Source organism: Actinosynnema sp. NPDC020468 (assembly GCF_040642015.1).
Taxonomy (GTDB): domain Bacteria; phylum Actinomycetota; class Actinomycetes; order Mycobacteriales; family Pseudonocardiaceae; genus Actinosynnema.
In genome coordinates this window covers 55,390-106,792 of record NZ_JBFAEO010000028.1, presented here as the reverse complement: position 1 = coordinate 106,792, position 51,403 = coordinate 55,390, and the positions used below count along the sequence as shown (strand labels likewise).

At 70.9% G+C, this 51,403-nt stretch carries 51 protein-coding genes (1 of these 51 cut by a window edge); 8 read left to right on the top strand and 43 right to left on the bottom strand.

The window, feature by feature from the left end; all coding sequences use genetic code 11:
- Window positions 1–754: 754 nt before the first annotated feature.
- A complete protein-coding gene (gene eccCa / locus AB0G50_RS21190; protein ID WP_360111152.1) occupies window positions 755–4,753 on the bottom strand; it encodes a type VII secretion protein EccCa in 3,999 nt (1,332 codons plus the stop codon).
- Between the two features lie 265 nt (window positions 4,754–5,018).
- Between eccCa and eccD the strand changes: the two genes are divergently transcribed.
- The gene (eccD, locus tag AB0G50_RS21185; RefSeq protein WP_360111149.1) at window positions 5,019–6,413 is read left to right on the top strand and encodes a type VII secretion integral membrane protein EccD; all 1,395 of its coding nucleotides are present in this window, start codon (window positions 5,019–5,021) and stop codon (window positions 6,411–6,413) included.
- A 12-nt stretch (window positions 6,414–6,425) separates the two neighbouring features.
- Window positions 6,426–7,850 (top strand): type VII secretion-associated serine protease mycosin, encoded by a 1,425-nt coding sequence (gene mycP, locus AB0G50_RS21180; protein ID WP_360111146.1) that lies wholly within the window; start codon window positions 6,426–6,428, stop codon window positions 7,848–7,850.
- Between the two features lie 50 nt (window positions 7,851–7,900).
- Here the strand turns inward: mycP and AB0G50_RS21175 are convergent, their stop codons facing one another.
- The 3 genes from AB0G50_RS21175 to eccB form a co-directional block, all read right to left on the bottom strand.
- Window positions 7,901–9,037: a hypothetical protein gene (locus tag AB0G50_RS21175; protein ID WP_360111143.1), complete on the bottom strand. Its 1,137-nt coding sequence runs from the start codon at window positions 9,035–9,037 to the stop codon at window positions 7,901–7,903.
- A gap of 119 nt (window positions 9,038–9,156) precedes the next feature.
- Window positions 9,157–9,468 carry a hypothetical protein gene (locus AB0G50_RS21170; protein WP_360111140.1) on the bottom strand — a complete coding sequence of 104 codons (312 nt, stop codon included), beginning with the start codon at window positions 9,466–9,468 and terminating at the stop codon, window positions 9,157–9,159.
- Between the two features lie 70 nt (window positions 9,469–9,538).
- The gene (gene eccB, locus AB0G50_RS21165; RefSeq protein WP_360111137.1) at window positions 9,539–11,152 is read right to left on the bottom strand and encodes a type VII secretion protein EccB; all 1,614 of its coding nucleotides are present in this window, start codon (window positions 11,150–11,152) and stop codon (window positions 9,539–9,541) included.
- A gap of 178 nt (window positions 11,153–11,330) precedes the next feature.
- On the opposite strand from eccB, the gene eccE reads away from it, so the two are divergent.
- From eccE to AB0G50_RS21150, 3 genes are all read left to right on the top strand, one after another.
- On the top strand, window positions 11,331–12,650 hold the full coding sequence (gene eccE / locus AB0G50_RS21160) for a type VII secretion protein EccE (protein ID WP_360111134.1): 1,320 nt from the start codon (window positions 11,331–11,333) through the stop codon (window positions 12,648–12,650).
- Window positions 12,647–13,375, top strand: coding sequence for a hypothetical protein (locus tag AB0G50_RS21155; protein WP_360111131.1), 729 nt, complete (start codon window positions 12,647–12,649; stop codon window positions 13,373–13,375). The genes eccE and AB0G50_RS21155 overlap by 4 nt, the downstream gene beginning before the upstream one ends.
- 263 nt (window positions 13,376–13,638) lie before the next feature.
- Window positions 13,639–15,189 (top strand): S8 family serine peptidase, encoded by a 1,551-nt coding sequence (locus tag AB0G50_RS21150; protein ID WP_360111128.1) that lies wholly within the window; start codon window positions 13,639–13,641, stop codon window positions 15,187–15,189.
- Here AB0G50_RS21150 and AB0G50_RS21145 read toward each other — a convergent pair.
- Window positions 15,159–16,283: a glycosyltransferase family 4 protein gene (locus AB0G50_RS21145; protein WP_360111125.1), complete on the bottom strand. Its 1,125-nt coding sequence runs from the start codon at window positions 16,281–16,283 to the stop codon at window positions 15,159–15,161. The genes AB0G50_RS21150 and AB0G50_RS21145 overlap by 31 nt on opposite strands.
- Window positions 16,284–16,334: 51 nt before the next feature.
- Here AB0G50_RS21145 and AB0G50_RS21140 point away from each other — a divergent pair, with 51 nt between their 5' ends.
- Both AB0G50_RS21140 and AB0G50_RS21135 read left to right on the top strand, forming a co-directional pair.
- Window positions 16,335–17,066, top strand: coding sequence for a PIG-L family deacetylase (locus AB0G50_RS21140; protein WP_360111123.1), 732 nt, complete (start codon window positions 16,335–16,337; stop codon window positions 17,064–17,066).
- On the top strand, window positions 17,063–18,034 hold the full coding sequence (locus AB0G50_RS21135) for a lysylphosphatidylglycerol synthase transmembrane domain-containing protein (RefSeq protein WP_360111120.1): 972 nt from the start codon (window positions 17,063–17,065) through the stop codon (window positions 18,032–18,034). The genes AB0G50_RS21140 and AB0G50_RS21135 overlap by 4 nt, the downstream gene beginning before the upstream one ends.
- Here AB0G50_RS21135 and AB0G50_RS21130 read toward each other — a convergent pair.
- Complete coding sequence (locus AB0G50_RS21130) at window positions 18,031–26,802, bottom strand: SdrD B-like domain-containing protein (RefSeq protein ID WP_360111117.1); 8,772 nt, start codon at window positions 26,800–26,802, stop codon at window positions 18,031–18,033. The two genes, AB0G50_RS21135 and AB0G50_RS21130, sit on opposite strands and share 4 nt — an antisense overlap.
- A 359-nt stretch (window positions 26,803–27,161) precedes the next feature.
- Here AB0G50_RS21130 and AB0G50_RS21125 point away from each other — a divergent pair, with 359 nt between their 5' ends.
- Window positions 27,162–28,406, top strand: a complete 1,245-nt coding sequence (locus AB0G50_RS21125) for a lytic transglycosylase domain-containing protein (RefSeq protein ID WP_360111115.1) — start codon at window positions 27,162–27,164, stop codon at window positions 28,404–28,406.
- Window positions 28,407–28,410: 4 nt separating this feature from the next.
- On the opposite strand, the gene truA is transcribed toward AB0G50_RS21125, so the two are convergent.
- From truA to fusA, 37 genes are all read right to left on the bottom strand, one after another.
- A complete protein-coding gene (gene truA, locus AB0G50_RS21120) occupies window positions 28,411–29,226 on the bottom strand; it encodes a tRNA pseudouridine(38-40) synthase TruA (RefSeq protein WP_360111112.1) in 816 nt (271 codons plus the stop codon).
- 83 nt (window positions 29,227–29,309) lie between these two features.
- Complete coding sequence (gene rplQ, locus AB0G50_RS21115) at window positions 29,310–29,876, bottom strand: 50S ribosomal protein L17 (protein WP_360111109.1); 567 nt, start codon at window positions 29,874–29,876, stop codon at window positions 29,310–29,312.
- Window positions 29,877–29,936: 60 nt separating this feature from the next.
- The gene (locus tag AB0G50_RS21110; protein WP_360111107.1) at window positions 29,937–30,989 is read right to left on the bottom strand and encodes a DNA-directed RNA polymerase subunit alpha; all 1,053 of its coding nucleotides are present in this window, start codon (window positions 30,987–30,989) and stop codon (window positions 29,937–29,939) included.
- Window positions 30,990–31,134: 145 nt separating this feature from the next.
- Entirely contained in the window at window positions 31,135–31,740 is a 606-nt protein-coding gene (gene rpsD / locus AB0G50_RS21105) for a 30S ribosomal protein S4 (RefSeq protein ID WP_158844829.1), read from the bottom strand.
- 23 nt (window positions 31,741–31,763) lie between these two features.
- Window positions 31,764–32,171: a 30S ribosomal protein S11 gene (gene rpsK, locus AB0G50_RS21100; RefSeq protein ID WP_184665764.1), complete on the bottom strand. Its 408-nt coding sequence runs from the start codon at window positions 32,169–32,171 to the stop codon at window positions 31,764–31,766.
- Window positions 32,172–32,208: 37 nt separating this feature from the next.
- Window positions 32,209–32,589, bottom strand: a complete 381-nt coding sequence (rpsM, locus tag AB0G50_RS21095) for a 30S ribosomal protein S13 (RefSeq protein ID WP_360111102.1) — start codon at window positions 32,587–32,589, stop codon at window positions 32,209–32,211.
- Window positions 32,590–32,800: 211 nt separating this feature from the next.
- On the bottom strand, window positions 32,801–32,914 hold the full coding sequence (gene rpmJ / locus AB0G50_RS21090) for a 50S ribosomal protein L36 (protein ID WP_010148647.1): 114 nt from the start codon (window positions 32,912–32,914) through the stop codon (window positions 32,801–32,803).
- Between the two features lie 52 nt (window positions 32,915–32,966).
- Window positions 32,967–33,188 carry a translation initiation factor IF-1 gene (infA, locus tag AB0G50_RS21085; RefSeq protein ID WP_009948665.1) on the bottom strand — a complete coding sequence of 74 codons (222 nt, stop codon included), beginning with the start codon at window positions 33,186–33,188 and terminating at the stop codon, window positions 32,967–32,969.
- Window positions 33,189–33,348: 160 nt separating this feature from the next.
- Entirely contained in the window at window positions 33,349–33,747 is a 399-nt protein-coding gene (locus tag AB0G50_RS21080; RefSeq protein WP_360111097.1) for a DUF1707 domain-containing protein, read from the bottom strand.
- Between the two features lie 31 nt (window positions 33,748–33,778).
- Complete coding sequence (locus tag AB0G50_RS21075) at window positions 33,779–34,213, bottom strand: DUF1707 domain-containing protein (RefSeq protein ID WP_360111094.1); 435 nt, start codon at window positions 34,211–34,213, stop codon at window positions 33,779–33,781.
- 124 nt (window positions 34,214–34,337) lie between these two features.
- Window positions 34,338–35,129, bottom strand: a complete 792-nt coding sequence (gene map / locus AB0G50_RS21070) for a type I methionyl aminopeptidase (protein WP_360111091.1) — start codon at window positions 35,127–35,129, stop codon at window positions 34,338–34,340.
- Window positions 35,130–35,182: 53 nt separating this feature from the next.
- Window positions 35,183–35,734, bottom strand: coding sequence for an adenylate kinase (locus AB0G50_RS21065; RefSeq protein WP_360111088.1), 552 nt, complete (start codon window positions 35,732–35,734; stop codon window positions 35,183–35,185).
- Window positions 35,734–37,044, bottom strand: a complete 1,311-nt coding sequence (secY, locus tag AB0G50_RS21060; protein ID WP_360111085.1) for a preprotein translocase subunit SecY — start codon at window positions 37,042–37,044, stop codon at window positions 35,734–35,736. Before secY ends, AB0G50_RS21065 begins: the two co-directional genes overlap by 1 nt.
- A 255-nt stretch (window positions 37,045–37,299) precedes the next feature.
- On the bottom strand, window positions 37,300–37,896 hold the full coding sequence (locus AB0G50_RS21055; RefSeq protein WP_360111082.1) for a LysE family translocator: 597 nt from the start codon (window positions 37,894–37,896) through the stop codon (window positions 37,300–37,302).
- 148 nt (window positions 37,897–38,044) lie between these two features.
- Window positions 38,045–38,488: a 50S ribosomal protein L15 gene (gene rplO, locus AB0G50_RS21050; RefSeq protein ID WP_360111079.1), complete on the bottom strand. Its 444-nt coding sequence runs from the start codon at window positions 38,486–38,488 to the stop codon at window positions 38,045–38,047.
- Window positions 38,485–38,670: a 50S ribosomal protein L30 gene (gene rpmD, locus AB0G50_RS21045; RefSeq protein ID WP_033428588.1), complete on the bottom strand. Its 186-nt coding sequence runs from the start codon at window positions 38,668–38,670 to the stop codon at window positions 38,485–38,487. Before rpmD ends, rplO begins: the two co-directional genes overlap by 4 nt.
- Before the next feature lie 2 nt (window positions 38,671–38,672).
- Window positions 38,673–39,278, bottom strand: coding sequence for a 30S ribosomal protein S5 (gene rpsE, locus AB0G50_RS21040; RefSeq protein WP_121224926.1), 606 nt, complete (start codon window positions 39,276–39,278; stop codon window positions 38,673–38,675).
- A 34-nt stretch (window positions 39,279–39,312) separates the two neighbouring features.
- Window positions 39,313–39,711, bottom strand: coding sequence for a 50S ribosomal protein L18 (rplR, locus tag AB0G50_RS21035; protein ID WP_360111074.1), 399 nt, complete (start codon window positions 39,709–39,711; stop codon window positions 39,313–39,315).
- A 1-nt stretch (window position 39,712) separates the two neighbouring features.
- The gene (rplF, locus tag AB0G50_RS21030; RefSeq protein ID WP_360111071.1) at window positions 39,713–40,252 is read right to left on the bottom strand and encodes a 50S ribosomal protein L6; all 540 of its coding nucleotides are present in this window, start codon (window positions 40,250–40,252) and stop codon (window positions 39,713–39,715) included.
- Window positions 40,253–40,268: 16 nt separating this feature from the next.
- Window positions 40,269–40,667 carry a 30S ribosomal protein S8 gene (gene rpsH, locus AB0G50_RS21025; RefSeq protein WP_360111069.1) on the bottom strand — a complete coding sequence of 133 codons (399 nt, stop codon included), beginning with the start codon at window positions 40,665–40,667 and terminating at the stop codon, window positions 40,269–40,271.
- A 119-nt stretch (window positions 40,668–40,786) separates the two neighbouring features.
- Complete coding sequence (locus AB0G50_RS21020) at window positions 40,787–40,972, bottom strand: type Z 30S ribosomal protein S14 (protein WP_053715226.1); 186 nt, start codon at window positions 40,970–40,972, stop codon at window positions 40,787–40,789.
- Between the two features lie 42 nt (window positions 40,973–41,014).
- Window positions 41,015–41,578: a 50S ribosomal protein L5 gene (rplE, locus tag AB0G50_RS21015; RefSeq protein WP_360111065.1), complete on the bottom strand. Its 564-nt coding sequence runs from the start codon at window positions 41,576–41,578 to the stop codon at window positions 41,015–41,017.
- A complete protein-coding gene (gene rplX, locus AB0G50_RS21010; RefSeq protein WP_360111062.1) occupies window positions 41,578–41,892 on the bottom strand; it encodes a 50S ribosomal protein L24 in 315 nt (104 codons plus the stop codon). The genes rplE and rplX overlap by 1 nt, the downstream gene beginning before the upstream one ends.
- A 2-nt stretch (window positions 41,893–41,894) precedes the next feature.
- Window positions 41,895–42,263: a 50S ribosomal protein L14 gene (gene rplN / locus AB0G50_RS21005; protein ID WP_015805282.1), complete on the bottom strand. Its 369-nt coding sequence runs from the start codon at window positions 42,261–42,263 to the stop codon at window positions 41,895–41,897.
- A gap of 67 nt (window positions 42,264–42,330) precedes the next feature.
- Window positions 42,331–42,612, bottom strand: a complete 282-nt coding sequence (gene rpsQ / locus AB0G50_RS21000) for a 30S ribosomal protein S17 (protein WP_360111057.1) — start codon at window positions 42,610–42,612, stop codon at window positions 42,331–42,333.
- Window positions 42,609–42,857: a 50S ribosomal protein L29 gene (rpmC, locus tag AB0G50_RS20995; RefSeq protein ID WP_033428581.1), complete on the bottom strand. Its 249-nt coding sequence runs from the start codon at window positions 42,855–42,857 to the stop codon at window positions 42,609–42,611. Before rpmC ends, rpsQ begins: the two co-directional genes overlap by 4 nt.
- A complete protein-coding gene (gene rplP / locus AB0G50_RS20990; protein WP_360111053.1) occupies window positions 42,857–43,276 on the bottom strand; it encodes a 50S ribosomal protein L16 in 420 nt (139 codons plus the stop codon). Before rplP ends, rpmC begins: the two co-directional genes overlap by 1 nt.
- A gap of 3 nt (window positions 43,277–43,279) precedes the next feature.
- Window positions 43,280–44,098 (bottom strand): 30S ribosomal protein S3, encoded by an 819-nt coding sequence (gene rpsC, locus AB0G50_RS20985; RefSeq protein ID WP_360111050.1) that lies wholly within the window; start codon window positions 44,096–44,098, stop codon window positions 43,280–43,282.
- The gene (gene rplV / locus AB0G50_RS20980; protein WP_360111047.1) at window positions 44,098–44,517 is read right to left on the bottom strand and encodes a 50S ribosomal protein L22; all 420 of its coding nucleotides are present in this window, start codon (window positions 44,515–44,517) and stop codon (window positions 44,098–44,100) included. The genes rpsC and rplV overlap by 1 nt, the downstream gene beginning before the upstream one ends.
- A 33-nt stretch (window positions 44,518–44,550) precedes the next feature.
- Window positions 44,551–44,832: a 30S ribosomal protein S19 gene (rpsS, locus tag AB0G50_RS20975; RefSeq protein WP_015105260.1), complete on the bottom strand. Its 282-nt coding sequence runs from the start codon at window positions 44,830–44,832 to the stop codon at window positions 44,551–44,553.
- Between the two features lie 18 nt (window positions 44,833–44,850).
- Window positions 44,851–45,684, bottom strand: coding sequence for a 50S ribosomal protein L2 (gene rplB / locus AB0G50_RS20970; RefSeq protein ID WP_360111044.1), 834 nt, complete (start codon window positions 45,682–45,684; stop codon window positions 44,851–44,853).
- Window positions 45,685–45,706: 22 nt separating this feature from the next.
- Window positions 45,707–46,006 (bottom strand): 50S ribosomal protein L23, encoded by a 300-nt coding sequence (gene rplW / locus AB0G50_RS20965; RefSeq protein WP_360111042.1) that lies wholly within the window; start codon window positions 46,004–46,006, stop codon window positions 45,707–45,709.
- Window positions 46,003–46,689: a 50S ribosomal protein L4 gene (gene rplD, locus AB0G50_RS20960; RefSeq protein ID WP_360111039.1), complete on the bottom strand. Its 687-nt coding sequence runs from the start codon at window positions 46,687–46,689 to the stop codon at window positions 46,003–46,005. Before rplD ends, rplW begins: the two co-directional genes overlap by 4 nt.
- Window positions 46,690–46,691: 2 nt before the next feature.
- Window positions 46,692–47,342: a 50S ribosomal protein L3 gene (rplC, locus tag AB0G50_RS20955; protein WP_360111036.1), complete on the bottom strand. Its 651-nt coding sequence runs from the start codon at window positions 47,340–47,342 to the stop codon at window positions 46,692–46,694.
- A gap of 51 nt (window positions 47,343–47,393) precedes the next feature.
- Window positions 47,394–47,699: a 30S ribosomal protein S10 gene (gene rpsJ, locus AB0G50_RS20950; protein ID WP_003938093.1), complete on the bottom strand. Its 306-nt coding sequence runs from the start codon at window positions 47,697–47,699 to the stop codon at window positions 47,394–47,396.
- A gap of 319 nt (window positions 47,700–48,018) precedes the next feature.
- Window positions 48,019–49,212 carry an elongation factor Tu gene (gene tuf, locus AB0G50_RS20945; protein ID WP_360111031.1) on the bottom strand — a complete coding sequence of 398 codons (1,194 nt, stop codon included), beginning with the start codon at window positions 49,210–49,212 and terminating at the stop codon, window positions 48,019–48,021.
- Window positions 49,213–49,348: 136 nt separating this feature from the next.
- On the bottom strand, window positions 49,349–51,403 hold the 3' portion of the coding sequence (fusA, locus tag AB0G50_RS20940) for an elongation factor G (RefSeq protein WP_360111028.1). The gene runs 48 nt beyond the window's last position; 2,055 of the gene's 2,103 nt are visible here — the last part of the coding sequence; its start codon lies off the right edge, out of view; its stop codon occupies window positions 49,349–49,351.

The following is a 51,403-nucleotide window of genomic DNA, read 5'->3' as shown; positions in this document are numbered from 1 at the left end:
TACCCCCGCCCCCCGCCGCGCCTTTACGCCCCCGCCGACCCCCCGGGCGGGGCAGACCGGGTGTCCGGGCCGTGGCGGGGGGCGGCCCGCCACCGGCCCCGGGGCCCGGCGCCCGCGACCGGGCCGCGCGGTGCGGCACCGGGTCGGGCCGAGGCTCGGGCAGGTGCCGAGGGCCTTCGTGCCTTCGGGTGAATCTACGAGCGGAGACGAGCGGGGTCGGGTTCGCGCGCGGCTGCGGAACCCCGAAGGTCACGCGGACGCCGGGGCCACCCCGAGTGGTCCGGTCCACGCGCGGAGCCGGCTCGGCGGTGGGCCGCACCGCGCCCGCAGTGCCCGGTGGGCACGACTACGCACCGGAACGACTCGGCGGTGAGCCCCGGCCGGGACGCACCCGGACCGGCTCGGAACGGCGAAGGCCGGACACCGATCCCGGTGCCCGAGCCGGCGGTGATCGCGGGCACGACGACACCGGGACCCGACAGCGGATCCGGCACCGGGCGGGCCGGCCCGCCCGCGGCCACCTCGCCCGCGACCGCCGGGTCCCGGCGCGCGACCCGCGCCCGGCCACCGAATCCCCGACGAGTCCCGACGCACGCCCGCTCGTCCACCTCACGCCCGACCACCGGCCCTGTCCCGCGACCCGCGCCCGACCGCCGGACCCCCGACGAGTCCCGCCGCACGCACCCGCCCCGGGCCGGCCGCGGAACGGCGAAGGCCCCGCCGGGGCGGGGCCTTCGTGGTGCCTTGGCGGTGGTCAGTCGGGTTGGATCCAGGCGATCTGGACGCGCTGCTGACCCAGCTTGCGGGTGACCAGCGTGCCTCGGCCCGGAGGTTGCGGCGACGCCTTGAGGTTGCCCACGATCGCGCCCTCCTCCTTCGAGCCGCTGCCGACCAGGATCGGCGCCGAGATCTCCTTCAGCTTGCCCAGCACCGGGTCGAACATCGCGCGCGAGGCGCCACCCATCCGGCGCACCGCGATGATGTGCAGACCGACGTCCTTGGCCTGCGGGATGAACTCGGCCAGCGGCTGGAGCGGGTTCTGCGCGCCCTGCGGCGCCACCAGGTCGTAGTCGTCCACGACCACGAACAGCTCCGGCCCCTTCCACCACGACCGGTTGCGCAACTGGTCCTGCGTCACGTCCGGGCCGGGCAGCCGGCCGGTCATCGACGTCCGCACGTCCTTGATCATGTCGGTCAGCTGGGCCGACGACACGGCGTAGGACAGCAGGTGGTCGGTCTCGATGTAGCCGAGCATCGTGCGCCGGTAGTCGACCAGCATGATCAGCGCCTCGGACGAGGTGTAGCCGGTCATGATGCCGCGGACGATGGTGCGCAGCAGGTTCGTCTTGCCGGACTCGCCGTCGGCCAGGCACATGAAGTGCGGGTCCGCGTCGAAGTCCAGGTACACCGGCGCCAGCTCGTCCTCGTTGACGCCGATCGGCACCAGGTGGCCGCGGTTGGGCCGCTGGTGCTGCACCTGGCCCACCAGCTCCTGGTACGGCATGAGGTCGGGCAGCAGCCGGACCTGCGGTGCGCGCCTGCCGCGCCACGCGCCGGACACCTTCGCGATCATGTCCTGCACGCCGCTCGCCACCGACTCCGGGTCGGACGAGGCGTCCACCCGGGGCAGACCGGTCAGGAAGTGCAGCTTCTGCGGCGACAGGCCGCGACCGGGCCGGCCGGCGGGCACGTTCACCGCGACCTTGCGGTCGACGTCGGACTCCGACGGGTCACCCAGCCGCAGCTCGAAGCGGGTGCCCAGGAGGTCCTTCATCGCGGGCCGGATCTCGGCCCACCGGTTCGCCGCCACGATCACGTGCACGCCGTAGGACAGGCCCTGCGCGGCGAGCGCCTGGACCTGCGGCTCCAGCGTCTCGAACTCCTGGCGGAAGTTCATCCAGCCGTCGACGATCAGGAACGCGTCGCCGAAGTCGTCGTCGCGGATCTCGCCGCGCCGCTTGCGGTTGCGGAACTCGACCATCGAGTCGACGCCCTGCGCCCGGAACCGCTGCTCGCGCTCGGTGATCAACCCGGTCAGCTCGGCCACCATCCGGCGGGCCTTGTCCACGTCCAGCCGCGAGGCGAACCCACCGACGTGCGGCAGCTTCTCCAGCGACGCCATCGTGCCGCCACCGAGGTCCAGGCAGTAGAACTGGACCTCCTCGGCGGTGTGGGTGAGCGCCATCGAGGTGATCAGCGTGCGCAGCATCATCGACTTGCCCGACTGCGGGCCGCCGACGATCGCGCCGTGGCCCGCGGCGCCGGAGAAGTCCGCCCACAGCAGGTCGCGGCGCTGCTCGAACGGCTTGTCCACCACGCCGAGGGGCACCTGGAGCTTGCCGTTGGCGAAGAAGCCGGGCGAGGTGAGCCCGCGGTCCTCGGTCGGCTGCAACGGCGGCAGCAGCGTGTCCAGCGACGGCGGCTCGTTGAGCGGCGGCAGCCACACCTCGTGCGCGGGCGGGCCCTGGCCGATCAGCCGGCCGACGATGACCTCCAGCTCGGAGGGCTCGTTGCTGTCCTCTTCCTTCTTCTGCGCGACGACCGGTTCGGCCGGCTTCACCGGCTCCTTGGGGATCTCGATGTAGTCCGGCACGAAGAAGCGCGGCCGCTTGTCCGAGGTCACCGGCGCCGAGGGGCCCGCCACCTGCAACCCGGCCGGCCGGTAGGGGCCGGACACGTAGAGCGCCTTGAACCGGGTCAGCGGCGAACCCTGCACGCCCAGGTAGCCCGAACCCGGGATGGGCGGCAGCTCGTAGGCGTCCGGCACGCCGATCGCGGCGCGGGACTCGGCCGCGGAGAACGTCTTCAGACCGATCCGGTAGGACAGGAAGGTGTCCAGACCGCGCAGCTTGCCCTCCTCCAGGCGCTGCGACGCGAGCAGCATGTGCATCTGGAGCGACCGGCCGACGCGGCCGATCTGGAGGAAGATGTCGATGAAGTCCGGCTTCGCCGTCAGCATCTCGGAGAACTCGTCGATGCAGATGAACAGCGCGGGCAGCGGGTCGAGGTCGGCGCCGTTCTCGCGGGCCTTCTCGTAGTCCCACACGTTCTTGTAGTTGCCCTTGGCGAGCACCTCCTGCCGCCGGGACACCTCGCCCGCGATCGCGTCCTTCATGCGGTCGACCAGGGTCAGGTCGCCGGCGAGGTTGGTGATCGTCGCGGCGACGTGCGGCGCGGAGTCCAGGCCGAGGAACGTGGCGCCACCCTTGAAGTCCACCAGGATCATGTTGAGCGTGGTGGACGAGTGGGTCGCGAGCATGCCGAGCACCAGCGTGCGGAGGAACTCGGACTTGCCGGAACCGGTGGCGCCGATGCACAGGCCGTGCGGGCCCATGCCCTCCATGGCCGCTTCCTTGATGTCCAGCTCGACGGCCTGGCCGAACTCGCCGATGCCGAACGGCACCCGGTAGCGGTCGCGCACCGGGCGCGGTCGCCACGCCTGCTGGATGTCGAACGTCATCGGGTCGCCCGCGATGCCCAGCAGTTCGAGCAGGGCCGGGTTGGACGACAGCGGGTCCTCGTCGGAGCCGCCCGACTCGACGCCGCCGATCCGGTACGGCGCCAGCCGCCGGGCGAGCGCCTCGACCTCGACCACGCTCAGCCAGTCCGGCGCGCCGAACCACTCCACACCGCTCGCGCTGCGCGCGCCGAGCTTGCCGTCCTCGATCACCAGCCGCAGACCGCGCCGCGCGGTGAGGTTGCCCAGGGACTCGGAGAGGTCCATCAGCGTGACGCCGACCAGACCCTCCTCCAGGATGATCTGCTCCTCGCGCGTCACGTCGCCGTCGTCGATGACGATCACCACGTGCGGCTGGTCGCTGGGCGGCGGCGCGTTGCGGGTGAACCGCTGCCGGTCGCGCAACTGCTCGTCCAGCATCTGCTCGACCTCGGCCAGCGAACCGGCCATCATCCGCATCTGACCGATGCCGTCCACGATGGACGGGTGCTGCACGTGCGGCAGCCACTTCGCCCACTCCCACTCGGCCTTGGTGCGCCCGGTGGTGACGATCGCGATCAGCAGGTCGTCCGGCGAGTGGAAGGTGGCCATCTGGGCCAGCAGCGCGCGGGCGAGGCCGCGCTTGATCTCGATGTCGCCGAGCAGGCCGACCGCGGCGAACCCGCGCAGCGCGATCGAGATCGGCAGGTCGGGCACCAGCGAGTGGGCGCGCACGAACCGGCGCAGCGCCAACGTCGCGATGGGCTCCAACTCCTCGACCGGACCGGTCTGCGGCGGCACGAGCCTGGTCGCCAGGCGCTGCGAGCCGCGGCCCGCGCGCAGGTGGCAGAAGTCGGGGTCGTTCTGCCGGCGTTCCCACATGCGCCGGGTGGTGGCGAGCGACCACAGCATCTGCGGGTCGGGGTGGACCCACTCGCGCTCGGCGCGCTGCTCGTCGGCGGCCTCGCGGGCGCGGTCCCGCATCTGGCCGAGGTACCGCAGGTAGTCCTTGCGGTCCTCGTTCATCTCGGCCTTCTTCTGGCCCTTGCCGCCGCCCATGCCGCCGGCCATCATGCCCACGGTCGAGACCAGCATCATGCCCGGCATGATCATCGCAGCGGGACTGCGCCCGCTGTAGCTGAACATCAGCACCATCATGCCGACGGACGACACGATCATGACCGCGGGCATCGCCTTGGCCATGATGTTGCCGGGGATGACCCGGGGCACCTCGGGTGGCGGTTCGAGGTGGACTTCTCCGCCCGGCGGGCGGGGAGCGGCGAGGCGTGGCGTGCGCTTGAACTGCAGCGTGCTCACCTGACAGGCACCTCTCACACTCGTTCGGTCAACCCACGGGCGCGCGTGGGTGTCGCGCCCCGGTCGCACCCGACACTATGGCGCATGGACCCGACCGGTGAGGGTGGGTCCGCCGAAAATCTGCGGTGGAACCTGTTATCCGGAACTCACCTGCCCGGGGCGGCGCTACGGCCATACTGGGGCGGCCCGGTGGGCAGTGCGCACGACCAATAAGGTCTTCAGCCGTCCACAAGCACACACTCTCGAGGGACCTTAGGGGGCGCTGGTGGCGACCGGTACGACGGTGTTCAGCCGGGTGACGGTGGTTGCTCCGCGAACGCGTATCGACGTCGCGCTTCCCGCCGACGTCGCGGTGGCCGACCTGCTGCCGATGCTGCTGGACATGGCCAAGGAGGCCACTCCGGACGGCGGCGTGCGGCACGGCGGGTGGGCGCTGGCCAAGCTCGGTGACAGTCCGCTCGACCCGGGGCGCACGCTGGCGTCGCTCGGCGTGGTCGACGGCGAACTCCTGCAACTGCGCAAGCGCAACGAGAACCCGCCGCCCCCGCTGTACGACGACGTGGTCGACGCGATCGCGGAGTCCGATCCGGACAGCTTCCGGCCGTGGACCAAGGACACCGCCCGCCGCTACGGCCACCTCGCGGGCGCGCTCGCGCTGATCGCCGCGGCGGTGGCCGTGCTGCTGGCCGGTCCCCTGGGCGGTGGTCCGAACCTGGCGCCGGCGATCACCGCGGGCGCCATGGCGATCGTGGCGCTGGCCGCGGGCGCGGTGGTGGCGCGGGCCTACTCGGCGACCGGCACGGGCGTGCTGATCGCGGCGGCCGGCGGGTTGCCGATGGCCTACGTGGCCGGGCTCTACATCGTGCCGGGCGCGATCGGCCGGCCGAGCCTGCTGCTCGCCAGCGTGCTGGTGCTGATCTTCGCCTCGGCCGCGATCCTGTTGATCGGCAAGGGGATCACGGTGTTCATCGCGGCGGCCACGGCCGGCGCGCTGAGCGGGTTGGCGTTCCTGATCGGGATCTTCGTCGACCACCCGACGACCGGGATCGCGGCGGCCACCACGGCGGTGTCGCTGGCCGCGATGTCGGTGCTGCCGCGGTTGACGATCCAGCTGGCGAAGCTGCCGCTGCCGACCGTCCCGGGCAGTGCCGAGGACCTCAAGGAGGACACCGGCTTCCCGGAGTACGCGGTCATCGAGCGGCGCACCGCGAACGCGCACGAGTACCTCACCGGCATGATCATCGGCTGTGGCGGCATCGCGGCGCTGTTCTCGGTCGTCGCGGCGGGCGACGGCACGATCTGGGGTCCCCTGCTGGCGATCGTCGTGACGCTGGTGCTCGCGCTGCGCGGCCGGGCCTACGCCAACGGCGCGCAGGCGGTGGCGCTGCTGGTGAGCGGCATGGTCGCGGGCGCCGGGCTGCTGATCGGGTGGCTGGTCGAGTCGTCGGTGTCCACCCGGCTGCTGTTCGTCTTCGGCACGCTGGTGCTGGTCGGCGCGGTGGCCTTGGTGCTCGGCGTGATCTTCCCCGGGCAGAAGTTCTCGCCCGTGCTGCGGCGGACCGTCGACGTGCTGGAGGCGATCCTGATCGCCGCCGTGCTGCCGTTGGCACTGGCCGTGATGAACCTCTACGTGGCCATGCGCCAGCTGATCCCGGCCTGAGGTGTGCTGCTGATGCACCGGACCACCCGCAGGCTGGCCGCGGTGACGGCGGTCGCGCTGACCCTCGTCACCTCGCCGCTGGCGTACGCGCAGCAGACGACGACGGCGGCGCCCGGCGCGCGGCCGAACTCCGTGCCGCCGGCCGTGGACCGCAGCGCGCGGCCGAGGGCCGAGGCGCCGCGGCCGGACGTGGCCTACACCAAGCAGAAGGTCTGCATCACCTCCGACACCAAGGACCGGCCGCTGCCGCAGAAGCCGTGGGGCCAGATGCAGTTGCGGCTGGAGGAGGCGCACCGCTTCGCCACCGGCAAGGGCGTGACGCTCGCGATCATCGACACCGGCGTCAACGGCAACCACCCGCGGCTGGCCGGCCGGGTCAAGGGCGGTGGCGACTACGTGAGCAACGAGGGCGGCACCGTCGACTGCGACGGCCACGGCACCGAGGTCGCGGGCGTGGCGGCGGCCAGCCGGGACGACAGCACCGGCTTCGTCGGCGCGGCGCCCGAGGCGAACGTGCTGGCGTTCCGGCAGACCAGCGACTACTACCACTTCGAGGACAAGGCCAACCCGGCGAACAACCGGCCCACCGCGGGCAAGGTGCACACGCTGGCGCAGGCGATCGTGATGGCCGCCGAGGCGGGCGTCGAGGTCATCAACATCTCGCTGACCGCGTGCGAGCAGCCCAAGGAGCCGAGCCAGCAGGAGCGCGAGCTCCAGGCCGCGATCGACTACGCGGTCAACACGAAGGACGTCGTGATCGTGACGGCGGCCGGCAACCTCAGCTCGAACAACACCGGCTGCGCGGCGCAGAACGACAACCAGGACGCGGGCACGGTCAACGTGGTCGCCTCGCCGCCGTGGTACTCCGACGACGTGCTGTCGGTCGCGTCGATGAACCGGGCGGGCGACCCGTCGTCGTTCACCGTGTGGGGCCCGTGGATCAGCGTCGCGGCGCCGGGCGAGGACATCACCACGCTCGACCCGGCGGGCAACGGCCTGACCAACGCCAACCGCGACGAGCGCGGCGCGCTGAGCCGGATCCAGGGCACCAGCTTCGCCTCGCCGTACGTGGCGGGCGTGGTGGCGCTGGTGCGGCAGCGGTTCCCGAACCTCAAGGCGCACCAGGTGATGGACCGGATCAAGGCCACCGCCCAGCACCCCGGCAACCCGGACGGCCGTGACCACAAGATCGGCGCGGGCATGATCAACCCGGTGGCGGCGCTGACCGCGGAACTGCCGTCGGAGCAGGGCGTGAAGGCCGCCGAGCCGACCCAGTTGATCACCAACCTGGACCCGGTGAACCCGCCGGACAACACCCCGATGGTCGTGGCCCTCGCGGGTACCGGCGCGGGCGTGGGCCTCCTGCTGCTGACCCTGTTCATCGTCCACACCGTGAACCGCAACCGGTCCCGCCCGACGCGCCGGTCGACCGTCTGACACCGCCGCGGGTCGGCACACCGGGTTTCCCGAGGCCGACCCCGCGGCGGTCAGTCCTCGCCGAGCGTGGGCGGAGCGGTCTTCTTGGGCGCGCCGAGCAACGCCTCGGGCGAGGACGCGAGCCGCACCTTGGACTTGTGCTCCTTGTCGCCGCCCTGCTGACCACCGGCGCCGGCACCCATGCCGCCCATAATCCCGCCGCCGCCCATCCCGGCCGCCGCGGCACCGCCCGGAGCGGCCGCGGCCGCGGCCGGACGCCCCTGCGCCGGCTCACCCGGCTTGGGCTCGGCGACGGCCGTGGAACCGCCCTGCTGCAACGGGTTCTGCTCCGCCGGCACCCCGCCGGCCGCCGCCGGAGCGGAGCCGGACACCGAGCCTGTCGAACCCGAGCCGGTCGACCCCGAACCGATCGAGCCGGAGCCGGTCGAACCCGAGCCCGGCGCCGCCGAGCCCGTCGGGCCGGAACCGGTCGAGCCCGTCGCACTCGCGGCGGGCGCGGGCGAGGCGGCGGCGGTCGGATCCGGGGTGCCGGTGGCGATCTCGGGGCGCCGCGCCGGGTTCACCGCCGCGGCCGAGGTGGTCGAGGGCGCCGGCGACCAGTTCCGGGCCGGGTAGGCGTGGGTCGTGGGCGGCTCGTCGGCCAGCTCGTCGCACAGCCGGGCGAACGCCTCCAGCACGTCGCGCACCGAGTCGTGCAGGTCGCGCGCCGGCTTGTGCAGGTCCTCCAGCGCCTCGACCACCCGCCGGTCGCCGTCCAGCGGCAGCGCGGCCGCCTCGGAGACCGTGTCGGCCGCGTCGGAGAACACCCGGGCCATGTCCTCGACGACGTCGCGCACCGCCGACGCCGTCAGGTCCAGGGCGTCGGCCATCGCGAGCAGCGCGTCCGAGGTGTCCTGCCCGGCCAACCCGACCTGCTGCATGTGCGCCACGAACGCGTCCGCGTCCCGGCCCTGCCACGCGGAGTCCACCCGACCGAGCGGCGCGGTCAGATCCCGCGCCACGTGCTCGGCCACCACACCGGCCCGCCGCCACCGCTCGGCCTCGGCGTGCAGTTCCTCCCACTGCCCCAGCACGGGCGCGAAGTACTCGGCCACCAGGTCCCGCACCCCGAGCCGGCGCGAGATCCCGGTCAGGTAGTCCAGCGAGTCGCCGACCGACGCCGCGATCTCCCGCCCGTCCCTACGCACCGGGCACCCGCCACCCGACCGGCGCGCCGGCCACCCGGACGCCACCGACGAGGTCCGCCCGCGCGCTCCGCGCCACCGCCTCGACGCCGGAACGCGAGCGCCTCACGACGTGGCCGCCGCTACGCACCCGGCACCCGCTTCAACGCGGCCAGGGCCTCGGCGTCACCGGCCGAGTGCGCGGCCACCTGGTGCAGCCCCGAGGACGCCGACGACAGCACCTCGCAGGCGCGGTCCAGCCGGGACCGCAGCACGGCCGCGGCGCGCCGGTAGGACTCCGCGGCCCGCAGCGTCCGCCCCACCTCGCCGAAACCGGCCGAACCCAGCGGCGCGGACACGGCGTCCCGGGCCGAGGACAGCTCCGTGGCGGCGGAGTCGACGCGCTGCGCGTACAGCTCCAGCCACCGCGGGTCGAACGAGACACGACCGTTCACCGAACACCTCCCACCCACCAAGAGACGGCGTCCGGCGAACGACGGTTCCCTCGAACGGCTCAGCCGCCCCTTACTTCTGCTCGGGCAGCAGGCCCGCGGACTTCGGCACCGGGATCGAGTCCCAGCTGCGCGACGCGTCGTTCCGGTTGAGCTGCGGCCCGTTGGGCAGCAACCGCAGGATCGACTCCGGACCCGGCGTGAACGACGTGCCGAGGCCCAGCGCGCCGCTGGTCAGCGTGTCCGGGATGCCGTACTTCACGCCGCGGCCGGTGATCAGCTGCACCGGGCCGCGGTCGAAGTCCTCGGTGGACGACGCCGACCGCACCACGGCCGACTTGCCCGGCGCCATCACGAACTTGCCGACGACCTCGCCGGTCGCGCCGACCTGGTTGATGTTCACCGCGACCGCGCCGGCGGGCGTCGGCGGCTCGGGCGCGATGGTCACCTGGGTGTGCTGGGACTTGTTGTTGGCGTTGACGTTCTCGCCGCGCCACCCCAGGCACACCACCCGGTTGTTCTGGTTCGGGTCGAGCACGGCGGGCACCTCGCTCGGGTAGTCCGCGAGGTCGAGCCGCTCGGCGGGCTTCTTGTCCGGGATGCGCGCGATGTCGACCTTCTTGGGCTCCGCGCCCTGCGCGTAGGCGGACCGGATGAGGTCGCCCGCGGCCCGGCTGATCTCCTGGAGACCGTCCTGGAGCACCACGTAGAAGACCTCGACCGAACCGGTGCGCGACACCTGGATCACGTCGCCCACCTTGACGTTCTCGCCCTCGACGTAGGTCGCGGCCGCACCGCGGCCGGGGATCTCGGGCGCGGCCAGCGGCTTGGCCTCCGGGATCGCGTTGAGCAGACCCGCGGAGATCGCGCGCGGCGTCTTGTTGTTCAGGTTCAGCGCGTTGACCACCTCGCGCCGGGTGAGGTCGACCTGCGCGCGCACGGTGGACGTCGAGGTGATCTTGGTGTCGGTGGGCGCCTTGTAGATCAGGTACGCCTGCTTGCCGTCCGTGCCCGCCTTGACCAGCAGGGCCTTGTTGCCGTCCAGCGGCTGGCCGCCACCGCCGATGCCCGCGAGGACGGTCGTGGTGAACTTGCCGCCCTCGGCCGGGTTGTTCAGCGACTCGTCCAGCTCGAGCGTGTCGCAGACGGACCACTCGGCGCCGATGCGCTCCTCGGGCTTGGCGGGCAGCATGTCGGGGCCGTCCGGGATGCCGGTGAGCCTGCCCTTCGGCATCTGCGCCAGTGCCTTCTCGCTGACCAGCTTCGGCTCGCCGCCCATCACCTGCGGCTGCGCGTTGACCTGGCCGGCCGCCGCGTCACCGCCGTCGACGGACTGCGCCTTGTCCGGGTTCTGCTGGGCGAGCAGCAGCAACCGCGCGGACGCCAGGTTGGTCATCGGGATCAGCTGGGTCGGGTCCTTGCGGACCACGTAGACCTGGCCGGTCTCCTTGCTGATGGCGATCTGGGTGTCCTCGTCGATCTTCGGGTCCGGCGAGAAGAAGCCGAACACGAGGAACCCGATGAGACCGATGACACCCAGGATCACGCCGACCGCGGTCGCGCGCGAGTGCGTCCGCATGGGGTCGTGCAGCATCACCGCGTCCCGCCGCACCAGGGCTGACTGCATGCGGCGCAGCACGAATCGGTAGGCCTGGACCTGTGACTTGGTGGTGGGTGTTGATGCCATTCTCGGCTCGCTGCTCTCCCAGTCGCGGTACGGTCTGCACGATAGCCGGACGGCGGGTTGTCCGTGTGCGGGTTGGCCAGACCCGGGCCCTGATCCACCCGACGCACGTCGAGGGGAAAGAGAACCAGATCGGATGTCCGTGTCGACACCCCCACATCCGGGCCAACCCAACCCCGCGATGGCGCCACGCGGCCCCCAGCCCGGTCCCACGCCCCCGGGCGGCCCCGGCGCGATCCGCGCGGCCGCGCTCAAGGCACGCAGGCGTGCGGTCGGCGCGAGCCTCGGCGCGCTGCCGGTCGCGAACCTCGTCGTGCTCGAGGTCGGCGTCGCGATCGGCCTGATCCTGCTCGCGGTCGGCGCGGTCGGCGGCAAGACCGCACCCGCGCTGCTCTACACGGCGGGCGGGATCGTGCTCGTCGCGCTGGTCCTGGCGTTCGCCCGGTCCAAGGGCCGCTGGCTGACCCAGTGGATCGGCCTGGTGTTCCGCTACCTGTTCCGCGGCCACGGCCGCACGGCCGAGCGCGACGGTCCGGTCGAGCAGAAGGCGCCGTCCGAGGAGGACACCTCGGTCATCGGGCCGGACGACCCGAGGGTGGCGCTGCTGCGCCTCGCGGTGCCGGACCTGGTGGTGGCCAAGGGCGTCGACCACGAACGCCGCCCGCTGGGCATGGCCTGGCACCAGGGCGCGTGGACGGCCGTGCTGCTGGTCGACCCGGCGCCCGGCCTGATCACCGCCGTCGGCAGCGCGCCCGCGTTGCCGCTCGGCGCGCTGGCCCCGTGCCTGGAGGACCGGGGCGTGGTGCTGGACGCGATCTCGGTGATCTGGCACTGCTACCCCGGCAGCGCGTCGCTCCCGGTGAACTCGCCGGCCCTGAACTCCTACCTCGAGGTGCTCGGCCCGCTGCCCGCCGCGGCACGGCGCACGACGTGGATCGCGGTCCGGCTGGACCCGAAGCGCTGCGCGGCGGCGATCCGGGAGCGCGGCGGCGGCGTCGTCGGCGCGCACCGGGCGCTGATCGGCGCGCTGTCCCGGGTGCGCAACGCGCTGGAGTCGGCGGGCGTGGCCATCCGGCCGCTGGACTCCGACGAGCTGATCCGGGCCGGCATCTCGGCCGCCGAGCTGACCTCCGTCGCGGGCTCGAACACCTCGGTGTCGTTGCGCGAGAAGTGGTCCGGCGTCACCGCCGGCGGCGTCGGCCACCACAGCTACGCGATCACCCGCTGGCCGTCCAAGGGCATGCGCAACAACCTCAACGCCCTCACCGGCGTGCGGGCGCTGTCCTCGACGCTGTCCATGTCGATCTCGCCGAGCAGCGAGACCGGCCAGGTCGGCCTGCGCGGCCTGGTGCGGGTCAGCGCGCGCACGCCGTCCGAACTGGACCGGGCCGACGACAGGATCAAGGCGTTGGCGGACAAGCTCGACATCACGCTGACCCCGTTGAACGGCCTCCAGGTCGCGGGACTGGCCGCGACGCTGCCCCTCGGAGGTGTGGCGTGAGCAACAGCCGGCTGCTCGACACCCGCGGCCAGGGCAAGGGCGTCGCGCCCGAGTTCCTGGTGGACCCCAAGCTGCTCGACGTGGTGAGCCCGTCCGGCGACCGCGGCGGCATGGTGCTCGGCTCGGGCTTGCAGGGCGAACCCCTGACGATCTCGGTGCTGCGGTCCGCGCCGACCCGCATGGTCGTGGTCGGCGGGCTGTACCTGGCGCGGCAGATCGCGTTGCGCGCCATGGCGACCGGCGCGTGGATCACCATCGCGACGGGTCGGCCCGCCGCGTGGCAGCCGGTGGTCCGGGCCGCCGGGCAGGGCGCCGACGGCCGTCCGTCGCCCGCCGTGCAACTGCGCAGGCTCTCCCCGGTGGAACTGCCGCGGCCGTCCGAGGACAGCCCGCTGCTCGTGGTGCACGACGGCGGCCACGTGCCGCAGGAGCTGTTCCCGCCGCGCTCGCCGTGGCAGACCACGATGTACGTGCTGCCCTACCTGCACCCGCAGGCCGCGACCACCGCGAACTCGGCGGACCTCGTGCTGCTGCAACGACTTCCGGTCGGTCAGGCGCAGCTGGCCGCGCAGATCTGGCGGCTGCCGCCGCAGATGGCGCACCAGCTGACCACGTTGAAGGACGACCAGGTCATCGCGCTCGGCACGAACCTGTGGCGCCCGCTGCGCCTGGTGACCACGCCGGGCGAACAGCAGATCCTGGGCGCGGTGCGCCGGGGCGACTGACCACAGTGGACGGACGAGGTGCCCCGGGCCGACTGGTCCGGGGCACATTTTTCGTTGTGGGTCCAGGAGGTTCCCGCAGTGACCGCCCGCAGTGCGCCGTTGACAGTACGACCGCGAACTGTGGAGAACACTCGGGTCGGCATCGCGGCGAAAGCGGTTGCGCACCCGGTGCGGCGACCAATAGGAACGACCCAGGGTGTCCGGGCGACTTCGGGGCGGAGTCACCCGGACGCACATCCGTTCACAAGGGGGTAGTTCCAACGATGACATCGTCCAGGACGACCAGGGCGGTCGGCGCGACACTCGCCGCGGGCACGACGTTCGTGCTCACGGCCGCGCTGTCCGCGGTCACCGCGCACGCGGCTCCGGGGGAGATCCGCGGCGCCGGCGCCGAGCACGCCGTGAAGGACAGCTACATCGTGGTGCTGAAGGACGTCAACGCCACCGACGCGCTCAGCGCCAAGTACCAGGCCAGGGTGACCCACCGGTACACCTCGGCGCTGCGCGGCTTCTCCGCGACGCTGAACGAGGAGCAGGCCCGCAAGCTGGCCGCCGACCCGGCGGTCGAGTACGTGCAGCAGGACGCCGAGGTGTCGATCTCCGGCACTCAGACGCCGACCCCGTCGTGGGGTCTGGACCGGATCGACCAGCAGTCGCTGCCGCTGGACAACAGCTACACCTACCCGGGCGAGGGCGAAGGCGTCACCGCCTACATCATCGACACCGGGATCCGGTTCTCGCACACCGAGTTCGGCGGCCGGGCCACGTCCGGCACGGACACCGTCGACAACGACACCGACGCCACCGACTGCAACGGCCACGGCACGCACGTGTCCGGCACCGTCGCCGGCACGAACCACGGCGTGGCCAAGAAGGCCAGGCTGGTCGGCGTCCGGGTGCTGAACTGCGCGGGCTCCGGCTCGTACGCGGGCGTGATCGCGGGCATCGACTGGGTGACCGCGAACGCCGTCAAGCCGGCCGTGGCGAACATGAGCCTCGGCGGCGCGGCGAACGACCCGGTCGACACCGCGGTGCGCAACTCCATCGCGTCCGGCATCACCTACGGCCTCGCCGCGGGCAACGACTACGGCGCGAACGCGTGCAACAGCTCGCCCGGCCGCACCGCCGAGGCGATCACCGTCGGCTCGACCACCGACACCGACCTGCGCTCGGACTTCTCCAACATCGGTCCGTGCCTGGACATCTTCGCGCCGGGCTCGCTGATCAAGTCGTCCTGGTACACCGACGACAGCGCCACCAACACCATCAGCGGCACCTCGATGGCGACCCCGCACGTGGTCGGCGCGGCGGCGGTCTACCTCGGCGCGAACCCGACCGCGCGGCCGCAGCAGGTCCGCGACGCGCTGGTGGACGGCGCGTCCAACGGCGTGGTGACCGACCCGGGCACCGGCTCGCCGAACAAGCTGCTCAAGGTCGTCGGCGGCGGCACGACCCAGCCGCCGACGGGCTGCCTGCCCACGACCAACGCCACCGACTACCCGGTGCCCGACAAGGGCGGCGTGTCCAGCCCGATCACCATCTCCGGCTGCGCGGGCAAGGCGTCCGCGACCTCCACGGTCGAGGTGCACGTCAAGCACCCGTACCGGGGCGACCTGGAGATCCAGCTGATCTCGCCGGTCGGCTCGGTGCGCCAGCTCAAGGCGCCCTCGGGCACCGACGCGGCGGACGACGTGGACGCGACCTACACCCTCGACCTGTCCGGCGAGGACGCCAACGGCCAGTGGCTGCTCAAGGTGAAGGACGTGTACCTCCAGGACTCCGGCTACCTGGACTCCTGGACGCTCGACCTGTGACCGCGTGACCCGGGCGGCCCCCGCCACGTCCGACGGCGGGGGCCGCCCCTCGCGTCCTCCAGCGCCGCCAGCACCTCCGGCCACGTGCAGCCGACGGGTTCGGTGGCCAGGTTGTGCGCCGCGATCCGCTGCCGCGTCCCGGTGTCGCGCGCCAACCGCACGACCGCGCCCGCCAGGTCGTCGGTGAGCACGCCCTCCACGCCGTCCCGGACGAAGTCGGCCACGCCGGTGCCCGGTCGGGCGATCACCGGCACCCCGGCCGTGCGTGCCTCCAGGGCGGCCAGGCCGAACGCCTCGCAGGTGGCCGCGTTGACGAACAGGTCGGCCCGCGCCAGCAGGTCGCGCACGCCGTCCCGGTCGAGCCGGCCGACCAGCCGCACCCACGACATGCCGTGCCGCACCAGGAACCGGCGCACGGCGGGCAGTTCCGGCCCGTCGCCCGCGATCGTGGCCTCCAGCGCGCCGGGCCCGAGCGCCGCGCCCGCCCGCCACAGCGCCTCCACCAGCTCGCGCGGTCGCTTGCGCGCGGCCAGCCGGCCGACCGACACCACGTGCACCGCGCCCCGCCCGACCCGGCCCGGCCGCCACTCGGCGGGCGTGATGCCGTTCGGCACGACCGAGATCTCCTTGCCGGACAACGAGATCGTGCCCGCGGCGGCCCGGCTCACGGCGGCCACCGACAGCGGCGCGCGACTCCACCCGTCGACCAGGTCCAGCAGCCGGTAGCAGTGCCGCACCACCGGGTCCCACATGCTGTGCACCAGCACGACCGTCGGCAGCCCGCGGCGCAGCGCCACCCGGACACCGGACCACGCGAACGGCGCGATCGCGCCCACGTGCACGTAGACCACGTCCGGCCGCAACGCGCGCAGCTCGCGGTCGAGGTGGTGCGCGGCGCGCGGGTGCACCGGCCAGGGCAGCGGCACGGACAGCTCGTGCACCGAGCAGTGCGGTGTCCGCTGCGCGCCCCGGGTCGCGGTCAGCACGTGCACGTCCGCGCCCGCCCGGTGCTGCGCGGCGGCGAGCCCGGCCACCTGGACCTCGATGCCGCCCAGGCGCGGGAGGAAGCAGTCGGTGATGTGGGCGATGGTCATCCCCGCGCTCCCGTCAAGCCGCCGAACGGTCCTGCTGACACTCTTGCACCTGTGAGCCGAACGTGCGTGTTCTTCCACGCCCATCCGGACGACGAGGCGCTGCTGACCGGCGGAACGATGGCGCGGCTGTCCGCCGAGGGCCACCGGGTCGTGCTGGTGGTGGCGACCTCGGGCGGCCGGGGCCTGTCCGCGACCACCGACGACCTGGCGACCGCGCGGTCCCGCGAACTCCGCGCGTCGGCGGCGGTGCTCGGCTGCGCGCGGGTGGAGTTCCTGGGCTACCAGGACTCCGGCCTGACCGGCGACACCGGCTTCGCCCGCGCGGACGTGACGGAGGCCGCCGACCGGCTGGCCGCGCTCCTGCACGAGGAGCGGGCGGACCTGCTGACCGGCTACGACCCGGCCGGCGGTTACGGCCACCCGGACCACGTGCAGGTGCACCGGGTCGCGTCGCTGGCCGCGGAACTGGCCTCCACGCCCCGGCTGTGGGAGGCCACCGTGGACCGGGACCGCCTCCTGCCCGTGCTGCGCGCCGCCCGGCTGGTCCGCCGCTTCGACCTCGGCCCGTTCGAACGGTCCTACAGCGCCTCCGCGGACATCACCCACCGCGTCGACGTCCGCCGCTACGCCCACCTCAAGCGCCGCAGCATGGCCGCGCACGCCACCCAGACCACCGGCGGCACCACCACCAGAACCCTGACCGCGCTCCTGCGCCTGCCCCCACCGGTGTTCCGCTACGCCCTGGGCACCGAGTGGTACGTGGAACGCGCCCGCCGCCGATGACCCGGCTCCTTGCGGGGCTCGTGTCGCTGGCGCTGGCGGCGTGGCTGGTGATCGCCGTGGTGCCCGCCGTGGGCGGCGTGTCGTGGAGCGCGGTCGGCGACGTGCTGGCCGGCGTCACCTGGCCGACGCTCGTCGGGCTGCTCGTGCTCTGGCTGGCCGGCCAGTGGTGCTACTCCTACGTCCTGTCGGGTTCGATGCCCGGCTTGCGCCCCGGTCAGGCGTTCCTGATCACCGCGGCCGGCAGCGCGGTCAGCAACCTGCTGCCCTTCGGCGGCGCGGCCGGTGTCGCGGTGACCGCCGTGATGGCCACGAGCTGGGGGCACAGCCCGCGCGCGATCACCACGTCCACCCTGGTCAGCGGCATCTGGAACACCGCGTTCCGGGTCGCGCTGCCGCTGGTGGCACTGGCCGTCCAGGGCGCGGCCGTGCTCGGCAACGGCGCGCTCGCGGTGATCGTCGTCGGCGTGGTCACCACCCTCGCGCTGCTGCTCCCGCTCGCCGGGCCGCGGTGGGCGGGCCGGCTGTTCGGCGCCCGCGTCCTGCGCCTCCTGCTGCACCTGCGGCTGTCCACCCGCCAGGTGATCCGCGAGCGGTGGCCGGAGCTGACCGGCGGCATGATCGCCTACCTCGCCCTCCAGGGCCTGCTCTTCTGGTGCTGCCTCGCGACCTCGGGCGCGGTGCTCGACCTGCCGACCACCGTCGCCGCCTTCGCGGTGAGCCGGCTGCTCACCCTCGCGATCGTCACCCCCGGCGGCGTCGGCATCACCGAGAACGCCACCATCGCGCTGCTCGTCGCGCTGGCCACCCCCGCCGCCCACGCGGTCGCCGGGGTGCTGCTGTTCAGCACGTTCACCTACGCCGCCGAGATCCCGCTCGGCGCGCTGGCCTACCTCGCCTGGTCCGCCCGCAACGGAAAACCGCCTGCCCGCGCGAACGCGGACAGGCGGTTCCGGTTCAGGACCCGCTAGCGGTCACCCCTCCTGCGGCGGGCGGTGAGCAGCACGGTCAGCGCGCCGACCAGCAGCACCCCGATGCCGAGGAGCAGCTGCGGCAGCACGCCCACCACACCGGTCCACGCCAGCGGCTCCTGGGGAGCGGGCTGGTGCGGCCCACCGGGCTCGTGACCACCCGGCTGGTGGTCGCCGGGCTGGTGGTCGTCACCGGGCTTGTGGTCGCCGTGGTCGCCGTGACCGTCACCGGGGTGGTGCGGACCGTGCGGCTCGTCGACCTCGACCCGGACCGTCGCCCGGCTGTTCGCCGGGTTGTCGTCGCCCGTGCCGTCCCGCAGCGTCACGTCCGCCACCACCTCGTCGTGGTGGACGGGGTGCTCGGCCTTGGTCACCACGGTCACCGGCGGCAACGTCCGGCCGGGCTCGAGGGTCCAGTCCGTGACGCACGTGACGACCTGACCGCGCACGTCGCAGTGCCACCCGTCGCCGTGCGTGTCGACCACCGTCAACCCCGGCGGCACGGTGATCACGGTCGTCGCGCCGCCCACGGTCACGGTCCCGGTGTTGGTCACCCTGTCGGTGATCACCACCTTGTCACCGACCTCCGCGTCCGGCTTGTCGACCGAGATCGACACGCCCAGGTCCACCTTGCGGTCCACGACACCGGCGTCCAGGTCGGTCTTGCGGGTGATCCGGCCGTCGGCGATCGCGATCACCACCGGCCCGGACAACCCGGTCGCCCGGTCCACGTCGGAGTTCTTCGCGCCGTCGGAGGCGCCCGGCGTGGTGAACGTCTTCCCGTTCGGCGCGGTGAACTGCACCGTGTAGGTGCCCGGCGCGAGGTCGGTGAACGCGTACCGGCCGTCCTTGTCGCTGGTCGTCGTCTTGACGACCGAACCGCCCGAGTCGCGCACGGTCACCACGACACCCGGCAGGCCCGGCTCACCCGGGTCCTGCACCCCGTCGAAGTCCAGGTCGGACCACACGAAGTCGCCGATCGACCCGCGCTCCTCGCCGAAGTCGACGTTGCCGCCGCCACCGTTCGACACGGTGAGCGCGACCTCGTTCGGCGTGGTCGAGCCGTAGCCGTCCGGCTGGAGCTCCACCACCTGGTAGGAACCCGAGCCCAGGCCCTCGATCCGGTACCGGCCGTCGGGGCCGGTGGACACCCTGGTGATCTCGGTGCCCGAGTCGGACTTCAGGATCACCGTGACACCGGCCAGTCGCCCGGCCTCGGCCGCGTCGATCACGCCGTCGCCGTCGGTGTCGACCCACACCGTGCCGGTCAGCACGCCGCCCGCCTCGCCGAACAGGTAACCCGACGCCGTGCCGCCCGCGGGCACCTCGATGCCGGTGATGGTGTCCGGCGACACGAGCGTGCCGCCGGCCGTGCCGACCTTGTCCTTGCCGTCGGCGAACCCGGCGGGCTGGGTCTCGGTCAGCGCGTAGACGCCGCCGACGACCTTGTCGAACGAGTACGAGCCGTCCGCGCCGGTGGTGGTCGTCCGGGACACGGTCGCGCCCTGGGCGTCGGTGCCGGTGAGGGTCACCGTCACCCCCTCGACCGGTCCTTCGCCCGGGTCCCTGGTCCCGTTGTCGTTCAGGTCCAGGTACACCTCGCCGGACACGGTCGACCGGTTCTCCGCGAACCGGTACCCGCCGGCCGCCTGACCCGAGGCCAGCACGATCCCGGAGAACACGTCGTTCCCCGGCGTGCCACCCGCCGTGCCCGCGGTGTCCGGACCGTCGCCGTACCCGGCGGGCGTCGTCTCGGTCACCGTGTAGGTGCCCGGCCGCAGCCCGGTGAAGGAGAACGCGCCGTCCGGCCCGCTCTGCGCGGTGAGGTTGACGGCGTTGCCCAGGTCGTCCGTTCCGGTCAGCACGACGGTCACGCCGCCGATGCCGCCGCCGGACTCGTCCACCACGGTGCCCGCAAGCGAGGCCGCCTTCACCTCGCCGAACGTGTACCCGGTGGCGTCCGCGCCGGCCGCGAACTCGATCCCGGTCACCGAGTCGGGCCCGGTGACCGTGCCGCCCGAGGTGCCGGCCGTGTCCTTGCCGTCGAGGTACCCCGCCGGCTGGGTTTCGGTGACGGTGTAGGTGCCGCCCAGCAACCCGTCGAACCGGTACGCGCCGTCCGGACCGGTCGTGGTGGTCAGCGACACGGCGTTGCCCACCGCGTCCTGACCGGTCAGCGTCACCGCGACACCGGCGACCCCGTCCTCACCCGGTTCCCGGATGCCGTCGTTGTCCTCGTCCTCGAACACGACGCCGGAGAACGAGCCCCGGTCCTCCGCGAACTGGTAGCCGGTTCCGGACTGGCCCGACGACAGCGTGATCGCGGTGAACTGGTCCGGTCCGACCGTGCCGCCCGCCGTGCCCGGGGTGTCCGGACCGTCGGCGTACCCGGCCGGCTGCTGCTCGGCCACGGTGTAGACGCCCGGCGCGAGGTCGGTGAACGAGTACGTCCCGTCCGCGCCGGTGACCTTCGTGACCGGACCGTCCGGACCGGTGACGGTGATCGTCACGCCCGCCACCGGGTTGCCCGCGTCGTCCACGACCCGGCCCGCCAGCGACGCGCCCTTGAACTCGCCGAAGGTGTACCCGGTCGCGTCCGCGCCGGGCTCGAGCGCGATACCGACCACCGAGTCGGGCCCGGTGACCGTGCCGCCGGAGGTGCCGACCGCGTCCTTGCCGTCCAGGTACCCGGCGGGCGTCGTCTCGGTGACGGTGTAGGTGCCGCCGAGCAACCCGGTGAACGTGTAGGACCCGTCCGCGCCGGTGGTGGTGCTCAGCGACACGGCGGCGCCGGTCGCGTCCTCACCGGTCAGCTGCACCACCGCGTTCGGGATGCCCGGCTCGCCGGAGTCCCGCACGCCGTCGTTGTCCAGGTCCTCGAACACGGAGCCGGAGAACGAGCCCCGGTCCTCGGCGAACCGGTACCCGGTGGCCGTCGCGCCGGAGATCAGCGCGATGTTCGTGAACTGGTCGTTCGCCACGTCTCCACCGGAGGTGCCGGCGGTGTCCGGACCGTCGGCGTACCCGACCGGCTGCTGCTCGGCCAGCGCGTACACGCCCGGCACCAGCCCGGTGAACGAGTACGTCCCGTCGGCACCGGTGGTCCGGGTGTACGGACCGCCGGGACCGGTCAGCGTGACCGTCACGCCGGCGATCCCGTTGCCGCCGTCGTCCACGACCCGGCCGCTCAGCGACGCGGCCGTGAACTCGCCGAACAGGTACCCGGTGGCGTCCGCGCCGGGCGCGAGGTCGATCGCGGTCACCGAGTCGGGCCCGGTCACCGTGCCGCCCGACGACCCCGCCGCGTCCTGACCGTCCAGGTACCCGGCGGGCGTGGTCTCGGTGACCGTGTAGGTGCCACCCAGCACGCCGTCGAACGTGTACGACCCGTCCGCACCGGACACGACGTTGCTCGTGACCGCGGTGCCCGCGTCGTCCTGGCCGGTCAACTGGACCGCCGCGCCCGGGATGCCCGGCTCGCCGGAGTCCTGGACGCCGTTGTTGTTCAGGTCCTCGTAGACCACACCGGAGAGCGACCCGCGGTCCTCCGCGAACCGGTACCCGCTCGCCGACTGGCCCGAGGACAGCACGACGTTGGAGAACAGGTCGTTCGCGACGTCACCGCCCGCCGTGCCCGGCGTGTCCGGACCGTCGGCGTACCCGGCCGGCTGCTGCTCGGCCACCGAGTACGACCCCGGCGCGAGCCCGGTGAACGAGTACGACCCGTCCGGACCGGTGACCGCGGTGAACGGACCACCGGGGCCGGTCAGCGTGATCGTCGCACCCGGCACCCCGTTGCCCGCGTCGTCCACGACCACGCCGGCCAGCGACGCGCCCTTGAACTCGCCGAAGGTGTAGCCGGTCGCGTCCGCGCCGGCGGCGAAGTCGATCCCGGTCACCGAGTCGGGCCCGGTCACCGTGCCGCCGGAGGTGCCCGCGGTGTCCTTGCCGTCCAGGTACCCGGCCGGCTGGGTTTCGGTGACGGTGTAGACGCCACCCAGCAACCCGTCGAACCGGTACCCGCCGTCCGGACCGCTGCTGGTGGTCAGCGACACGGCGTTGCCCGCGGCGTCCTGACCGGTCAGCGTCACCGTGACACCCGGGATCCCGAGCTCACCGGGGTCCTGCGCGCCGTCGTTGTCCTTGTCCTCGAACACGACACCGGCGAACGAGCCGCGGTCCTCGGCGAACCGGTACCCGTCCGCCGTCCGACCCGAGGTCAGCACGATGTTCGAGAACAGGTCGTCCGCCACGTCACCACCGGCGGAGCCCGCGGTGTCCGGACCGTCGGCGTACCCGGCCGGCTGCTGCTCGGCCACCGAGTACGACCCCGGGGCCAACCCGGTGAACGAGTAGGACCCGTCCGGGCCGGTCGTCTGCGTCACCGGACCACCGGGACCGTCGAGCGTGACCGTCACGCCCGGCACCCCGTTGCCCGCGTCGTCCACGACCACGCCGGAGATCGACGCGCCCTTGAACTCGCCGAAGGTGTACCCGGTCGCGTCCGCGCCCGCCGCCAGGCCGATCGCGGTCACCGAATCCGGTCCGGTGACCGTGCCGCCCGCCGTGCCCGCCGCGTCCTTGCCGTCGAGGTACCCGGCCGGCGTGGTCTCGGTGACCGTGTAGGTGCCACCCAGCACGCCGTCGAACTTGTAGGAGCCGTCCGCGCCCGAGAGCACGTTCAGCGTCACCGCGGCGCCGGTCGCGTCCTGACCGGTCAACTGCACCGCCGCGCCCGGGATCCCCGGCTCGCCGGAGTCCTGCACGCCGTCGTCGTCCAGGTCCTCGAACACGACACCGGAGAGCGAACCGCGGTCCTCCGCGAACCGGTACCCGGTTCCCGTGCCGCCGGAGGGCAGCACGATGTTCGCGAACTGGTCGTTCGTCTGGACGCCGCCGAGCGAGCCCGGGGTGTCCGGACCGTCGGCGTACCCGGCCGGCTGCTGCTCGGTCAGGGTGTACGTGCCGGGCACCAACCCGTCGAAGCTGTACGACCCGTCCGGCCCGGTCGTCCGGGTGTAGGGACCACCCGGACCGGTGAGCGTGACCGTCACGCCCGGCACCCCGTTGCCCGCGTCGTCCACGACCGCGCCGGAGATCGACGCGGCCTTGAACTCGCCGAACAGGTACCCGGCCGCCTCGTCGCCACCGCCGAGCGCCACACCGGTGATGGTGTCCGGCTCCACGGGCGTGCCGCCGACCGAGCCCGCGGTGTCCTTGCCGTCCGCGTAGCCGGTGGGCTGCGCGGCCTCGGTGACGGTGTAGGTGCCGCCGACGACGCCGGTGAACGAGTACGTGCCGTCGGGCGCGGTCGTCGTGGTCACGTTCACCGCGCCGCCCTGGGCGTTCTGCCCGGTCAAGGTGACCGTGACACCGCCGATGCCCGGCTCGCCGCCGTCCTGCGTGCCGTCGTTGTCCACGTCCTCGTAGACCACGCCGGCCAGGGAACCGCGCCGCTCCTCGAACCGGTACCCGGTCGCCGTCGCGCCCGAGGTGAGCACGATGTTGGTCACCTGGTCCGCGCCGACGTCGCCGCCCGCCGAACCCGGGGTGTCCGGACCGTCGCCGTACCCGGCGGGCTGCTGCTCGGCGACCGCGTAGGTGCCGGGCGCCAACCCGGTGAACTGGTAGGTGCCGTCGGGCGCGGTGAGCTGGGTGAGCGGGCCGCCGGGCCCGGTGAGCGTGACCGTCACGCCGCCGATCCCGTTGCCGCCGTCGTCGACCACCGAGCCGGCCAGCGACGCGCCCTTGAACTCGCCGAACAGGTACCCGGTGGCGTCGACGCCACCGCCGAGGGTGACGTTCGTGATCGAGTCCGGCGGTGTCGCCGTGCCGCCCGCCGAGCCCGGGGTGTCCAGGCCGTCCGCGTAGCCGGCGGGTTGGGTCGTCTCGGTGACCGTGTAGGTGCCGCCCACGACGCCGGTGAACGTGTACGAGCCGTCCGGCGCCGAGGTCCGGGTCAGCGACACCGGCCGGCCGAGCGCGTCCTGACCGGTCAACGTGACCGTCACGCCGCCGATGCCCGGCTCACCGCTGTCCTTGGTGCCGTCGTCGTCCAGGTCCTCGTAGACCGAACCGGCGAGCGAACCCCGGTCCTCGGTGAAGTCGTACCCGCTCGCGGTCGCCCTGGAGGCCAGCGCGATCGCGCTGATCGAGTCGTTGCCGACCGTGCCGCCCGAGGTGCCCGCCTGCTCGCCGCCGTCGGCGTAGCCGGGCGGTTGGGCCTCGGTCACCGTGTACGTGCCCGGCGGCAACCCGGTGAACGAGTAGGTGCCGTCGGCCGCCGTGGGCAGGACCAGCGGACCGCCCGGACCGGTGAGCGTGATCGTCACGCCCGGGATGCCCGTGCCGCCGTCGTCCACGACGCGGCCGCTGATCGACGCGCCGACGAACTCGCCGAACAGGTACCCGGTCGCGGTCGTCCGCGGCGGGAGGGTGATGCCGGTGATCAGGTCCGCGCCGACCGTGCCGCCGGCCGAGCCCGCGGTGTCCTTGCCGTCCGCGAACGTGCCCGGCTGGGTTTCGGTGATCGTGTACAGGCCCGGCCGCAGCGCGGGGAACGCGTACGAGCCGTCGGGCGCGGAGATCGCGGTCAGCGACACCGCGTTGCCCGCCGAGTCGGTGCCGGTCAGCTGCACGGTCACGCCGGGGAGCCCCGGTTCGCCGCCGTCCTGGCTGCCGTCGTTGTCCAGGTCCTCGTAGACCACGCCCGCGAGGCTCGACGTGGGCCGCTCGGCGAAGTTGTCGCCGGTGCTGGTCTGACCGGCCGTGAGGGTCACGGTGAACGCGTCGTCGCCCGCGGCCACCGCGTTCGTGCCGGGGGTGTCGACGCCGTCGTCGAAGTCCGCCGGCTGGTCCTCGGTCACCGTGTACGTGCCGGGCGGCACGTCGAGGAAGGCGTACGTGCCGTCGGTGGAGGTGGTCGTGGTGCGGTTGACCGCCCCGCCGACCAGGTGCACCGTGACGCCGCCGATGCCGGTGTCGCCGTCGGCCGCGTCGAACACGCCGTTGTTGTTGCGGTCCGCGATCACCCGGCCGGACACCGCGCCCAGCGTGGGCGCGTTCGCGGTCGCGGTCGCGGTCACCGTGCCGCCCAACGGGTCCAGCGCGGTGACGGTCGCCGTGTTGCTGTCACCGGCGACCGGAGCGGTCGTGGTGCAGGTGTAGCTGAAGCCGCCGCCCGCGGTCAGCGTCGCCCTGGTGGTCGCGCAGGCGGCCACCTTGGGGTCGGCCACCACGAGACCGGTCAGGTCGGTGTCGCCGGTGTTGGTCACCCCGATGGTGAAGGTGATCGTCTCGCCGGCCACGTAGGTGGCCTTGTCGGCGGTCTTGGTGATCGACACCGCCGGGTTGATCACATCGACCGGAACGCCCGCCGAGTCGTCGACCGGATCGCCGTAGTTGCTGCTGCCGGTCGCGTTCGCGGTGTTGACGAAGTTGTCCGCGCCGGCCGGTCCCACGCAGTCGTAGGTCACCGGCACGTCGGGCACCAGGTTGCCCACGGTGCGCGCGCAGTCCGGGAAGCCGGGGTCGGCCACCGCCACGCCGACCGCGTTCGCGCCGCCGGGCGAGACCACCGTGATCCGGAACGTCACCGGTTGACCCGGGCGGAACGGACCGGGGGTGACCAGTTCCTTCTTCGCCTTCAGGGCCGGGATCGGCACGGAGAGCACGAGGTTCTCCGCCAGGTAGGTGTCACCGCTGGTGGAGAACGTGAGGGTCGCCGACGTGCTGCCCGGCACGATGCTCGGCGCGGTGAACTGCTTCGCGTCGACGCTCATGTTGTTGACCACGGCCGGGCTGAGCGCGTTCTGGGCGTTGGAGACGAAGTAGTTCGTGGTGAGACCACCGGGTAGCGGCTCGGCCACCGGTGTCCCGTTGATCGAGAACTGGTCGCCCGAGATGTTCCGGTCGCCCTCGTAGGCGGTCAGGCCGACCCGCACACCGGTGGCGGCCACCCGGAACCCGTTCACCGTGGTGGTGGTCGCCGCGTCGGTCGAGGACTGCCGCACGTGGCCGTCGTAGAGGAAGATCTCCCGCTTGCCCGGCGCGTAGACCGGCGTCGGGCCGGGGTACTCGTAGACCAGGACGAGCGACCAGCCGCCGAAGCAGCCGAAGCCCTGCGGGGTCCACACGTTGCCCAGGCCCACGCTCAGCGGCGTACCGGTCGCGAGGCCCTGGAAGTAGGACGTGACGTTCGCGTACGCCGAGTAGAACTGGGGCTGGCTCGCGGGCACGTTGGCGAGCGCGTCGCGGCTGATCACCTGCGGCGACACCGCGATGGTCGACCCGCCGGTCGCGGACAGCCGGACCGAGGTCGACTCGGGCGTGCCCGACGGGAGGACCGAGGTGCCCGCGCCGGCGAAGAACTGGCGCGTGGTGCAGCCGGGCGTGGTCGAGACCGTGCCGTCGCTGAGCCTGATCGTGCCGGTGTCGCCCGCCCAGTTCAGCCGGGCGTAGTCGACCGTCGCGCCGGGCGGGATGGTGAGCGAGGCGGTGGTGGAGTTGAACGTCGCGGCGTCGGAGTCCACGTCGGCCCAGCGCATGTAGTACGCGTCGTTGCCGCTCGACGTGGTCGGCAGCGTGCCGCCCATCGCCGTGGCGCAGTTCGCGATCGGCTCGCCGCTCGACGGGTCGACCGGGTCGGTTCCCGCCACCGGGCACCGCATGTTGCCGTTCGCGACCTCGATGAAGTCGCCGTAGAGGTCCTTGTTGAAGTTCAGGGTGAACGGCCTCACGACCGCCGCCTCGGCTGCGGGCGCGGTCACCACCACAGCTGAGCAGGCGGCCAAGCCTGCGGCTACCAGGGACGCCGCGAGGCGACGTCGAGCACCGGATCTTGGCACGACGCGTGCTCCTTCGGGGTGGACGGTAAAACCCGAGGGAACCTTCCGGCGAGCCCGGGCGGAACGCATTCCGGTTTCACCGTTTTCACCTGTTCGAGGGGATTAACGACGACCCCGAAGTCCGACTCTGCCTGCGGAAACGCCATTCTTTTGAGGGAACTTGGCGGGCTCGTCGGGCGGGCCTTCCCGATACCCGTGCTAGATGTCGTGGCGGACTGCGTTCACCGCCGACGTTGGGGAAATCCGTGCGCTCACGCCTTCGCTCCCGTCTCCGCTCACCCGTGCACCGACGACCCGCGCTGGCCGCGATCGGCGGCCTGCTCTGCCTGATGACCGCCGCCGCGCCGAGTCCGGCCGCGGTGTCGCCGGTGGAGTACCGCTTCGTGCCGCGCGCCGCCCCGGTGCCCGCCGTGACGCCGTGGCCGGCGGACAGCGAAACCGACCCGGTGCCCGCCGTGGTCACGACCCTGCCCGCGACCGCCGTCCAGGCGCCGCCGGCGGCCGCGGCACCCGTCGCGCTCGTGCCGGCCGGTGCGGACAAGGGCATCCCGTCGACCGTGCTGGCCGCCTACCAGGCCGCCGAGAAGTCGCTGGCCGCCTCCGACCCGTCGTGCGCGCTGCGCTGGTACCACCTGGCGGGCATCGGCCAGGTCGAGTCGGGCCACGCGCGCGGCGGCCGGGCGGACGCGACCGGCGAGACCGTGCCGCACATCCTGGGCCCGGTGCTGGACGGCGGCGCGTTCGCCGCGATCGCGGACAGCGACGGCGGTCGGCACGACGGCGACGCCCGCTGGGACCGCGCGGTCGGGCCGATGCAGTTCATCCCGTCGACCTGGGCGCGCTACGGCGCGGACGGCAACGGCGACGGGGTGGCGAGCCCGCACAACATCGCGGATTCGGCGCTGGCCGCCGGGAACTACCTGTGCTCGGGGAGCCTCGACCTGTCGAGGCAGGGCGACCTGGACGCGGCCGTGTTCCGGTACAACCACTCGCAGGCCTACGTGCAGCTGGTCGAGACGTGGATGCGCACGTACTCGGACGGCGCGGTGGCGGTGACCCCGCTCGGCCCCGGTTCGCCGGACGACGAGCCCGCCGCGGCCAACCCGAAGCCGACCGAGCAGCCGGCGGACGCGGCGGGTGCGGTGACCGCGACGAAACCGGTGGAGACACCCGTCGAGGTGGTGGCCGCGCCGGCCACGCCCACCACGACCGAACCGACCGCGACCACGACACCGACGACCACCGCGCCGACCACCACCACGACGACGCCGACACCGACGACCAGCGTCGAGCCGCTGGTGGTGGAGACGACGCCGACGACGACCGACGAGCCGGTGGACGGTGAACCGGTGGACGTGGCGGACTGCCCGCACCAGGGCCTGGCCGACGAGCTGTCGGCATCACCGCTCGGTGCGGAGATCCTGGCCGCGATGTGCCGGGACCACGCCGAGGAGCACGGCACGGCCGAGGGCGGCACGCAACAACAGCAGGTCGGCAAGGAGTCCGAGCAGCCGACCGACCGCTAGCCGGTCAGGCGGGCGCGACGCGCAGGTTCCTGGTGACCTGCGCGCGCGCCGCCAGCTCGTCGTCGGCCGGGTAGTCGACCCGGACCAGGGACAACCCGTGCGGCGGCGCCACGGTGACCTCGCTCGACCGCGCGGTGAGCCGCAGCAGCGAGGCGGGCCACTCGACCGGCTTGCGCCCCTCACCCACCGCCAGCAGTGCCCCGACCAGACTGCGCACCATCGAGTGGCAGAACGCGTCGGCGGACACGAAGGCGGTCAGCAGGTCCCCGTCCCGCACCCAGTCGAGCCGTTGCAGCTCCCTGATCGTGGTCGCCCCTTCGCGTCGGCGGCAGAACGCGCAGAAGTCGTTCTCCCCCAGCAGCAGCGTCGACGCCGCGACCAGGCGGTCCAGGTCGAGCGGACGCGGCCAGGCCAGGGTGTCCAGGCGCCGCAACGGGTGCGCGCCGAAGGCCGCGTCGGTGACCCGGTACTCGTAGTGCCGGCGCAGGGCGGCGAACCGGGCGTCGAACTCGGCGGGCACCACGCGTGCCGCGAACACCCGCACGTCGGTCGGCAGGGCGCGGGCCAGCCGGCGCGCCATCCCCTCGACGTCCACACCCGCCGGCAGGTCGGCGTGCGCGACCTGCCCCGCGGCGTGCACACCGGCGTCGGTCCGGCCGGCGACGGTCAGCCGCACGTCCTCCCGCAGCACGGTCGACAGCGTGTCCTCCAGGACCCCGCACACCGTGCGCCTGCCGGGCTGGCGCGCCCAGCCGGAGAATTCCGTGCCGTCGTAGCCGAGGTCGAGCCGCACCCGCACGGAAGCCGCCGCGTCCGTCACCGTTCATCCCTCCACATGAGGTCGAGCCCGCCGCCCAGGAAGGGCGACGGGCTCGTGCCTTGCGGATCCGCGAAGGACCCGACCTACTTCTTCTCTTCGGCCTTCGGGGCCTCGTCGGCGTCCGCCTCGGGGGCGTCCTCCGACTTGGTCTCCTCGGCCGAGTCCTCGACCGCGACGTCGTCGGTGGTGGCCTCGGTCTCCTCGACCTCGGTCTCCTCCGCCTTCGGCGCGGCGGCCTTCTCGTCCTTGGCGAACTTGGTCTTCCGGGCCCGCTCGGCCTCGGAGGTGACCGTCTTCTCCGCGACCAGCTCGATCACGGCCATGGGGGCGTTGTCGCCCTTGCGCGGCAGTGCCTTGGTGATGCGGGTGTAGCCGCCCGGACGGTCCGCGAACTGAGGGCCGATCTCGGCGAACAGCTTGTGGACGACGTCCTTGTCGCGGATGACCTTGAGGATCTCGCGACGGTTGTGCAGGTCGCCGACCTTGGCCTTGCTGATCAGCTTCTCCGCGTAGGGGCGGAGCCGCTTGGCCTTGGCCTCAGTGGTCGTGATCTTGCCGTGGGTGAACAACGAAGTGGCCAGGTTGGCCAGCAACAGCCGCTCGTGGGCCGGCGAGCCCCCGAGACGGGGTCCCTTGGTGGGGGTGGGCATCGAATTGCTCCTCGGATTTCTTTCTGATCCTCTGCTCCGGCCCGGCCGCTAAAGCGACCTTCAGAGCTGCTCGGTCTCCGCGTAGTCCTGGCCGTCGTCGTGGGAGTCCACGGCGGTGTCCGCACCCCAGCCCTCGGCGGGGTAGTCGGACGCGGCAGCCGACGGGTCGAACCCAGGGGGGCTGTCCTTCAGCGCGAGGCCGAGACCGACGAGCTTCATCTTGACCTCGTCGATCGACTTCGCGCCGAAGTTGCGGATGTCCAGCAGGTCCGCCTCGCTGCGCGACACGAGTTCGCCCACGGTGTGGATGCCCTCGCGCTTGAGGCAGTTGTAGGACCGGACCGTGAGGTCCAGGTCCTCGATCGGCATCGCGAAGGCCGCGATGGTGTCCGCCTCGGCGGGCGAAGGTCCGATCTCGATGCCCTCGGCGTCGACGTTGAGCTCACGCGCCAGACCGAACAGCTCCACCAGGGTCTTGCCCGCGGACGCGACGGCGTCGCGCGGCGTGATGGAGGGCTTGGTCTCGACGTCGAGGATCAACTTGTCGAAGTCGGTCCGCTGCTCGACACGGGTGGCCTCGACCTTGTAGGTCACCTTCATGACGGGCGAGTAGATCGAGTCCACGGGGATGCGGCCGATCTCGGCACCGGCCTGCTTGTTCTGCACGGCGGGGACGTAGCCGCGACCGCGCTCGACCACGAGCTCGATCTCCAGCTTGCCCTTGCCGTTCAGGGTGGCGATGTGCAGGTCCGGGTTGTGCACCGTGACACCGGCCGGGGGCACGATGTCGCCCGCCGTCACCGCGCCAGGTCCCTGCTTGCGCAGGTACATGGTCACCGGCTCGTCCTCCTCGGAGCTGACGACCAGCTCCTTGAGGTTGAGGATGATGTCGGTGACGTCTTCCTTCACACCGGGCACGGTCGTGAACTCGTGCAGCACACCGTCGATGCGGATGCTGGTCACGGCCGCGCCGGGGATGGACGACAGCAGCGTGCGGCGGATGGAGTTGCCGAGGGTGTAGCCGAAGCCCGGCTCCAGCGGCTCGATGACGAACCGGGAGCGGGTCTCGTTGACCGCGTCCTCGCTGAGCGAGGGGCGCTGGGAAATCAGCACTGGGTTCTTCCCTTCTCAACCCGACGACCGCTATTTGACGCCGGGAATGCCGGTCGCGGAGACCGGCGAACGCGTTCGGCACACCATTCCGTGCCGTCGCGGGACCCGACTGGAGGGGCCACCGGCGGCGGCCCCTCCAGGAGGATCACTTCGAGTAGAGCTCGACGATGAGCTGCTCGGTGACGGGCGTGTCGATCTGCGCCCGCTCCGGCAGCTGGTGCACCAGGATTCGCAGGGTCGAGGGGACGACCTGCAACCACGCCGGGATCGGCCGGTCACCGAAGGACGCGCGAGCCGCCTCGAAGGGCAGCGTCGGGAGCGACTTCGGCTTCACGTCGATGATGTCGAACTTCGACACCCGGTAGCTCGGGATGTTCACCTTGTGGCCGTTCACGATGAAGTGACCGTGGCTGACCAGCTGGCGGGCCTGGCGCCGGGTGCGCGCGAGACCCGCGCGGTACACGACGTTGTCCAGGCGGGACTCCAGGATCTGGAGCAGGTTCTCACCGGTCTTGCCGGTGCGGCGGACCGCTTCCTCGTAGTAGCGGCGGAACTGCTTCTCCAGCACGCCGTACGTGTAACGGGCCTTCTGCTTCTCCTGGAGCTGGAGCAGGTACTCCGACTCCTTGATGCGACCGCGGCCGTGCTGGCCGGGCGGGTAGGGACGGCGTTCGAACGCCTGGTCCCCACCGACGAGGTCGACCTTGAGGCGACGCGAGATGCGCGTTGCCGGTCCGGTGTAGCGAGCCATCTGTTCTTACTCCTCCCCGTGCCTCAGACCCGGCGCCGCTTGGGCGGGCGGCAGCCGTTGTGGGGCTGCGGGGTCACGTCCTGGATGGTGCCGACCTCGAGGCCGGCCGCCTGCAACGAACGGATCGCGGTCTCGCGGCCGGAGCCGGGACCCTTCACGAACACGTCGACCTTGCGCATGCCGTGCTCGGCGGCCTTGCGCGCGGCGTTCTCGGCTGCCATCTGGGCGGCGAACGGGGTGGACTTGCGGGAGCCCTTGAAGCCGACGTGGCCGGCGGACGCCCAGCTGATCACGTTGCCCAGCGGGTCCGTGATGGACACGATGGTGTTGTTGAACGTGCTCTTGATGTGCGCCTGGCCGTGGGAGACGTTCTTCTTCTCCTTGCGGCGGACCTTCTTGACCCCGGCGCCCTGGCGGGACTTGGGTGGCATGTCTGGGTGATCTCCTACTGGCTAGTTCCGCGAGGTCTTACTTCTTGCCGGCCTTCTTCTTGCCCGCGACGGTCTTCTTCGGACCCTTGCGAGTGCGTGCGTTCGTCTTGGTGCGCTGCCCGCGGACGGGCAGGTTGCGACGGTGGCGCAAGCCCTCGTAGCAGCCGATTTCCATCTTGCGGCGGATGTCGGCCTGAACCTCGCGGCGGAGGTCACCCTCGACCTTGAAGTGGTTCTCGATGTAGTCCCGCAGCTTGGCGAGGTCGTCGTCACTGAGGTCCTTGACCCGGAGGTCGGGGGACAGCTCGGTGGCGGTCAGCAGCTCCTTGGAGCGCGTGCGACCAATGCCGAAGATGTAGGTGAGCGCGATCTCCAACCGCTTTTCGCGGGGGAGGTCGACGCCAGCGAGTCGTGCCATACGGCGCTTGCTCCTGTCGGTTTCGTCTCCAGGTCTGCTCCTCGCCCGGTCCCGGGACTGACTCGCTGTGTCAGTTCCACCCGCTCTCGCGCGTGGTGTCCCGGCCCCGGCCTGAAGTCCGGGGGTGTGCCTGGACGTGCGTCCAGGCAGGTGCGAAGAGGCTTGCTTCTGTTGCGTCCCGTCGAAGTCACGACGAGTGCAAGCGGTCTGCTCAGCCCTGGCGCTGCTTGTGGCGCAGGTTCTCGCAGATCACCATGACCCGGCCGTGGCGGCGGATCACCTTGCACTTGTCGCAGATCTTCTTGACGCTCGGCTGGACCTTCACGCCTGAGCTCTCCTGCGTCAGCCCGTCGTGCCCCTGGTGGGCCCGACGGAGGTCACTTGTAGCGGTAGACGATGCGGCCGCGGGACAGGTCGTAGGGCGAGAGCTCCACGACAACCCGGTCCTCGGGGAGGATTCGGATGTAGTGCTGCCGCATCTTGCCGCTGATGTGTGCCAGTACCTTGTGACCGTTCTCCAACTCGACTCGGAACATCGCGTTGGGAAGCGGCTCGATCACGCGGCCCTCGACCTCAATGGCCCCGTCCTTCTTGCCCATGTCCTCCGCGTTTCGTGACGGTGGGTACTTCCGGAGTGCGGGCACGCGGCACCCCGACTCCTCTCAGGCCCTTGCGAACCCGACCCAGCCCGATGGAAACTGCTGCACGGGCATGGCGGAACCGGCGCGACGTGTGCGCCACCCGTCCATAGTACGCGCGTCAGCGCGAACGCCCAAATCGGGCCGCGAGCAGCACGATGCCCCAGGGTCCGACGACCCAGATCCACCACGGGTACAGCGCCTTGCCCAGCGACAGGCTCAGCACACCCCAGATCAGCAGGTTGATCGCGCCCGCGGCCATCCAGGCGCCGGTCACCACCCGCGTGGCGACGTCCGGCCGACGTGCCGCGACCGCCGACCGCGGCGCCGGCGCGACGGGGTTCGGCAGGTCCGCGGTGAGCGCGGTGAGCTCGCCGTAGGTGCGCGCGGCCCAGACGGCCGCGGTCCGCTCGTCGAACTCGGCGAGCGTGATGCGCCCTTCGGCGTGGGCCCGCCCGAGCACGGCGGCCACGGCGGCCCGGTCGCCGTCGGCGGCGCGGAGGAACGAGGAGTCGGTCATGGGTGCACCTCCCACGACGATCGTAACACTGTTACGGATGCCTCGGCCTGGCGGTGACGAGCCAGATCACCCCCAGCACCGACCCGGGCGGCACGGCCACCCAGAGGAACCACGGGTGCACGAACCCCTCGCCGCCGAGCACGCTGACGAGCAACCAGAGCGCGAAGTTGAGCGCGGACACGCTCATCCAGATCGTGGTGAGCACCTTGAGCGCGGTCCGCCCACCCGACCGGACCGGCCTGGCGGGCACCACCACGGGCACCCCCACCGGCACCTCGGCGGGCAGGTCGGCGAGCAACGCCCGCAGCTCGCCCCGCGTCCGGGCGCGCCAGGCCTCCGCCACCCGGACGTCGAACTCGGCGAGATCGAGACTTCCCTCGGCGTGGGCGCGCCGGAGCCGCTGGGCCACCACGTCGCGCTCGACATCGGAGGCCCGCACATCCTCGGGCCGAACAGGCTGGGTCACGCCACCATGCTGCCCACCCGACCCGCGCCGGGCCAGGGGGCTAACCCCCGCATCGACGGCCGTCGGGCGCGATCCACCGGAAAAGGCCGGAACCGGTCGCGATCCGCGGATCGCGACCCGCCTCCTACCGGCCTCCGGCCGCGTCGTCCTCCAGGGCGGTGAGCACCCAGGGGCCCTCGTCGGTGATGGCGATGCTGTGCTCCCAGTGGGCCGCGCGGGACTTGTCCGCGGTCACCACGGTCCAGCCGTCGTCCAGCTCGACGGTCTGCTCGCTGCCCAGGGTCAGCATCGGCTCGATGGCGATCGCCATGCCCGGCTTCAGCCTGGGGCCCTTGCCCGGCTTCCCGTAGTTCGGCAGGAACGGGTCCATGTGCATCTTCGTGCCGATGCCGTGGCCGCCGTACCCGTCGACGATGCCGTACTCCACGCCGTCGCGCTCGCCCGCCGCGATCGTCTCCGACTCGATGGCGAAGGAGATGTCGCTGAGCTTCGCGCCCGCCACCGCCGCCGCGATGCCCGCGAGCATCGAGGACCGGGTGGCGGCCGACAGCTTCTCCTCGGCCTCCGTCACGGCGCCCACGGCCAGCGTCACGGCCGAGTCGCCGTGCCAGCCGTCCAGGATCGCGCCGCAGTCGATGGAGATCAGGTCGCCCTCGCGCAGCACCTGGGTACGCGCCGGGATCCCGTGGACGACCTGTTCGTTCACCGACGCGCAGATGCTCGCCGGGAAGCCGTGGTAGCCCTTGAACGACGGGATCGCACCCGCGTCCCTGATGTTCTGCTCGGCCAGCTCGTCCAGCTCGGCCGTGCTGACGCCCACCTTGGCGTGCGACGTCAGCAGGGCCAGGGTGCGGGCCACCACCAGTCCGGCGGCCCGCATCGCCTCGAGCTGTCCGCGCGACTTGATCTCGATCATGCGGTCGCGACCACCCGGTACCACTCGGCGCAGCGCATCGAGGAGACCACCGGTCACCTGTCGCCGCGCAGCGCGCTCAGCGCGCGCTCGCTGATCTCTTCCACGTCGCCGACGGCGTCGATGGCCACGACGATGTCGGAGTAGTAGTCGAGCAGCGGTGCGGTCTCGTTGCGGTAGACCTCCTGGCGGTGCCGGATGACGTCTTCCTTGTCGTCCGACCGGCCGCGGGCGAGCAGGCGCTCGACCACGACGTCCTCGTCCACCTTGAACTCCACCACGGCGTCGAGGCGTTGCCCCTCCGCGGCGAGGATCTCGCCCAGCACACCGGCCTGGGCGACGTTGCGCGGGAAGCCGTCCAGCAGGAAGCCGTCCGCGGCGTCCGGCTGGGCGAGCCTCTCCCGCACCATCTGGTTGGTCACTTCGTCCGGCACGAGTTCCCCGGAGTCCAGGTACTCCTGGACCTCCTTGCCGAGGTCCGTCTGCTCGCTGATGTGGGCGCGGAAGAGGTCCCCGGTGGAGATGTGCGGAACGGCGAGCTTCTGCTTGAGAAGCGCGGCCTGGGTGCCCTTGCCCGCACCTGGCGGGCCGACGAGAACGAGTCGCACTAGCGGAGGAACCCTTCGTAATTGCGCTGCATGAGCTGGCTTTCGATCTGCTTGACCGTGTCGAGGCCGACACCGACCATGATCAGCACCGCCGTGCCGCCGAACGGGAAGTTCTGGTTCTGGCCTTCACCGGTCAGGTCCAGGAACAGGTTCGGGAGGATGGCGACGATGCCGAGGTAGAGCGAGCCAGGCAGCGTGATCCGCCCCAGGACGAAGCGGAGGTACTCGGCGGTGGGCCTGCCCGGGCGGATACCGGGGATGAACCCACCGAACTTCTTCATCTCGTCGGCACGCTCGTCCGGGTTGAACGTGATGCCGACGTAGAAGTAGGTGAAGAAGACGATCAGCAGGAAGTACGCCGCGATGTGCACCGGGTTCGACTGGCTCACCAGGTACGTCTGGACGAACGTCTCCCACCAACCGGGAGCCGACCCGTCGGTCGAGGCGGTCAGCCGCGAGATCAGGTCGGGCAGGTACAACAGCGAGGAGGCGAAGATGACCGGGATGACGCCGGCCTGGTTCACCTTCAGCGGCAGGTAGGTCGAGGTGCCGCCGTACATCCGTCGGCCGATCATCCGCTTCGCGTACTGCACGGGGATCCGGCGCTGGGCCTGCTCCACGTAGATGACGCTCGCGATGATCAGCAGCGCGGCCACGAGGACCAGGAAGAACGTGAGACCGCCGCGGCCGAGGATGACCTGGCCCTCGGCGGGGATCCGGGCGGCGATACCGGTGAAGATCAGCAGCGACATGCCGTTGCCGATCCCCTTCTCGGTGATGATCTCGCCGAGCCACATGATCACGCTGGTGCCCGCGGTCATCGTCACGACCAGCACCACGAGGGTGAAGATGCTGTCGTTCGGGATGACCGGGACGTCGCAGTTCTGGAAGAGCTGGCGCCGCACGGCGAGGGCGATGATGCCCGTCGACTGGAGGACCGCGAGGGCGATCGTCAGGTAGCGGGTGTACTGGGTCAGCTTGTTCTGACCCGACTGCCCTTCCTTCTTCAACTGCTCGAACCGCGGGATGACCACGGTGAGCAGCTGGATGATGATGCTCGCGGTGATGTAGGGCATGATGCCCAGCGCGAAGATCGACAGGTTGAGCAGCGCGCCGCCGCTGAACAGGTTGATCAGCGAGTAGATCCCCTGCTGGTCGACCTGGTCGATGCACTGTTTGACGTTCTTGAAGGACACGCCCGGCGCGGGCAGGGTCGCGCCCAACCGGTACACCACGATGATCCCCAGCGTGAAGAGGATCTTCTTCCGTAGGTCCGGCGTCGCGAGAGCCGAGCGGAATGCGCCGAGCACGCGAACCTCCATCAGCGTTGCCGCCCCACAGGGGTCGGCATACCTGCGGTACCGGCCGTGTTGCCGGCACAGTCTTGCGTCTAGCGGTCGGGCAGCTCGCCGACGTGCGGCGGACGTGGCGGTAGCCGCGACCGACCCGGAGGACATCCGGGTTCAGCCCGCGACTTTAACAGCCGCGAGGCCGATCGCCGTAGGCAGTCGTCCTTCACAGTTAGTACCTGATCGACTACTCCGGTTCGCAAGCCACCGAACGGATCAAGTTCGGCTCGTGGCGAGCAGACCGGCCATGCCCAGCAGCACCGCTCCGGTGGCCCGGTCGAGCTTGCGCCTGGCCCGCCGGCCGAGGTCCGCCTTGCGGATCGCGGCACCCAGCAGGGTGTACGTCGTCCCGGCCAGCGCCTCGGCGGCCAAGTAGACCACGCCGAGCACCGCGAGCCGCCACGCCGGGTCGGCTTCGTGCTGGTCCACGAACTGTGGCAGGAACGCGGTGAAGATCAGCAGCGCCTTCGGGTTCGTGACCGCGGTCAGGAACTCCTTGCGGGTCGGGCTGCCCGCCCGCTCCCGCTCGGGACGATCACCCCGGTCCAGCAGCACGCGCAGCCCGAGGTACGCCAGGTACGCCACCCCGCACCACTTCAGGACCGTCAGCGCGACCGTGGAGGCCGCCAACAGCGGTCCCAGCCCGACGACGACCGCCGCCACCATCAACGCGAACGCCGCCAACCGCCCCAGGAGCGCCGTGACGGCCGTGCGCAGTCCGCGGTGGACCGCGTGGTGCATCCCCAGCAGGTTGTTGGCGCCGGGCGTCAACGCGACGAGCACGGCCGCTCCGAAAAAGACCCCAAGCTCCATGCCCGGCACGGTATCCGGCGCCGCCAAACCATTTACGCCGTCAGCGAACACGCCCCCGAATCCCTCTCCCGTGGACCCCGGGAGGTCCCGGAAACGGCGAACGGCCCCCGGAGCGGGAGGCTCCGGGGGCCGTTCGGGTTCGTGCGTACTAGAGCACGGTGTGGGTGCCACCGGCGGCGGCGATCTTCTCGACCGCGGAGCCGGAGAACTTGTTCGCCACGACGTCGACCTTCACGCCGTCCAGGTCACCGTCGCCGAGGACCTTGACGAGCTCGTTCTTGCGCACCAGACCGGCCGTGATGAGGGCGTCCACGTCCACCCGGCCACCGTCCGGGAAAACCCGGGCGATGTCGCCCAGGTTGACCACCTGGTACTCGGTGCGGAACGGGTTGCGGAAGCCCTTCAGCTTCGGCAGGCGCATGTGCAGCGGCATCTGGCCACCCTCGAAGCGCGGCGAGACGTTCTTCCGCGCGCCGGTGCCCTTGGTGCCGCGACCGGCCGTCTTGCCCTTGGAGCCCTCACCGCGACCGACACGGGTCTTCGCGGTCTTGGCGCCGGGGGCCGGACGCAGGTCATGGATCTTGATGGTCACGACTGGACCTCCTCGACGACCACCAGGTGGCGCACGGCGTGGATGAGCCCGCGCACCTGCGGCGTGTCCTCGCGAACCACCGACTGGCGGATCTTGCGCAACCCCAGGGTCCGGAGGGACTCACGGTGGTTGTGCTTGGTACCGATGCTGCTCTTGACCTGGGTCACCTTGAGCTGCGCCATGGTCACACCGCCCCTGCACGGGCACGGAGCATGCCGGCGGGAGCCACATCCTCGAGCGGCAGACCGCGGCGGGCGGCCACCTCCTCGGGACGCTGAAGGCCCTTGAGGGCCTCCACGGTCGCGTGCACGATGTTGATCGCGTTGTCGGAGCCCAGCGACTTGCTCAGCACGTCGTGGACACCGGCGCACTCCAGCACCGCGCGGACCGCGCCACCGGCGATGACGCCGGTACCGGCCGAGGCCGGGCGCAGCAGGACGACACCGGCCGCCTTCTCGCCCTGGACCGGGTGGGGGATCGTGCCCGCGATGCGGGGGACGCGGAAGAAGTTCTTCTTCGCCTCCTCCACACCCTTGGCGATCGCCGCCGGCACTTCCTTGGCCTTGCCGTAGCCGACACCGACCATGCCGTCGCCGTCGCCGACGACGACCAGCGCGGTGAAGCTGAAGCGCCGACCACCCTTGACGACCTTGGAGACGCGGTTGATCGCAACCACGCGCTCCAGGTGCGGGGTCTTCTCCTGGGCCGCGCCGCCGCGGCCGCCGTCACGACGGTCGCGACGCTCTCCGCGCTCGCCCCCGCCGCCTTCGCGACGCGTGCGTCCTGGCATCAGGCGTCCCTCTCAATTCCGAAGATGTGCATTGTCAGAACTCCAGCCCGGCTTCGCGGGCGGCGTCCGCCAGCGCGGCGATCCGGCCGTGGTAGGCGTTGCCACCGCGGTCGAACACGACCTTGCTGACACCGGCCTCCTTCGCGCGGGCGGCGGCCAGCCGGCCGACCTTCGCCGCACGGGCCTTCTTGTCGCCTTCCACCGCGCGGACGTCCGCCTCCACCGAGGAGGCAGCCGCCAGGGTGTGGCCCGCGAGGTCGTCGATGATCTGCACGGTGATGTGCTTCGACGACCGGTGCACGACCAGGCGCGGACGCTCGGCGGTGCCGCTGACCTTCTTGCGGAGGCGGAAGTGACGGCGGGTCTTGGCGACGCGGCGGGTGGTCGAGATGTCCTTGCCCACCGGCTTGCGCTTCGTTGCAGTCTCGCTCATGTCACTTACCCGTCTTTCCGACCTTGCGGCGGATCTTCTCACCCGAGTAGCGCACGCCCTTGCCCTTGTACGGGTCGGGCTTGCGCAGCTTGCGGATGTTGGCGGCGACCTCGCCCACGAGCTGCTTGTCGATACCGGCCACGGAGAACCGGGTCGGCGTCTCCACCGCGAAGGTGATGCCCGCGGGGGCCTCGACCTTCACCGGGTGGCTGAAGCCCAGAGCGAACTCCAGGTCCGAGCCCTTGAGCGCCACGCGGTAACCGACGCCGTGGATCTCGAGCTTCTTCTCGTAGCCCTGGGTCACGCCGACGACCATGTTCTGGACCAGCGTGCGGGAGAGGCCGTGCAGCGAGCGGCTGCGACGCTCGTCGTTGGGACGCTTCACCTCGAGGGTGCCGTCCTCGGCCTTCTCCAGCGTGATGGGCTCGGCGATGACGAGCGACAGGGTGCCCTTCGGCCCCTTGACGCTCACCTCCTGGCCCGCGATGTTCACGTCGACCCCGGAGGGGACGGTGATCGGCAGCTTTCCGATGCGCGACATGCCTAGTCCCCCTTCCTCACCAGACGTAGGCGAGGACTTCTCCGCCCACGCCCTGCTTGTTGGCCTGGCGGTCGGTCAGCAGACCGCCAGAGGTCGAGATGATCGCGACGCCCAGGCCGCCGAGAACCTTCGGCAGGCCGGTCGACTTCGCGTACACGCGCAGGCCGGGCTTCGACACGCGGCGGAGGCCCGCGATGCTGCGCTCCCGGTTCGGGCCGTACTTCAGCTCGATCACCAGCTGCTTGGCGACATCGCCCTCTTCATCGCGGTAGCTCGCGATGTAGCCCTCGCGCTTGAGGATCTCGGCGATGTTGGCCTTCAGCTTCGAGTGCGGCATCACGACCTTGTCGTGGTAAGCCGAGTTCGCGTTGCGCAGACGCGTCAGCATGTCTGCGATCGGGTCGGTCATCGTCATGGTGACCTGGTCAACCTTTCTCACTGCGGTTCGCCGGCCAGGGTCCGAGCCCTTGCGGGCTGGTCGTGGACGGGCCTACAGCGAAGTGGATTACGAAAAAAGTCTGCCGCCGAGCCGTACTACCAGCTGGACTTGCTCACGCCGGGCAGCTCGCCCCGGTGCGCCATCTCGCGGAGGCAGATGCGGCAAAGACCGAACTTGCGGAACACCGAGTGCGGGCGCCCGCAGCGCTGGCAGCGGGTGTAACCCCGCACCTTGAACTTCGGCTTGGCCGCCGCCTTGTTGATGAGGGCCTTCTTGGCCATCTCAGTACTCCCTGTTTCGAACCACGACGTGGGACATCGGGGTCACTGCTCCTTGAACGGGAAGCCCAGGTGCTTGAGCAGCGCCCGGCCCTCGTCGTCGTTCGTGGCGGTGGTGACGACCGTGATGTCCATGCCGCGCGGGCGGTCGATGGCATCCGGGTCGATCTCGTGGAACATCGACTGCTCGTTGAGGCCGAACGTGTAGTTCCCGTTGCCGTCGAACTGCTTGCCCGAGAGGCCGCGGAAGTCGCGGATACGGGGCAGCGCGATGGTCAGCAGCCTGTCCAGGAACTCCCACATGCGGTCGCCGCGCAGCGTGACGCGCGCACCGATCGGCATGCCCTCGCGCAGCTTGAACTGCGCGATCGACTTGCGGGCCTTGCGGACCTCGGGACGCTGGCCGGTGATGATCGACAGGTCGCGCACGGCGCCCTCGATCAGCTTGCCGTCGCGGGCGGCGTCGCCGACACCCATGTTGACGACGACCTTCACCACGCCGGGGATCTGCATCACGTTGGCGTACTCGAACTGCTTGTGCAGCTCGGCGGCGATTTCCTCGCGGTAGCGGGTCTTCAGCCGCGGCGTGATCTTCTCAGCGGTGGTCATCAGATGTCCTTCCCGTTACGACGGGAAACGCGGACCCGCTTGCCCTCGTCGTTCGTCCGGTAGCCCACACGGGTCGGCTTGCCGTCCGAGTCGACCACCATCACGTTCGACACGTGGATGGAGGCCTCCTGGGTCACGATGCCGCCCGACTGCGCGCCGCGCTGGGTCTGCGTGATCCGGGTGTGCTTCTTGATGCGGTTCACGCCCTCGACCAGGACGCGGTTCTGCGCGGGGTAGGCCTGGATGACCTTGCCGCGAGCACCCTTGTCCTTGCCGGCGATGACCACGACGGTGTCGCCCTTCTTCACCTTCATGGTTAGAGCACCTCCGGCGCGAGCGAGATGATCTTCATGAACTTCTTGTCGCGCAGCTCGCGGCCGACCGGGCCGAAGATGCGCGTGCCGCGCGGCTCGTTGTCGTTCTTGATCAAGACGGCGGCGTTCTCGTCGAACCGGATGTAAGAGCCGTCGGGACGGCGCTTCTCCTTCACGGTCCGGACGACGACGGCCTTGACCACGTCACCCTTCTTCACGCCGGCGCCGGGGATGGCCTGCTTCACCGTGGCGACGATGATGTCCCCGATGCCCGCGTAGCGGCGGCCGGAACCGCCGAGAACACGGATGCAAAGGATTTCCTTCGCACCGGTGTTGTCGGCGACGCGGAGCCGCGACTCCTGCTGGATCACTTACCTGTCTCCTGACCATTCCTGGCCCGCCAGATTTCCGACCTGACGGGCTCGGTCCCTCTTCGAGTTACTTGGCCTTCTCGAGGATCTCGACGAGGCGCCAGCGCTTCGTCGCCGAGAGCGGCCGGGTCTCCATGAGCAGCACGCGGTCGCCGGTGCCGGCGCTGTTCTGCTCGTCGTGCGCCTTCACCTTGGTGGTGGAGCGCAGGACCTTGGAGTACCGGCGGTGCTTCTTGCGGTCCTCCAGTGCCACGACGATCGTCTTGTCCATCTTGTCGGACACGACGTAGCCCTCGCGGACCTTGCGCTCGCCGCGCACCTCGGTCGTCACTTCAGTGTTCTCGCTCATGCCGCACCCTCACCAGTCGAAACCGCGTCGGGGGAGGCCGAGAGGCCCAGCTCCCGCTCCCGCATCACGGTGTAGATCCGGGCGATCTCGTGCCGGACCGTGCGCAGGCGGCGGTTGTTGTCGAGCTGCCCGGTGGCCATCTGGAAGCGGAGGTTGAACAGCTCCTCCTTGGCCTCCCTCAGGCGCAGCACGAGCTCCTCTTCGGTGAGCTCACGCAGCTCGGAAGCGGTCGTACCCGCTGCCATCAGAACTCACCACCCTCACGCGTAACGATGCGGCACTTCATCGGGAGCTTGTGGATCGCGCGGCGGAGCGCCTCGCGGGCCACCTGCTCGTTCGGGAAGCTCATCTCGAAGAGCACCCGACCCGGCTTGATGTTGGCCACCCACCACTCCGGCGAACCCTTACCGGAACCCATGCGGGTTTCGGCCGGCTTCTTGGTCAGCGGGCGGTCCGGGAAGATGTTGATCCACACCTTGCCACCACGGCGGATGTGCCGCGTGATGGCGATACGGGCGGACTCGATCTGCCGGTTGGTGACGTAGGCCGGCTCCAGAGCCTGGATGCCGAACTCGCCGAAGGTGACCCTCGTGCCGCCCTTGGCAGCACCGGACCGACCGGGGTGGTGCTGCTTGCGGTGCTTGAGCCTGCGTGGGATCAGCACGACTCAGCCCTCCGTCTTCTCTGCTGCGGCCGGAGCCTCGGCCTGCTCGGCCGCGGCCCTGCCCGCTTCGGTGCTCGTCGCGGTGGTGCCACTGGCACCGGAGCGGCGCGCCCGGTTGGGGCGGTCGCCGCGGTCGCGACGCGGCGCGCGGTCGGCGGCCGGAGCCGCGTCGCGCTCGCGCTTGGCGTTGATGCCGCCGACCACGTCACCCTTGTAGATCCACACCTTGACGCCGATGCGGCCGAAGGTGGTGCGGGCCTCGAAGAAGCCGTAGTCGATGTCGGCGCGCAGCGTGTGCAGCGGCACGCGACCGTCGCGGTAGTGCTCGGAGCGGGACATCTCGGCACCGCCCAGACGACCGCCGCACTGCACGCGGATGCCCTTGACCTGCGGCGAGCGCATGGCCGACTGGATGGCCTTGCGCATCGCGCGCCGGAAGGCGACGCGGTTGGACAGCTGCTCCGCCACGCCCTGCGCGACGAGCTGCGCGTCCGACTCCGGGCTCTTCACCTCGAGGATGTTGAGCTGGACCTGCTTCTTGGTGAGCTTCTCCAGCTCACCGCGGATGCGGTCCGCCTCGGCGCCACGACGGCCGATGACGATGCCCGGACGGGCGGTGTGGATGTCGACGCGAACCCGGTCGCGGGTGCGCTCGATCTCCACCTTGGAGATGCCGGCACGCTCCATGCCGCGCGAGAGCAGCTTGCGGATCTTGACATCCTCGGCCACGTACTCGGCGTACTGCTTGTCGGCGTACCAGCGGGACTTCCAGTCGGTGGTGATACCAAGACGGAAGCCGTGCGGGTTGATTTTCTGGCCCACTACCGAGCCCCCTTCTTCCCATCAGCGCCGGCCTTCGCGCTGGTCTTCTTGGGACGGCTCTCCACCTCGACGGTGATGTGGCTCGTCCGCTTGCGGATCCGGTAGGCGCGGCCCTGGGCGCGCGGACGGAACCGCTTGAGGGTCGGACCCTCGTCCACGTAGACCTTCGACACCCACAGGGTGTCGGGGTCCAGGGACAGGTTGTTCTCGGCGTTGGCCACGGCGCTCGCGAGCACCTTCCTGACCGGCTCACTTGCCGCCTGAGGCGCGAACTGGAGCACGGACAGGGCTTCGCTGGCGCTACGACCCCTGATGAGCTCGACGACGCGACGCACCTTCATGGGAGTGTCGCGGACGTAGCGAGCCCGAGCCACGGCGCGCGGGTACTCCTGCGCGGCGGCATCGTTACGGGCGTTCATCGCTGCTTCCCCTTGCGTTTTCTAGTTCGTCGCCTAGCGGCGGCGCGACTTCCGGTCGTCCTTGATGTGGCCCTTGAAGGTGCGGGTCGGCGCGAACTCGCCGAGCTTGTGCCCGACCATCGCCTCCGTCACGAACACCGGCACGTGCTTGCGGCCGTCGTGCACCGCGATCGTGTGGCCCAGCATGTCGGGGATGATCGTCGACCGGCGGGACCAGGTCTTGATGACGGTCTTCTTGCCCGACTCGTTGAGGACGTCCACCTTCTTGAGCAGGTGGTCGTCCACGAAGGGGCCCTTCTTAAGGCTGCGTGGCATCCTTCACTCCCTCCCTGCTCAGCGCTTCTTGCCGGTGCGACGACGCCGGACGATGAGCCTGTCGCTTGCCTTGCGGCGACGGGTACGGCCTTCGGGCTTGCCGGCCGGGTTCACCGGGTGGCGTCCACCGGAGGTCTTGCCCTCACCACCACCGTGCGGGTGGTCGACCGGGTTCATGGCGACACCGCGGACGGTGGGCTTCTTGCCCTTCCACCGCATGCGGCCGGCCTTGCCCCAGTTGATGTTCTGGTGCTCGGCGTTGCCGACCTCGCCGACCGTGGCGCGGCAGCGGACGTCCACGTTGCGGATTTCGCCCGAGGGCATCCGCAGCTGGGCGTACGGGCCGTCCTTGGCCACGAGCTGCACGCTCGCGCCGGCGGAGCGGGCGATCTTCGCACCGCCACCGGGGCGCAGCTCGATCGCGTGGATCACCGTGCCGACCGGGATGTTGCGCAGCGGCAGGTTGTTGCCCGGCTTGATGTCGGCCTTGGGGCCGTTCTCGATCCGGTCGCCCTGCTGCAACTTGGCCGGCGCGATGATGTAGCGCTTCTCGCCGTCCGCGTAGTGCAGCAGCGCGATGCGCGCCGTGCGGTTGGGGTCGTACTCGATGTGCGCGACCTTGGCCGGCACGCCGTCCTTGTCCGTGCGGCGGAAGTCGATCAGGCGGTAGGCCCGCTTGTGGCCGCCACCCTTGTGCCGCGTCGTGATCTTGCCCGAAGCGTTGCGGCCACCACGGCCGTGCAGCGGACGGATCAGCGACTTCTCCGGCGTCGACCGAGTGATCTCGGCGAAGTCGGAGACGCTCGCACCGCGACGACCGGGGGTCGTCGGCTTGTACTTGCGAATGCCCATCTCTACGCAGTCCTCGTCGTCATCAGGCGGCCGGGCCGCCGAAGATCTCGATCGGCTTGCTCTCGGCGGACAGCGTCACGATGGCGCGCTTGGTGTCCTTGCGCTTGCCGAAGCCCGTCTTGGTCCGCTTGCGCTTGCCCTGACGGTTGATCGTGTTGACGCTGACGACCTTGACGCCGAAGACCTTCTCCACGGCAATCTTGATCTGGGTCTTGTTCGCACCCGGGTGCACCACGAAGGTGTACTTGTTCTCCTCCAGGAGCCCGTAGGACTTCTCGGAGATGACCGGCGCGAGCAGGATGTCCCGGTGGTCGGGGATCACTTCTCGTCCTCCACTTCGGACGAACCGGCGACCGCCTCGGCGGAGCCGCGACCCGACTGGGCCTTGCTCGCGAGGAACACGTCCAGAGCGTCCTTGGTGAACACCACGTCGTCGTTCACCAGGACGTCGAAGGTGTTCAGCTGGTCCGGCGCGATGATGTGCACGTGCGGGAGGTTCCGCAGGCTCACCCACGACACCTCGTCGGTGCGCAGCAGCACGGCCAGGACGCGGCGGGCGTCGGTGACGGCCTCCAGCACCTTGCGCGCGGTCTTGGTCGACGGGACGTCGCCCTCGACGAAACCGCTGACCACGTGGACCTGGTTGGCGCGCGCCCGGTCGGAGAGGGCGCCACGCAGGGCGGCGGCCTTCATCTTCTTGGGGGTGCGCTGCGAGTAGTCGCGCGGCTGGGGACCGTGGACCACGCCACCGCCGGCGAACTGCGGCGCGCGGGTCGAGCCCTGCCGGGCACGACCGGTGCCCTTCTGGCGGTACGGCTTCTTGCCACCGCCGGACACCTCGCCGCGGGTCTTCGTCTTGTGCGTGCCCTGGCGCGCGGCGGCCTGCTGGGCCACCACGACCTGGTGCAGCAGCGCGACGTTGGCCTGCGCGTCGAAGACGTGCGCCGGCAGCTCGACGGAACCGTCGGTCTTGCCGTCCGGGGTGCGGACCTCAACGGACGTCATGATCAGGCACCACCCTTCGCAGCGGTCTTGACGAACACGGTGCCGCCCTTGGGACCGGGGACCGCGCCCTTGATGAGCAGCAGGCCGGACTCGAGGTCGACCTTGTGCACCTTCAGGTTCTGGGTCGTCACGCGGACGTGGCCCATGCGGCCCGCCATGCGCAGGCCCTTGAACACGCGGCCGGGCGTGGCGCAGCCACCGATGGAGCCGGGCGACCGGTGCTTGCGCTGGGTGCCGTGGCTCGCGCCCAGACCCTTGAAGCCGTGCCGCTTCATGACACCCGCGGTGCCCTTGCCCTTGCTGGTGCCGACAACGTCGACAACCGCGCCGGCCTCGAACACCTCGGCGGTGATCTCCTGGCCGACCGTGTACTCGGACGCGTCCGTGGTGCGCAGCTCCGCCAGGTGGCGGCGAGGCGTCACGCCCGCCTTGGCGTAGTGGCCCGCAACGGGCTTGTTGACCTTGCGCGGGTCGATAGCGCCGAAGGCCAACTGCACGGCCGAGTAGCCGTCGTTCTCCTGGGTCCGAACCTGGGTCACCACGTTGGGCTCGGCCTTGACGACGGTCACCGGGACGATCCGGTTGTTCTCGTCGAAGACCTGAGTCATACCGAGCTTGGTACCCAGGAGGCCCTTGACCTGCCTGTCAGACATGGTTCTCGTTACTCTCCGCCCCAAATGGGATCAACACTGCCGCGTCCACGCTTACTGGATGTTGACGTCGACGCTCGCCGGCAGGTCGATGCGCATGAGCGCGTCCACCGTCTTCGGCGTCGGGTCGAGGATGTCGATCAGACGCTTGTGCGTGCGCATCTCGAAGTGCTCGCGCGAGTCCTTGTACTTGTGCGGCGAGCGGATGACGCAGTAGACGTTCTTCTCAGTGGGCAGCGGCACAGGCCCGACGACCCGAGCGCCGGTGCGCGTCACGGTCTCGACGATCTTGCGCGCAGACGCGTCGATCGCCTCGTGGTCGTAGGCCTTGAGCCGGATGCGGATCTTCTGTCCCGCCATAGTGGCTTGCCGTTCCTCTGCTTCTAGTACCGCTGCGGTGCGGGCACCTTTCGCGAGGTCACGGGACCTCCGGCGCGCTCCGCCCCCTATTCAGGATTGACACCGAGCGGTGTCACGGTGCCCGGTCCACGCGGTCGGGCGTGTCGCGCCCTACGCTCAGACCGGTCCCACTGATACGACCGTGGGATTGACTTGCCAAACCCCGCTCGTGACGGGGCGGCCGAATTCTGATCGAACCGGCCGCCCCGACGAGCAACCCGTCAATGGTCGCACACGACGTGCGCGAGTCCAAATCGGGGGTGGAGTTTTTAGAGCGAGGTCACTTCAGGATCTTGGTGACCGAGCCCGCACCGACGGTGCGGCCACCCTCGCGGATGGCGAACCGCAGGCCCTCGTCCATGGCGATCGGCTGGATCAGCTTCACGGCCATGGTCGTGGTGTCGCCCGGCATGACCATCTCGGTGCCCTCGGGGAGGGTCACGACGCCGGTCACGTCGGTCGTGCGGAAGTAGAACTGCGGGCGGTAGTTGTTGAAGAACGGCGTGTGGCGGCCGCCCTCGTCCTTCGACAGGATGTAGACCTGCGCGTCGAACTCGGTGTGCGGGGTCGTGGTGCCCGGCTTCACGATGACCATGCCGCGCTCCACCTCCTCGCGCTTCACGCCACGCAGCAGCAGCGCGGCGTTGTCGCCCGCGCGGCCCTCGTCCAGGAACTTCTTGAACATCTCGATCGAGGTGACCGTGGTCTTCTTCGAGGTCTCCTTGATGCCGACGATCTCGACCTCTTCGTTGACCTTGACGATGCCGCGCTCGATACGACCGGTGACGACCGTGCCACGACCGGTGATCGTGAAGACGTCCTCGACCGGCATCAGGAACGGGCGGTCGACGTCACGCTCGGGCTCCGGGATGTTCTCGTCCACGGCGGCCATCAGGCCGAGGAGCGCCTTGCCCCACTCGGCGTCGCCCTCCAGCGCCTTCAGCGCGGAGACGCGCACGACCGGCAGGTCGTCGCCCGGGAACTCGTACTCGGAGAGCAGCTCGCGGACCTCGAGCTCGACGAGCTCCAGGATCTCCTCGTCGTCCACCATGTCGGCCTTGTTCAGGGCCACCACGATGTAGGGCACGCCGACCTGGCGGGCCAGGAGCACGTGCTCCTTGGTCTGCGGCATCGGGCCGTCGGTCGCCGCGACCACCAGGATGGCGCCGTCCATCTGCGCCGCACCGGTGATCATGTTCTTGATGTAGTCGGCGTGACCGGGGCAGTCGACGTGCGCGTAGTGCCGGTTCGCGGTCTGGTACTCGATGTGCGCGATCGAGATCGTGATACCGCGCTGCTTCTCCTCCGGCGCCTTGTCGATCTGGTCGAACGGCGTGAAGGGGTTCAGGTCGGGGAACTCGTCGTGCAGCACCTTGGAGATCGCCGCGGTCAGCGTCGTCTTGCCGTGGTCGATGTGACCGATGGTGCCGATGTTGACGTGCGGCTTCGTCCGCTCGAACTTCGCCTTCGCCACTGGATTGTCCTCCTGGACTTCTATTGCTTAGCCCGGCGGGTGGTTCACCGCCCGCCGGGCGTCACGTCAGGGTTGATGCGGACCCCAGGGACTCACCCCGGAGAGCCCGCGTGGTGCTGCGGTGCTCCGGTTGGGGTTACTCGCCCGTCGCCTTCGCGATGATCTCCTTGGCGACGTTCGCGGGAACCTCGGCGTAGGAGTCGAACGTCATCGAGTAGTTGGCGCGACCCTGGGTCCTCGACCGCAGGTCGCCCACGTACCCGAACATCTCCGACAGCGGCACCAGCGCCTTGACGACACGGGCACCACTGCGCTCCTCCATGGCCTGGATCTGACCACGGCGGGAGTTCAAGTCGCCGATCACGTCGCCCATGTAGTCCTCGGGCGTGGTGACCTCGACGGCCATCAGCGGTTCGAGGATCGCCGGGCTCGCCTGGCGCGCGGCTTCCTTCAGCGCCATGGAGCCCGCGATCTTGAACGCCATTTCCGAGGAGTCGACCTCGTGGTAGGCACCGTCGGTCAGGGTCAGCTTGACCCCCACCAGCGGGTAGCCCGCCAGCACGCCGTACTGCATGGCGTCCTGGGCGCCGGCGTCGACCGACGGGATGTACTCCCGCGGGATGCGACCGCCGCTGACCGCGTTGACGAACTCGTAGAGAGCGCCGTCCTCGGTCTTCTCCAGCGGCTCCAGGTCGATGAGGACCTTGGCGAACTGGCCCGAACCACCGGTCTGCTTCTTGTGGGTGTAGGAGTACTTCTCCACCTTGCGGCGGATCGTCTCCCGGTACGCCACCTGCGGCTTGCCGATGTTGGCCTCGACCTTGAACTCGCGGCGCATGCGGTCCACCAGGATGTCCAGGTGGAGCTCGCCCATGCCGGCGATGATGGTCTGGCCCGTCTCCTGGTCGAGGTTGACCCGGAACGTCGGGTCCTCCTCGGCCAGCTTCTGGATCGCGGTGCCCAGCTTCTCCTGGTCGGCCTTCGTCTTGGGCTCGATGGCGACCTGGATGACCGGCTCGGGGAAGGTCATCGACTCCAGCACGATGGGGTGCTGGGGGTCCGACAGGGTTTCACCGGTCGTGGTGTCCTTCAGACCGATCACGGCGTAGATGTGGCCCGCGATGGCCTCGTCGACCGGGTTCTCCTTGTTGGCGTGCATCTGGAAGATCTTCCCGATGCGCTCCTTGCGGTCCTTGGTCGAGTTGACGACCTGGGTGCCGGCGGCGACCTTGCCCGAGTAGACCCGGATGTAGGTGAGCTTGCCGAAGAACGGGTGCGTGGCGATCTTGAACGCCAGCGCCGCGAACGGCTCGTCCGTGGACGGCTTGCGGAAGGCCGGCGTCTCGCCGTCCTGAAGCGTGCCCTCGACCGGGGGGAGGTCCAGCGGGGCGGGCAGGAAGTCGATGACCGCGTCGAGCATGGGCTGGACGCCCTTGTTCTTGAACGCCGAGCCGCACAGCACCGGGTAGGCGCTGCGGTTCTTGACGATCGCGCGGATGCCGGTCTTGATCTGCTCGACCGACAGCTCCTCGCCGCCCAGGTACAGCTCCATCAGGGCGTCGTCGGTCTCCGCGACGGCCTCGACCAGCTGCTCGCGGTACTCCGCGGCGGTCTCGGCCAGGTCGGCCGGGATCTCCTCGACGGTGTAGTCCTCGCCCTTCTGGACCTCGCCGCGCCAGGTCAGCGCCCGCATCTCGACCAGGTCGACGACACCGATGAAGTCGCTCTCCGACCCGATCGGGATCTGGATCGGCAACGGCTTCGCGCCGAGCCGCTCCTTGATCGTCTTCACGGTGAAGTAGAAGTCCGCGCCGAGCTTGTCCATCTTGTTCACGAAGCAGATGCGCGGGACGTCGTACTTCGTCGCCTGGCGCCAGACCTGCTCGGACTGGGGCTCGACGCCCTCCTTGCCGTCGAAGACGGCGACGGCGCCGTCGAGGACGCGGAGGTTGCGCTCGACCTCGACCGTGAAGTCCACGTGGCCCGGCGTGTCGATGATGTTGATCTGGTGGTTCTTCCAGAAGCAGGTCGTCGCGGCCGACGTGATCGTGATGCCGCGCTCCTGCTCCTGCTCCATCCAGTCCATCACGGCCGCGCCGTCGTGGACCTCGCCGATCTTGTAGCTGATCCCGGTGTAGAACAGGATCCGCTCGGTCGTCGTGGTCTTGCCCGCGTCGATGTGGGCCATGAT

Bases quoted from the DNA above. Each gene is read 5' to 3' on its own strand.
- mycP (WP_360111146.1), top strand. From the start codon at position 6,426: ATGCACCGGACCACCCGCAGGCTGGCCGCGGTGACGGCGGTCGCGCTG.
- eccB (WP_360111137.1), bottom strand. From the start codon at position 11,152: ATGGCATCAACACCCACCACCAAGTCACAGGTCCAGGCCTACCGATTC.
- eccE (WP_360111134.1), top strand. From the start codon at position 11,331: ATGGCGCCACGCGGCCCCCAGCCCGGTCCCACGCCCCCGGGCGGCCCC.
- AB0G50_RS21150 (WP_360111128.1), top strand. From the start codon at position 13,639: ATGACATCGTCCAGGACGACCAGGGCGGTCGGCGCGACACTCGCCGCG.
- AB0G50_RS21145 (WP_360111125.1), bottom strand. From the start codon at position 16,283: ATGACCATCGCCCACATCACCGACTGCTTCCTCCCGCGCCTGGGCGGC.
- AB0G50_RS21135 (WP_360111120.1), top strand. From the start codon at position 17,063: ATGACCCGGCTCCTTGCGGGGCTCGTGTCGCTGGCGCTGGCGGCGTGG.
- rplQ (WP_360111109.1), bottom strand. From the start codon at position 29,876: ATGCCCACCCCCACCAAGGGACCCCGTCTCGGGGGCTCGCCGGCCCAC.
- rpsD (WP_158844829.1), bottom strand. From the start codon at position 31,740: ATGGCTCGCTACACCGGACCGGCAACGCGCATCTCGCGTCGCCTCAAG.
- rpsK (WP_184665764.1), bottom strand. From the start codon at position 32,171: ATGCCACCCAAGTCCCGCCAGGGCGCCGGGGTCAAGAAGGTCCGCCGC.
- rpsM (WP_360111102.1), bottom strand. From the start codon at position 32,589: ATGGCACGACTCGCTGGCGTCGACCTCCCCCGCGAAAAGCGGTTGGAG.
- infA (WP_009948665.1), bottom strand. From the start codon at position 33,188: ATGGGCAAGAAGGACGGGGCCATTGAGGTCGAGGGCCGCGTGATCGAG.
- AB0G50_RS21080 (WP_360111097.1), bottom strand. From the start codon at position 33,747: ATGACCGACTCCTCGTTCCTCCGCGCCGCCGACGGCGACCGGGCCGCC.
- map (WP_360111091.1), bottom strand. From the start codon at position 35,129: ATGATCGAGATCAAGTCGCGCGGACAGCTCGAGGCGATGCGGGCCGCC.
- AB0G50_RS21055 (WP_360111082.1), bottom strand. From the start codon at position 37,896: ATGGAGCTTGGGGTCTTTTTCGGAGCGGCCGTGCTCGTCGCGTTGACG.
- rpmD (WP_033428588.1), bottom strand. From the start codon at position 38,670: ATGGCGCAGCTCAAGGTGACCCAGGTCAAGAGCAGCATCGGTACCAAG.
- rpsE (WP_121224926.1), bottom strand. From the start codon at position 39,278: ATGCCAGGACGCACGCGTCGCGAAGGCGGCGGGGGCGAGCGCGGAGAG.
- rplR (WP_360111074.1), bottom strand. From the start codon at position 39,711: ATGAGCGAGACTGCAACGAAGCGCAAGCCGGTGGGCAAGGACATCTCG.
- rplF (WP_360111071.1), bottom strand. From the start codon at position 40,252: ATGTCGCGCATCGGAAAGCTGCCGATCACCGTCCCCTCCGGGGTCGAC.
- rpsH (WP_360111069.1), bottom strand. From the start codon at position 40,667: ATGACGATGACCGACCCGATCGCAGACATGCTGACGCGTCTGCGCAAC.
- AB0G50_RS21020 (WP_053715226.1), bottom strand. From the start codon at position 40,972: ATGGCCAAGAAGGCCCTCATCAACAAGGCGGCGGCCAAGCCGAAGTTC.
- rplE (WP_360111065.1), bottom strand. From the start codon at position 41,578: ATGACCACCGCTGAGAAGATCACGCCGCGGCTGAAGACCCGCTACCGC.
- rplX (WP_360111062.1), bottom strand. From the start codon at position 41,892: ATGAAGGTGAAGAAGGGCGACACCGTCGTGGTCATCGCCGGCAAGGAC.
- rpsQ (WP_360111057.1), bottom strand. From the start codon at position 42,612: ATGAGCGAGAACACTGAAGTGACGACCGAGGTGCGCGGCGAGCGCAAG.
- rpmC (WP_033428581.1), bottom strand. From the start codon at position 42,857: ATGGCAGCGGGTACGACCGCTTCCGAGCTGCGTGAGCTCACCGAAGAG.
- rplV (WP_360111047.1), bottom strand. From the start codon at position 44,517: ATGAACGCCCGTAACGATGCCGCCGCGCAGGAGTACCCGCGCGCCGTG.
- rpsS (WP_015105260.1), bottom strand. From the start codon at position 44,832: ATGCCACGCAGCCTTAAGAAGGGCCCCTTCGTGGACGACCACCTGCTC.
- rplB (WP_360111044.1), bottom strand. From the start codon at position 45,684: ATGGGCATTCGCAAGTACAAGCCGACGACCCCCGGTCGTCGCGGTGCG.
- rplD (WP_360111039.1), bottom strand. From the start codon at position 46,689: ATGACGTCCGTTGAGGTCCGCACCCCGGACGGCAAGACCGACGGTTCC.
- rplC (WP_360111036.1), bottom strand. From the start codon at position 47,342: ATGTCTGACAGGCAGGTCAAGGGCCTCCTGGGTACCAAGCTCGGTATG.
- rpsJ (WP_003938093.1), bottom strand. From the start codon at position 47,699: ATGGCGGGACAGAAGATCCGCATCCGGCTCAAGGCCTACGACCACGAG.